This is a genomic window from Pseudomonas fluorescens (genome assembly GCF_902497745.1).
GTDB classification, from domain to species: domain Bacteria; phylum Pseudomonadota; class Gammaproteobacteria; order Pseudomonadales; family Pseudomonadaceae; genus Aquipseudomonas; species Aquipseudomonas fluorescens_BM.
In genome coordinates this window covers 460,758-516,445 of record NZ_CABVHJ010000002.1, presented here as the reverse complement: position 1 = coordinate 516,445, position 55,688 = coordinate 460,758, and the positions used below count along the sequence as shown (strand labels likewise).

The window sequence follows — 55,688 nt, the reverse complement described above, 5'->3', positions numbered from 1 at the left end:
GATTACGCACAGAAGCGCCGCCAGTACCTTCGCACTCGCTGGGTACCGCAAGGCTGGGCCTATATCCAGCCGGTTCAAGACGTGCAAGCAAGAGCGATGGAGGTGAGAGCCGGTTTTTCGTCGCGCAGCGAGATGGTCCTGCGTACTGGCTACGACGCCGAAACGGTCGATCTGGAAAACGCCGCCGATCTGAAGCGGGCCACAGAGCTGGGCCTCAACTACAACACCCTGGATGCCGTCGAAGACACCGACGACAAGGAGCAACCATGAGCAAGAGCGCGAAACCGCGTATTTACAACCGCGCCGGCAAACGCGTCGAGGTCAAGGACAAGACCTGGTACGCCGTTCATGCCAGCGGCGAGTCCACCGAGCGAGTGATCGAAGTCTTTGTCTATGGCGAGATCGGCGCGTGGGGCATCACTGCCAATCAGTTCGTGCAGGATCTGCGCGCCATGGATGATGGTGTGTCGCCGGTGGTCGCCGCGTTCAACAGTATCGGCGGTGACCTGTTCGACGGTCTGGCCATGCACAACGCGCTGTCGCGGCTGGGCGAGCGCTGCACCGGCCGGATCGATGCACTGGCCGCGAGTGCGGCCAGTGTGGCCGTGTGCGGCGCACACCGCGTAGTAATCGCGGCCAACGCCATGTTGATGATTCACAACCCATACACCTATACAGGCGGTAGCGCTGAGGACTTCCGCCGGGTTGCTGATGTATTGGATCAGACCTTGGAGGCGATCATCGCGGCCTATAAGGCCAAGGCGCCCGACATTGATGACGCCGAACTGCGGCGAATGGTTGATGCTGAAACTTGGCTGACCGCCAACGAAGCGGTGGCGTTGGGGCTGGCCGATGAAGTGGGCGACGGCGTCAAGGTCAAAGCCTGTCTCGGTCATGGCGCGGTGCTGCAACGATTCCAGAACGCGCCGGCTGATTTGCTGGCCCAGCTCGACGAGGCACCCGAACCGGATCCGGATCTTGATCCTGTCGAACCGCCGCTGGTGCCGCCTGTAGTCGACTCGACCAAGTTGGCATTGCTGGTCAGTCAGCGCTGCACGGCGGCGGGCATCAGCAACCTGGTCGAGCCGCTGCTTAAGTCCACCCAGCTTGAAAGTGAAGAGGTCGTTTTAGCCGGTCTGGCACGCGCCAAGGCGGTAAACGACCTCTGCGTGGCCGCGCGGTTGCCGGAATTCAGCGCCGAGTATGTCGCGGCAGGTCTGGACGAGGCGGCGGTGCGGGCGCGTCTGTTCGACAAGATTGTCACCAGCGGTAAGGGCTTTGAAATCGACAACAGTTTGCCGCTGGCGGACGATCTGGCGCCCAAGGTGCTGGCCAAACAACCTGACCCCAACTCGATTTGGGCTGCTCGCCAAGCGGCCCAAACTGGAACCGCGCAAAGCGCGAAAGGAGCACGAGCATGAACATCAAACAGGAACCGATGCACGCAGGTGAATTCCTGCTTTCCGAAGGCGCCGGCACCATTTCGCGTGAAGCGATCAACGTCGCGGCCGGTTCAGAGTTGTGGCCGGGACAAGTCCTCGGGCTGGTGACCGCCTCCGGCGAATTCGCACCGTACAACCCAACGGCTGAGGACGGCACCGAAAACGCCGTCGCCATTCTGTACGGCCCGCTGGGCGAATCCGATGTGGTGCGTCGCGGTCGCGCCGTGGTGCGGTTGGCCGAGGTCAGTGAAGCGCATTTGACCGGCCTCGATCTGGCCGCCGAGAAAGCACTCGCCACCCATTTCGTGATCGTCCGCTAAATCGATCCTTTTTTTGTATGCATCCCGCCGCGTGCGGGATTTTTCGTTTCTGGAGAGTATCCATGGCCGATATCGCCATTTTTGAAGACGAAGCGTTTACCGTTACCTCGCTGACTGCTGCACTCAATGATCAACCCTACCTGCCGGGCCGCATCAGCGCCCTGGGCCTGTTCCGCGAGGAAGGCATTACCACCCTGACCGTGCAGATTGAAAAGGACGGTGACTCCCTGGCACTGGTGCCGGCCGGTGAGCGCGGTGGTTCTGGCCTGGTGGTTGCTGCGAGCAAGCGCAACCTGATCCCGTTCAACACCGTGCACCTGCCTGAGCGCTTCACGATCAAGGCGGATGAGATCCAAGGCATCCGCGCCTTCGGCACTCGCACCGAGCTGCAGGCGGTTCAGGATGTGGTCAATGCACGTCTGGCAAAGGCGCGTCGTCAGTTGGACGCGACGCATGAGTTCCAGCGCATGGGCGCACTCAACGGCCAGATCCTCGACGCTGATGGTTCGACGGTGCTGCTGGACTTGTATGAGCGCTTCGGTGTGCAGCGTCAGAAGATGTCCATGGGGCTGACCAAGGCCGATACCGAGCTGCGGGTCATGTGCGGTGAGGCGCTGGACATGCAGGAGGATGCGCTGGGTAGCGTGACCAGTACCGGTTCGCGCGCTTTCTGCGGCAAGAACTTCTGGAACAAGCTGATTGTTCACAAGTCGGTCAAAGAGACCTACCTCAACAGTCAGCAAGCGGCAGCGCTGCGTGGCGACGCCCGGGAAAGCTTCGAGTTCGGCGGCATCATCTGGGAGCGCTACCGTGGCAAGGTCGCCGGCGTGTCTTTTGTCCATGACGACAAGGCGCTGCTGGTTCCGGAAGGCGTGCCCGATCTGTACATCTCGGTGTTTGCACCTGCCGACTACATGGAAACGGTCAACACCCAGGGCATTCCGTACTACAGCATGATCGAGCCGCTGCCCTTCAACAAAGGCATGGCAGGTGAGGCGCAGTCGAACCCCCTGCATCTTTGCACTCGACCGCGCGCCCAGATCCTGCTGGAACTCTGACCGTGGGCTTTCGCGATCTGATCGCCGAGGTTGACGCGGTGGTGTTCGAAACGCTGGGCGACACCGCAAGGATCGAGGGTCGCGAAGAGCCAGTGCTCGGCATGTTTGCCGCGCCCTGGCTGCAACCCAAGTTCGGCAAGCTCAATACCGGGTTGCGCGAGCCTCGCTTCGAGATCCGCGTCAGCGATTCGCAAGGTCTGGAACAGGGCATGCTGGTCAGCGTTGACCTGCCTGCCTTGGATGGCGGCGGTGACTATGACCTGATCCAGCTCGAACCGAGCGGTGACGGGCTGGTCGCCCTGATTCTGAGGTTGCGGCCGTGAGCGTCGGCAGCTATTTCAAACCCTCGGCCGGGGGCGGGATGATCTCTATCCAGTCCTCGGCCGCAGATTTTCAGGCGTTCCAGGACTTTGCCAAGGTGGTGCCGAAAGCGGCTGCTGCGGCGCATCGGCGCGCGATCAACAAGACGTTGGGACGGTTGCGCACGCACATCGCCCGAGCCGTCAGCCGGTCAGAGCGCATTGCCGTAGCAGCGGTGCGTCAGCGGTTGCGCAGCTATCCAGTTTCTGGCGGTGCCGCGAGCGGCAAACTGTGGTTCGGGTTGAACACCATCGAATCCAGCCGGATCGGCCGGGCGCGGCAGACCGGAAGCGGTGTGTCGGTGGCGGGGCGGCGTTACGAAGGTGCCTTTCTCAAGAAGGTCTACGGCAACAAGCCCGACATCTGGATCCGCACAGCCAGCAAGCATTTCAACGCGGACGACTACCCGGACAGCACGGTGTCCCCCGGTCGCGGGCCGAGTTCGGGTTGGGTCGCCGAAAACGGAAGTCGTTTCCCGCTGGCCAAGGCCAAGGTGTCGCTGGAGCAAGCCCGGCCGCATTTCGACAGCTGGGTCAAAAAGGCAGACGAGATCCTGTTGGCGATTCTCAAACAAGAACTCAACTTTGAGCTGCAGAAATACCTTAAGAGGATCGGCAATGTCTGAAGAACCGTTCAGCCTGGACCAGCTTTATCGGGCGGTAGAACAGCATCTGCGTACCCACTTGCCTGGCGTGCAGGCCGTCACAGCCTGGCCAGACATTAAGGATCGCGTGTTGCTGCCAGCGGTGTTTCTGGAGGTGGCCGAGATCGAGCCGGGTACCGATATCGGCACCGGCGAAACCTCGCTGGTGTGCAAGTTCGAGGCTCGGATCATTGTTGACCCGATCAAGGCGCACCATCATCAACAGGTCGTGCAATTGGCGACGCAGTTGGCGGTGTTGCTGCGTTCGCAAACGTGGGGGCTAGCAGTTGAACCCGCCGAGTTTGTGCAATCGCTGCAGGATTTTACCCAGCCGCACCTGGATGGATACACGGTGTGGCTGGTGGAGTGGACTCAGCAAGTCTATCTCGGCCCGGAGGAATGGCTCTGGCCCGACGAACCGCCGGGCATGTTGCTCATTGGATTCAACAACGACGCCAAAGAGGACTTTGTCCCTGCGGAGGATGTGTGAGTGGCTACGCGAGCGCCCAGCACGACCGGATGCTCGCCGGCGTGGTCAAGGCTTGCTATGTGGTCGCGCTGGATCTGTCCGCTTCGCCGCCGGTGTGTCGGGTGTCCGATGGCAGTGATTGGGTCAGCGCCTGGGTGCGCTGGCACAGCATCGCGGCGGGCAAGGCCAGGCATTGGCGGGCGCCGTCCATGGGCGAGCAGGGCAGTTTGATCAGTCCCAGCGGTGACGTGTCACAAGGCACGTTTGTCCCGGGCTTGTATGGCAATGCCGGGCCGCCGCCAGATAATCGCGACCATGTCGAGGTCTGGCGTTTTGATGATGGCGGCTCGCTGGTCTACGACTGGCAGGCCAAGTCTTACACCATCACCCTGCCGAGTGGCACGGTGGCGATCAAGGTCGGCGGCACGGGCGTCGTCGTTACGGATAACGCGGTAACGGTGAAGTCGGGAACGATTGATCTTGAAGCGACCGTGAATATCAAAGGGCCTGTCAATATCGACGGCGCGTTATCCGTAACGGGCAACATCGACGGCGCTGGCAACATCATGGCCGTCGGCAGCAGCGACAACCACCACAAGCATTAACCCAAACATTCATCCAGCCCGCCAAGTGCGGGCTTTTTCATGCCTGGAGAACCACATGGCCAAGATCGATATGACCTCAACCGATGCGCAAACGTCCTCGGAACCGGCATTGTCATCCTCAACTTACTCATCGCCGGAGTCCTTGAAATTCCGCGACAAGCTCTACACGTCGCGACTGGTGATCGTGCCCGGTACTGACCGTTCCTATCCGGTGGAGAAGGCGACGGTCGTGGTGCCGGCCTCCGACATCGAGGCGGTCAAGTTCCTGAAAGCCAGCGAAGAATACGAGCCGTTCAAGGAGTGATATCGATGATCGGAATGGATCGCCAGACCGGCCTACCCATATCCGGCATCGAGCACCTGCGGCAATCCATTGCCGACATCTTGAGCACGCCGCTGGGCAGTCGCCGGCACCGCATGGAGTACGGCAGCAAGCTGCGGCGGTTTGTCGATTTGCCCGTTAACGAGGGCTGGAAAAGCGCCGTACAGGCTGAGGTCGCCCGCGCTTTGGGGCGCTGGGAGCCACGTTTGAAGCTCGACCAGGTGCGTGTCCTTTCCGTCATTGGTGGGCGAATCAATCTGCAAATCGTCGGGAAGTACCTGGGCGACGGCGTCACGTTGGAGGTGGCTGCATGAGTACCGTTGATCTGTCGTCGCTGCCGGCGCCGACCGTGCTGGAACCTCTGGACTTCGAAGAGGTTTATCAGGACGGTTTAGGCGTCTTTCGCGGGTACATGGGTGGCAACTGGACGGCCGCGCTGGAAAGCGATCCCGTGGTCAAAGTGCTTGAGGCCGGGGCCTACAACAAGGTCGGCAACCGCGCCCGGGTCAATGACGCCGGCAAGGCGCTATTGCTGGCGCACGCCATTCGCGGCGACCTCGATCACTTGGGTGCCAACGTCAATCTGCAGCGCCTGGTCATTCAGGCCGAGGATCTGCTGGCGGTGCCGCCGGTGCCCAAGGTCATGGAAGACGACGACCCGTTTCGCGAACGCATCCAGTTAGCCTATGAGGGTTTGACCACAGCCGGCCCACGTAACAGCTACATCCTGCATGCGCGTAACGCTTCTGGGCTGGTGGCAGACGCCACGGCCGAAAGCCCGGCACCTTGCTACGTTACGGTAACGGTGCTGGGGTTTGATGGGGAGGGTGAAGCGCCGCCGGAGCTGCTGGCGACGGTGGCCGCTGCGCTGAATGACGATGACGTGCGCCCGGTCGGTGATCGTGTGACCGTGCAGAGCGCGCAGGTGATCCGCTACGAGATTGACGCCATCTTGCACATGGCTGGCGCCGGCCCCGAAGCAGATGCGAGTTTGGCCGAGGCGAAAAGTCGATTGGCAGCCTGGATCAATCCACGCAAGCGGCTGGGCGTCGAGGTCGCCCGCTCCGCTGTTGACGCTCAGTTGCACGTTGCCGGCGTTGCCCGGGTTGAGTTGGTCGGGTGGCAGGATCTGGCCCCGACCAAGGCGCAGGCGGCGTTCTGTACGCGCTACAACGTGAGGCTGGCGGGATGATATGAAGAGTCTACTGCCGCTCAACAGCACGCAACTGGAACGGGCCATGGAGGCCGCGTTTTTCGAAAAGACGATTGTCCCGCTGCGCGACCTCTACAACCCCGACACCTGCCCGGTGCATCTGCTGCCGCATCTGGCGTGGGCGTGGTCGGTCGATCGCTGGGACTACCGATGGTCTGAGGCGACCAAGCGCGCGGCCATCAAGGCGTCTTTCTACATCCACAAGCACAAGGGCACCATCGGCGCGCTGCGCCGCGTGGTCGAGCCGCTGGGCTACCTGATCGAGATTGTCGAGTGGTTCCAGACGGTGCCCGAGGGTGTGCCGGGCACCTTCGCGCTGAAGGTGGGCGTTCTCGATACCGGTATCACCGAGGAAATGTATCAGGAGTTAGAGCGCCTGATTGACGATGCCAAACCCGTTACCCGGCAACTGACCGGGCTGGCGATCAGCCTGGAAACCCAAGGAAACTTAGATATCGCCTTATCCCTCTACGACGGCGACGAAATCGACGTTTACCCACCCGTCATGCGTGACATCGAGGTCACCGGCAGCTTTGGCGTGGTCGGCCGCGAACACACCATAGACACCCTGGACGTTTATTATGATTGATGCGAACTCGCAGTTTTTCGCGATCCTCACGAACGTGGGGATGGCCAAGCAGGCGAATGCCGACGCGCTCGGCATTCCTTGGAAACTCACCGAAATGGGCGTGGGGGATGCCAACCCGAACGGGCTGGCGGATCCGCCTAATCCGATTCCGTCGGCCGATCAAACCAAGCTGATCAACGAGTGGCGCCGCAAGCCGCTCAACAAACTGAAGATCGACCCGGTTAACCCGGCGGTGATCATCGCCGAGCAAATCATTCCCGCCGATGAGGGCGGTAAGTGGCTCCGCGAAATCGGCCTATACGATGCGGACGGCGATCTGGTGGCGGTGGCCAACTGCGCGCCAAGCTTCAAGCCGCTGCTGTCGCAAGGCTCTGGCCGCACGCAAGTCGTGCGCATGAACTTTGTGGTCAGCAACACCGGAAATATCACGCTCAAGATTGACCCGTCGGTGGTGCTGGCGACGCGTGAGTATGTCGACGCAAAGATTCTGGAAGAGTTGTACAAGCTCGACAGCAAGCAGTCGGTGCGGGTTGCGACCACGGCCAACATTGCGTTGACGGGGCTTCAGTCCATTGATGGCGTGGCGCTGGCTGCTGGTGATCGGGTGTTGGTAAAAAACCAGAACGCCGCCAAGGACAATGGCATTTGGGTTGCGGCGGCGGCCGGCTGGTCGCGTGCGGTAGATGCTGACTCAAGTACAGAGGTGACGTCGGCGTTGCTGGTGTCGGTTGAGCAGGGTGCTATGTTGGCCGACACCCGTTGGCAATTGATCACTGACGGGGTGATTGTGCTGGGCACTACGGCGTTGACGTTCCAGAACGTGACGCAAGGCTTCGCACCGATCAACTCGCCGGCGTTGGTCAATCCAACGGCCAACACCCCGGCGCAGTTTGATGCCAGCCAAAAGCTCGCTACGACTGAGTTTGCACAGCGCGCGCAGGGCAATTTTGTTGGGCGTGTCGATATCGCGGCGTTGCCGGCGACATTGAGTGCTGCGGCCGCTGGCCATCGCATCGTTCTCGCAGCGTCTGGGACGTTGACCCTGCCGCCTGTTAATTCGGTGCCCACTGGCGCCAATTTCTTTCTATTCAACACGACGCCGGGCGTGGTCAATCTTGTCCGACAGGGCGCAGACGTCATTAGCGCAATGTCCGTTAATTCCCTGACCTCTATCCCCCTTCAGTCCCTGTCTACCATCCAGATCACGGCAGGTAATGGACAGTGGGTTGTTGAAAGCGGCATGTCTGCTCTGAAATATGCGCCTGAGTTTGGTAGCTTTTTGGGGGCTAATGGCTACCAGCGATTACCCTCGGGGTTGATCGAGCAATGGGGCGCTGTCTCTGTTCAAGACAATACTGAGCAGACCGTTCTTCTTTCGACTGCGTTCCCGAACGCGATTCTCGGGGCTTTGGCGTCGGTCCCCAATGCGGGATCTGCGGGGCCGGGGGAGTTCTCTACTGCCGGGGCGAGAAAGAACGGCAGTAGCCTCAACAGCATTTTGGTGAACTCGAACTCGGGGCCGACCGTTTCTGTAATGCCTGTCGTTTTCTGGCGCGCGTGGGGGTATTGATCGTGATTTTCTTTAGTGCGTCTGAGCTTGGGTTCTATGACAGCGTCATTGTTGAGGCGATTCCAGAGGATGGAGTGGAAGTTTCTCTAGAGCATCGTCGCGCAATTCTCGATGGGCAGTCTGCCGGCATGGTCGTCGCTGCGGACGAGTCCGGCGGCCCTATCCTGATTGATCGGCCGGCGCCAAGCGCTGAGATTCAGGCCGCTGCTGAGCGTGTTTGGCGCGATCGGCAACTGGCGTTTACTGATCCTCTGGTTTCACGCCATCGCGACGAAGTCGAGGAGGGCGCGTCGACCTCGATTACGCCCGAGCAATACGCCGAGCTGCAAGGCTACCGCCGTCTGTTGCGCGACTGGCCGCAAGGCGAGCAATTCCCGCTCGCCGAACACCGGCCGCCGGCGCCGACCTGGCTGTCAGCACAACCCAACTAAACGCCCCGCACTGACGGGGCGTTTTCTTTTCCGTTACGCGTAACACGAACACCCTCACAGCCTCGCTTATGCGGGGTTTTTTCGTTTCTGGAGACTGACCCTTATGAGTGGTTTATTTCACGGCATCACGACCACGGTGGTGGAGACCGGCGCGCGCACCATCTCGCTGCCGTCGTCGTCGATTATCGGCCTGTGCGACACCTTTACCCCGGGCCAACTCGGCGGCGGTACGGCCAAGGCCGGCGAACTGAAGTTGATCACCACCGAGCGCGAAGCCATTGCCGCCTTCGGCGCTGATTCGGCCATCACCAAGGCCTGTCAGGCGATCTACGTCAAAGCCAAGGCGGTGATCGTGGCTATCGGCGTGCCCAAGCTGGAAGACGCCGCGCTGCAAACCTCGGCGATCATCGGCGGTGTCCTTGCCTCGGGTCAGCGTACTGGCCTGCAGGCGCTGCTCGATGGCAAAAGCCTGTTCAACGCCCAACCAAGATTGCTGATCGCCCCGGGCCACACCGCGACTCAGGCGGTGGCCACGGCCATCGACAGTGTGGCGCAGAAGCTGCGCGCCATCGGCATCATCGACGGCCCTGGCACCACCGATGAGGCCGCCATGGCCTACGCCGATAACTTCGGCAGTCGCAACCTGTTCATGGTCGACCCGGGTGTGAAGTACTGGGACACCGTCACCAGCTCGACGGTCGACGCGCCCGGCTCGGCTTGGGCAGCAGGCCTGTTTGCGTGGACGGATGCTGAATACGGTTTCTGGGCCTCGCCATCGAACAAGGAATTGACCGGTATCACCGGTACCGGCCGCGCGGTCGAGTACCTGGACGGCGACGAGACGTGCCGAGCCAACCTGCTCAACAACGCCAATATCACCACGATCATTCGCGACGACGGTTATCGCCTGTGGGGCAACCGCACGCTGTCGAGCGATCCGAAGTGGGCCTTCGTTACCCGCGTTCGCACGCTGTTCATCCTCATGGATGCGGTGCAGGCGGGGCACAAGTGGGCCGTCGACCGTTCGATCACCAAGACCTACGTGACCGATGTCACCAACGGTCTGGATGCGTTCATGCGCGACCTGAAAGCCCAGGGCGCAATCATCAACTTTGAAGTGTTCGCCGACACCGAACGGAACACGGCCAGCCAGATCGCCCAGGGCAAGGTGTATTGGCGCATCCGTTTTACCGACGTGCCGCCGGCAGAGAACCCGAATTTCCTTTTCGAAGTCACCGATCAGTGGATGACCGAAGTGCTTGAAGCAGCCTAAGGGGGCGTAGCAAATGATTCCTCAGACTTTGTACAACACCAACCTGTTCGTCGACGGCGTGAACTTTTCCGGCGACGTGCCGAGCCTGACGCTGCCCAAGCTGACCACCAAGACCGACGAATATCGTGGCGGCGGCATGGCTGGCCCCATCGATATGGATCAGGGGCTTGAAAAAATGGAAGCCTCGTTTGTTACCAAAGGCGTGCGCCGCGAGTCGCTGAAGTACTTCGGCTTGGCTGACGGCACGGCGTTCAACGCCACGTTCCGAGGTGCCTTCAAGGGCCAAAAGGGCGCGGTGACAGCGGTCGTAGCCACCCTGCGCGGTCGCCTCAAAGAGGTCGATCTCGGTGACTGGAAAGCCGGTGATGCGGCCGAGATCAAACACGCCGTTTCGGTCACGTACTACAAGCTCGAAATTGACGGGCGCCTGATGTACGAAATCGACATGGTCGCCGGCATTCAGGTGATCGACGGCAAAGACCAACTGCTCGAAGTGCGCCAAGCACTCGGCATGTAAGGAATAGATCCAGATGACTCAAGTAATCGCTAAAAACCTGCCGGCCTGGCTGTCGCTCAGTGCGCTCGGCGCTGTTGTAACGCTGACCCGGCCAAGCCAAGCCAATAGCGTCGACGTCGAGACGTTGAACCTGCGTAACCCGACCGTGCGTGAGGTGCGTGCGGCTGATCGTGCTGCCAACGGTGATGATGAACAGCGCGAACTGATGTTGTTCGCCGGTCTCGCCGAAGTCGGACTGAAGGATCTGGAAGGCCTCAAGCTGACGGATTATCGCCGCGTGCAAACGGCGTATTCGCACCTGGTACCGAAAACCGATTATTCGGACTCGATGCCGGCGTGGTTGTCGCTGACCACCGATCAGGTGCTGGTGACGCTGTCGTGTCCGAGTGAAATCAACGGCGTGACCGTCGACAAGCTGGCCTTGCGTTCGCCGACCGTGGGCGACGTGCGAGCGGCCAACCGTGAGGTGGGTGGCGACGATGAGCAGCGCGAGCTGGTGTTGTTTGCGGCGTTGTCCGGCGCTTCGGTGGCGGATCTGGAGGGGCTGAAGCTGGTGGATTTTAACCGCTTGCAGGCCGGCTATTTTCGCATGGACAACGACGACGGGCTTTAACCCCAGCGTGATCAAGTCGGCGGCGAAACGTCTGGCGGCGGAAACCGGATTTTCCGCCGCCGAGATCCAGTCGATGCCGTTCGCGGATATGGTGTGGTGGCTCACGGATTGAGCCGCCACCGGTAGTGCTGGGCACATGAGGGCCATGATATGGCAAACAAACTTGCCCTCGGGCTGGTGATCGGCGGCGCCGTCAGTTCCACGGTCGGCGCCGCGTTCAAGGACGTGACCGGGCGCATCAAGCGCCTCGAGGCTGAAGGTAACAAAGCGCGCGTGCTGCAGCGCACGATTGGCGACACCATCCGCCTGCGTGAAGAATGGAAAAAGGCTCACGACACCGGCGCTGCCGGTGCGTCCAAATTACTCAGCCGTTTGAACTCGAACCTCGACAGCTTGAAAAAGCAGGGGGTCGAGGTCGGCCGGCTGGAAAAAGCCTATCGCTCGATGGGGCAGACGGCCAACAAAGCCGAGCTGAAAGCCAAGGGTCATCAGCAGATTGATTCTGGCGTAAAGGGCATGAAGGGCGCCGTCGGTGCGGCGGTGGTCGGTGTCGGTGCCATGGCGGTGCCGGCCAAGGTCAGCGCTGATTTTGGCGCGATTGTCCGTGACATCGCGATCAAGGCCGGCATTGCCAACAAGCCGCAAGAGCAGGAGATGTCGCGCAAGATCATCGACACGTCACGCGATACCGGCATGGCGCGCAACGATGTGGCCGACGTGGTCAATCAGTTGGTCGGCGCCGGTATGGATCTGAGCAAGGCGCTGGAATACGCGCCTGTCGCGGCCAAGTTTGTCGTGGGGCAGGGATCCAGCGGCGTCGACACGGCGAAGATGATCAACGCCCTGGGGCAGAACGCCAAGATCACCGACCCCAAGCAGATGCAGCAGGCGCTGGAGGCGATTGCCTACCAAGGGCAGGCGGGCAGCTTTGAAGCGGCCGACATGGCCAAGTGGTTCCCGGAACTGCTGGCCAACATGGCCAGTAACGGCATCACCGGCTTGGATGCGGTGACGCAACTGGGCGCCATGTTGCAGGTGCAGATGAAGCAGGCCGGCAGTTCGGACGAAGCGGCCAACAACCTGAAAAACTGGATGGGCAAAATCGGCTCGACCGACACGGTCAAGGCCTACGAAAAAGCCGGGATTGATTACAAGGGGTCGATGCAGACCGGTTTGCAAAACGGCATGTCGACGCTCGAAACCAGTATGGCGCTGGCTCAGAAATACATTCAGGCGACCGATCCGAAGCGTGCGGCGGCCATGGCCGAAGCCACGTCAAAAATCAGCAAGGAGGCCGACCCGGAGAAGGCCAAGGCCATGATGGCCTCGCTGGAAGAATCCCTGCGCACCGGCGACCTGTTCGCCGACATGCAGGTCAAGGCCGCACTGTCGGCCTACATGCAGAACAAGGCGCTGTACAGCCAGCTCAAAAACGATTCGCGTGACGCCACCGGGATCCTCGACAAGAACCTCGCCGAGCGGCGCGAGTCGTCATCGCAGAAATGGGCAGAAATGGCCCAGTCGATGGATGACGCCATGCGCAGCATCGGTGATGCGCTGCGCCCGGTGACGGACACCGTGGCCGAGTCGTTGACCAAGGTGACTAAAGGCATTACGTCGCTGACTGATAGCGCGCCCGGGGTAGTTGCCGGTATCGCCACGGTCGGGGCGGGGCTGATCGCCTTAAAGGGTATCTTCAGCACGATCAAGATCAGCAAGGGGCTGCTAAACCTTGCGCGTGGGTCGCGCGGTGGAAGGAATGGGAGCGAAGCCCCAAATAAAAACCCCGGAGAACTTGATCTGGTAGCGACTGGCCTGGATGTTGTTTCGCGGGTGAAGGATGCGGCAACAGGCGGTGGCCTTGGTACTGAAAGTGGTGCAGGTAACGACGGCGTCAAGAAGGTTTTCGTCGTCAATGCCGGCGCTATGGGTGGCGGTGTGGATGCGTCGGGCGAATCGCGCCGACGTGGACGTGGATCAAGGCGCAGCGCTCGGCGCCGGTCGTTGCCGAGTTCGAGAGGTCCTCGCCCGTCTGTGCCTCGTCCACCTGTTCCGGCTCCGCGCCCCCCTGTTTCGACCCCATCGCCATCAGTCCCTTCCGTTCCAAGTGGAGCATTGTCCAAGCTCGGCGTTGTCGCAGGAACCGTCGGTAAGGTCGGCAAGGCGGCCAAGATCATTCCTGGCGGCACGCTGCTGGAGTCCGGCGCGATGGCTTTTGAAACCTTTCAAAACGCCAAAACCAAGGACGAAAAAGCCGAAGGTTACGGTTCGGCCGCGGGCAACCTGGCCGGCACCATGGCCGGTGCAGCAGCAGGCGCTGCCATCGGTTCGGTTGTGCCGATCATCGGCACCGCTATCGGCGGCATGATCGGTGCTTATCTGGGCAGTCAGGGCGGTGCGGCGCTGGGCGGATCGTTGGGTAAGTCGCTGTTCGGTGGTGAGGATGAAAAGCCCGAGCAAACGGCAAAGGCGCCGGTGCCGACCACGCCGCTCATGATGTTGTCAGCGGGCCAGCAAGGACCGGCGCTGGGGGATGTCGCGCGCTCGATGGCGGTGACGGCGCCGCTCAAGTCGGCGGCGATGGCTATCCAGCCCAAGGAGGCGGAGAAGCCCGTTCCGGCCAAGGTGGATCAGCAGTTTCAGTACTCGCTGAATATGCCGGTGACGGTGCAGGGCGACGTCAAGGACCCGCAAACCTTGGCGCAGGATCTGATGCCGCACATGCAGCGAATGATGGCGGACGCGGCGAAGAGTAACGCTGCCAGGCTTTACGACGAACCCCATGTCTAAGGAGGTTTCATGGCTTACATGGAGCAGATGCAATCAAGTCTGAAGTATCTGGTGGATGCGGCGGAAACCGGGCGGCGCAGTGCTGACGCCATGCTGACCCCGGTCAACGGCGCGATCCGCGAACTGACCGGCGCCGCGTCCGAGCTGGAGAACATCCCGTTTGTTGGTCCGGCCATCGGCGCCAAACTTCAGCGGGTGATGCGTGGAGTCGATGCGGCTCAGGCCAAAGTCGGTCAGGTGGTGGCGGTGTACGGCCGCGCCACCCGGGCGGCGGCTGAAGTGCAGGATCGGCTGGGCACGTTGAAGGAGCAGGCGGGCAAGGCGGCCACGGCAATCAACAACGTCGCCGGCAAGGTCAGTCCGTCGCTGGCCAACATCGTGCCCACCAGTTCCTTTGCCGGTGAGGCTACGCCGGCGCCGGAGGCGGTGAAGCCGTTCCCCCACCTGATGATCATTCAGCCGCGCGATCCGAAAATTGAGCCGTATTACTTCAACCTGGACACGGCGGCTTTTGATGAGCTCAGTCGTTCAACAGAATTCCGCTGGGCTTCGCAGGAGCGGTTGACGCGCCGGCCGGCGAAGCAGGCTGTCGGTATGGGCGATGAAAAGTTGACGCTCAAGGGCACGATCTATCCGGGCTTCAAAGGTGGATTGAAGCAGCTCGACATGCTGCGTTCCATCGGGGCCAGGCTGCAACCGCTGACCCTGACCACGGGTTATGGCGAGGTGATCGGGACGTGGTGCCTGAAAAACATCAACGAGGAACAGTCCGCGCTGCTGCACGGCGGGATTGCTCGCAAACAGGGCTTCACTCTGGAGTTTGAGCGCTATGGCGACGACATGCAGGACGTCTGACGGCGACATGCTCGATGTCATTTGCAACAACGTTTACGGCCATTTGAATGGCAGCGTCGAGGCCGTGCTCGATGCCAATCAGGGGCTGGCCGATGAGCCTCAACCGTTCCGGTTGGGCGTGATCATCGTCCTGCCGGATCTGCCCAGCCCGACCAATGAAGGCGTCAGCCTGTGGGATTGACCCGGGGCGATGCCTTCGCCGGCGCCGTGTCGCGTTACGCGTAACGACGCCTTTTTTTTTGGCCCGCCTTGTGCGGGTTTTTTATTGGAAAAAATCCATGACCCCGATGTTTCGTATTGTCGCCGATGGCGCCGATGTCACGGCCAAGATCAATGATCGGCTGTTGTTGCTGCGTACCTCTGACAAGCCGGGCATGGAGTCCGACGAGTTTGAGTTGCGTATCGACGACCGTGATGGGCAAGTGAAACTGCCACGGCGTGGCAGCTCAATCGAGATTTATCTGGGGTATGCGGAAACCTCATTGGCGCGCATGGGCAGTTACACCGTGGACACGGTCGAGGTATCAGGCCCACCGGATACCATCGTGATCAAGGGCAAGGCCAGCGACATGCGTGGCAGCGGCAAGACCATCCGTAGCGGAAGCTGGGAAGGCGTGCCGTTGTCGAGGATCGTGGCTGACGTGGCCGCACGTAATGGCTGGACGCCGGTGTGCCCGGTGTCGACCAAGGTCGCCCGCGTCGACCAGCTCAACGAGTCCGATTTTAATTTCATCACCCGTCTGGCCAAGCAATACGACTGCACGGCCAAGGTGGCCGACGGCAAGCTGCTGGTGATGCCGCGCCAAAGTGGCCAGACGGCCAGCGGTAAGGCGTTTGGCGCCATTACCCTGACCCGACGCGACCTCAGCCGCTGGCAGTTCAGTCTCGGTGATCGCAATTCGCACAAAGCGGTGGCCGCCAAACATCAGGACAAAAAGAACGGCAAGCTCGCGGTGGTCACCATCGACAATGATGATGCGCCGGACGGCCTGCCGGCAGTGCACACCGACCGCCATATTTACCCAGACAAGGGCGCTGCTGAAGCGGCGGCAAAGGCACGTCTGTCGGCCTTCAATCGCTCGACCGCTGACGTGCGGCTTGAGATGCCCGGTCGAACGGACATCTTCGCTGAGCGTCCCATCATCGCTCAGGGTTTCAAGGTCGGGCTTGATGGTGAATACCTGGCGGATTCGGTCGAGCAGGTTTTCACCCAGTCGGGCTGGTCCACCACGGTCGAATGCAATGCCGGCAAAGCTGGTAAATCCAAGGGCAAGAAAAAGAAAGGGCAAAAACCACCCCTCAAAGTAGTGAACATCGAGAAGCAGTAACCACACCCCATCGCCGCCTGAGTGCGGTTTTTTTATGTCTGGAGTTTTTATGTCGCTCACTCAGCAGCAGTTGCTGCAGATCCTCCCCAACGCCCGCCCAGTCGCGGGCGTTTTTGTACCTGTCCTGAATACAGCAATGCAGCGCTACCAAATCGTGGGTAGAAAGCGCGTTGCCGCGTTCATCGCCCAGCTCGGCCATGAGTCGGGACAACTGCGTTACGTTCGAGAAATCTGGGGACCGACCCCGGCTCAAACGAAATATGAGGGGCGAGCAGATCTGGGCAATACCCAACCCGGTGATGGTTCGAAATATCGTGGCCGAGGCCTGATCCAGATTACAGGCCGGGCGAACTATGCCGCGTGCGGCGAGGCGCTGGGCCTCGACCTGATCACTCAGCCGGAGCTGCTGGAACTGCCCCAATACGCAGCCATGTCAGCAGCGTGGTTCTGGAAGCAGAACGGGCTGAACGATCTGGCTGACCGAGACCAGTTCAACACCGTCACCCGTCGTATTAATGGCGGTCTGAATGGTTTACAGGATCGACTGGAGATCTGGTCGCGTGCGCGGGCGGTGCTGCTGTGATCGCCGTCCCGTGGAAAACAGTCGGTGTGCTGACGCTGGTACTGATCGGCGCTGGCAGTGCCTGGCAGTTTCAGGACTGGCGGTACGGGCGGCAACTGGCCGAGCAGGCGCGGTTGAACGCCGAAACCCTCAATCAACTGACCCAGACCGCGGCCACTGCGCAGCAGGCCGAGCAGGACAAACGTCTGGCTCTCGAGCATCGGCTGTCGGCCAGCGAGCAAATCCACTTCAGGAAAATTAGTGATGCCCAACGTGACCAAGATCGCTTGCGCGATCGCCTTGCCACTTCTGATCTGCGGCTGTCAGTCCTCCTCGAAGCAACCGACGTTGCCAAAAGCTGCGACGTGCCAACCACCTCCAGCGCCGGCGGCGTGGATCATGCAGCCGTACGCGCCCGACTTGACCCAGCGCATGCTCAACGAATTATCGCCATCACCGACACCGGTGACCGTGGATTGATCGCCTTGCAGGCGTGTCAGGCCTACGTGAAGAATCAGCAGCAGTGATGGCGTCGCGCCATTCTTGCTGGGTAGCGAGTCCTGAACCATCATTCAGACTTCAATGGGATGAATGGTGAACATGGACAAGCAATTGGCCGGCTACTCAATTTTGATGACGATTATTTGGGTTTCAGTCGTTCTTTCCGTCATGTATTGGATGTCATAGTGAAGGTAATAGGTGGCTGAATTGGAAGGCGTAGTGCTGAGCGAGAAGATGCAGCGAGAAGCCGATCGGTTACTGGCGCAAATTGTGCGGGCAGACTCGATGGTCATCGCGGTAAAGGCGGGGGCACGTGCGGATGGTTTCGTGCTTGGACTGGAAACCAGCGGGGCCTTGCGCGCCGGTGATGCTGAAAAACTGTACATCATCTTTGAGGCCGCTCTGGTGGAGCGTCTGAAAACACTGGCGCGTAGTTAATCAGTGCCGTATTGATCCGGTCGCCAGTTCTTCGCACGATCTCTTAGCGTGGGCCCGCAGGCGCTATCTTTGTCACAAAACCTTTTCCGGTGCAGGTCGAACAATCTTCACGCGCACCAAAGTTATCGAGACAATCTGGGCAAATACAGAAAGCTGCCGATTCAATGTGAGGCCGCACCTTTTCAAAGGCATGCAGATCCCGCTCCTCATGTGCGACTTGCGCTGCATCTATAAGCGCCCGGTAAGCATCGGCATCGGATAGCGGTCGGCGCGTTACGCCGGCGATCATTCTTTCGGTCTCTAGCAACTGATATCGGCGGCCATTCATTTCCAACACCAGACCTGAAATCCGCCCAATCTTCCGAGAAAGACCCAGGGTCAGCCGCATACCATCAGCGTCAGAGTAGACCTTGCCGTCGTAGGCGAAGGACGCGCCGCGCGGTTCGTCATTGAAGAAGTTGAATATCGATCGACTGATAGTGCCTAGCAGCTCTCCGTTGTCGATACGAACGACGTCATAGCTCGACGCGCCACGATATTGGTCTGGCGAGTTTTGGAGCTCTTCGATGGCATGCCAATAAGCCGCGTCGGCCATTTCATTCATGTCGAACTGTTCAAGCTGGTCGATCAGGCCCTCATCGAGGAGCGTCGCCGCCATCTCGCGGAGGGTTTCCCTGTGCCCCTCTGGGTTCTGTAGGCGGAAGTCCTGATCATCGAGAGTTGCGCGCCATCGCTGGAGTCGGAGGGTTTTCGCTTGGTCGAAATTCATGAAACGGGATTCACTGTACGATAGCTGTATGTATGTACAGTAATCGAGCTGCGTCGAGCAGGCGAGGGGGAGTCGACGAACAGCAGGGGGAAGCTGCTTTCTGTCTAAAGGCGCTTCCGTGCCTGAGCGCTTTCGATCCTAAACTGGAGCTAAGTGGTTTTTCGAAGAGGATGATTTGGCTGAAGTAGATCTGCTACAGCCATCACTAGCTCATCCATTGACCAAGGCTTTTCTAAGTAAATTGTTGAGGATGGGATCTCCAGGGGATCTAGCGCGTAGCCAGAAGTGAGAATCGTAGCTGTATAGGGCCACTTTGCCTTGACCAACGCTATGAGTTCTGCACCTTGAAGCTGACCAGGTAAGCCGTGGTCCGAAATCACAAGTGGGCAATTCTCTTTCATGCTCAGCAAGTGTTCAAAGGCGCCGTCTGCGTTGTCGAAATCCAGGCACTGAAGACCGATCTCGGACAAAATCTCAACCATCAATAATCGAATTGTCGGGTCGTCCTCTACGACGATCACGAATCCGGATACTGGAGAAATCTTGCCCCATTCTTCGTTCATGTGATTGTTCCTGTATCCACCATCGTTGCTGCACGAGCATTGTCGGTTCCCAGTTTAGGCCTCTTCTCAATATTCGATTTGGTTGAAGAGCGGTTTGAGCATCCTCTACCGGCTGAAAGCGGTCATTCCGGCGTCATTAGCACGGCCAGAGTCATTTTGATAAATTCTTCATTTTTGTCGATTGCCCAGAGCGCACCACGGACGTTCTCGGCGACATCGGCGGATCCGCGCTGTTCGACCCAGTTCGACAGCTCCATGATGGCAGCTTCGAGGGCGAGCTGGTTTTCGTTGATCTTGAAGAGCAGTGAAGGGAGCAGATCTGAGTTGGGCATTTTGGTTTCCTTGGCAGTCAGAGAACCAGCGTAGCACCGTGTTACATGAAGAGTGTTTTAACGATCTGCAGGACGCCGGAGAGGGGAAAGTTTTGTAACGCGTTGCAAAAAGTTTTGTAACGCCTCGAAAGAAACCGCAAAAATCTCAAACCCCAGAAACGACAAAGCCCTGAATAATCAGGGCTTTGTCGTATCAGATATGGCGGAGGCGATGGGATTCGAACTCATGGACCTGTTACAGTCGACGGTTTTCAAGACCGTTGCCTTAAACCACTCGGCCACACCTCCGTTGCGTTGCGGGCGCCATAATACCTGAATGAAACACACTGTCAAACTCTCTGCATGGCTTGTTACAGAGCGTCTGTTATGATCTTTGCGACTGAACGTTTCAAACCAACAGGAGTGTCGCCATGCGCGAACAGGATTACGCAGTTAATAACAGCGTGCAGGCTGAGCAGCTAGAGGTTAGCCGCGTCCTGCGCAACACTTACGGCCTACTGGCTCTGACCCTCGCATTCAGTGGCGTCATGGCTTTCGTCGCACAGCAGATGCGTGTTGGCTACCCGAACATTTTCGTGGTGCTGATCGGCTTCTACGGGCTGTTCTTCCTTACCAACAAGCTGCGTGATTCCGCGTGGGGCCTGGTGTCCGCTTTTGCGCTGACCGGTTTCATGGGTTTCCTGCTCGGCCCGATCCTCAACCGTTACCTGGGCATGCAGGGCGGCGCTGAAGTGGTCAGCTCGGCATTCGCGATGACCGCGCTGGTGTTCGGTGGTCTGTCGGCCTACGTGCTGATTACCCGCAAGGACATGAGCTTCCTCGGTGGTTTCATCACCGCTGGCTTCTTCGTGTTGCTGGGTGCAACGCTGGCGAGCTTCTTCTTCCAGGTCAGCGGCCTGCAACTGGCGATCAGCGCAGGTTTCGTGCTGTTCTCGTCGGTGTGCATCCTGTTCCAGACCAGCGCCATCATTCACGGCGGCGAGCGTAACTACATCATGGCGACCATCAGCCTGTATGTATCGATCTACAACCTGTTCATCAGCTTGTTGCAGATCTTCGGCATCATGAGCCGCGACGACTGATCGTTGAAATGACGTAAACAAAAAACCCGCTTAGGCGGGTTTTTTGTTGTCTGTGAGAAAGGAGGTGGACGCGGACAATCCGTCGATCAATTGATAATGATGCTGCCGTCGGCCTGCTGCTTGTAGATCGTGTAGGGCAGCAACAAGGTGTCGAGTACTCCGGAAGCCACAGCGTCAATCGCCCAGCCCGGCAGTGCTGCGTTGTACTTGTTACCTTCGTCTATCGGTGCATGCAGACTGCAGAAGTCATACATCACGCCGCTGTAGATCCGTGGCACCGCCCCGCAATAGGATTTGTTCGATTTCAAATCGTCTATGGCAACCTGGTCGTCGCGCACGACCGTCTGCACTGTCCCGCAACCACTCAACACTAATGCCATCAGCATCATTGCCTGAACTTTCATACCGCCAATCCTTCGCCGGAAAAACCCTAATCTAAGCCAAACGTGCAGGAAAAGCACTTACGCCATTGGTGGCAAGCGGCGCTTGACCGGGGTCTTCTTGACGATTGCCGTGTTGGTTTCAGCCAGCGTATTGAGCCGGTCGAGCAGGGTATCCAGCTGTTCCATCGAGCGCACATGCAGGCGCGCGATAAAGCAGTCTTCGCCGGTGACCTTGTCGCACTCGGTGAATTCGGGAATCGCCAGGATCTGCCGCTCCACCTCCTGCAACTGCCCCGGCAGCGGGCGCACCCGCACGATCGCCTGCAACTGGTAACCAAAGCATTTCGGGTCGATCTCCACGGTGTAGCCCTTGAGCACGCCGCGCTCTTCCAGTCGGCGCAAACGCTCGGCCACGCTTGGCGACGACAATCCGCTGATTTGTGCTAGGGCTTTGAGCGAGCGCCGCGAATCCTCCATCAATGCACCGATGAGGACCTGATCGATATCGTCAGTCATGAAGAAACTCCAGCATTAGGCAATTGATGAAAACTACCCACGATAAAAAAGGCAGATTTCGAGTTTAGCCTGCTTTTTGCTCTGGAGCGCCTGTCGGTTTGCTTGGCATACTTTTGTCACAAAGACAGGAGATTGAAGATGGACAATACAATCCGTCGCGGTTCATTTGAAATGACGGCTGCCATGCTGATTTCCGGGACGATCGGCTGGTTCGTGCTGGTCTCCGGGCAACCGGTGCTCGACGTGGTGTTCTGGCGCTGCGTGTTCGGCGCTGGCACTTTGTTGCTGATCTGCGCTGCATTCGGTTTCCTGCGCCCGGGCATTCTGACCCGCACGACGTTCCTGCTTGCAGTGCTCAGCGGGATGGCGATTGTCGGTAACTGGGTGCTGTTGTTTGCTTCGTACTCCCGCGCCTCGATTGCCATTGGCACTGCGGTGTACAACGTCCAGCCGTTCATGCTGGTCGGTTTGGCGGCACTGTTTCTGGGCGAAAAAATCACCCTGCAAAAACTGTTCTGGCTGGCAATCTCGTTCATGGGCATGCTGGCGATCGTCAGCGCTCACGGCGCCCAAAGTGAAAGCGGCAACGACTATCTGATGGGCATTGCGTTGGCGTTGGGGGCGGCGTTTCTCTATGCGATTGCGGCGCTGATCATCAAGCGCCTGACCGGCACGCCGCCGCATCTGATCGCGCTGATTCAGGTGTGCACCGGAATTTTGCTGCTGGCGCCATTTGCGCATTTCAGCGCGTTGCCACAAGCGCCGAGTGCCTGGGCCAGTCTGGTGACGTTAGGCATCGTTCACACCGGTCTGATGTATGTGCTGCTGTATGGCGCCATCCAGAAATTGCCGACCGCATTGACCGGCGCACTGTCATTCATCTATCCGATTGCCGCGATCTTCGTCGACTGGTTCGCGTTCGGCCATCGCCTGGAAACCCTGCAATGGGTTGGCGTGGCGGCGATCCTGCTGGCCGCCGCCGGCATGCAACAGGGCTGGGGCCTGAAGACTCGGCGGCTGGCCGCGCAGTAACCCTCAGATGTTCCAGTGCGGCGCGGTTTTCGCCAGGCGATGGCGCATCTCGCCGATGTTCGCCGCCAGTTGCCGGGTTAGCAGTCGGTGGCCATCCAGCGTGCTGTAAACCGGCGCATCGAGGCTGGCCTCCGGCAATTCCAAAGGCCTGTCCAGACGTTGCGAGGCGCCGGTTTTCAATGCCCTTGCCATGCCGATCAGTTGCACGCGAATCTGCCGGTGCTCGGCTTTCAGTGCCGTTTGCAAATGCGCCATGGCCTCGGGATCGTTGGCATCCGGTCGGATGTTGCCGAGGATCTCCAGCGTGCTGATGCACATGCGCAGATTGCGCTGAATGGCATCGAGTTCGGTCATGGAAATCTTCACTTCCTTGGACACCGACGGCATCAGCGAACGCAACTGCACCATCACCGCACCGAGACGGCCCATCAATTTCAAATGCTCATCAGCGCTGACTGGCTGACCGCTGATGATCCGCCCGTAAACGGTGGCGCAATCGCGCAGGGCATCGGCGAGGTTGTAGCGCCACGAATACACCGCATACAGCGGAAGGGCGAACGAGAAGGCCAGTGCCAGGGCGATGCCGATCAGAATATCGACGCCGCGCCACAAACCATCGGTGATCGGATTGTCGCCATGCCCGGCGACAATGAACACGGTAATCGCCGAAAGCAGGGCGGTGTACCCTCCCTTGCCGATGGCGTGATAAGAGAAGAAACCGCAGACCACCGCCATCGCAAAGTACGTCAGCCAAGGCATGCCTAGCCAAGCTTGCTGTGCAACCAGCAACAAACCGACGCCAGCACCGATCAAGGTGCCGGTGGCGCGTTCGGCGGCTTTTTTGCCGATGTTGCCATGGTGCTGCAAACCGCCGATGACCACCAGCATGGTCACCGAGGCCCATTCACCGTGGGGCAGGTTGATGCCCGTGGTCAGCAGGATCGTTGCCAGCAAGCCGAGGGCCACCCGCACCGCATGGATCAGCCGCGCGTGCCGGTAACGTCGATAAGGATCAAGCAACGGGCGCAGAACACGGCGTAGCAAGGGCGGAAGTCGATGGGCGCTGTAAGTACTCAGTGCGGGCCTCTCGTGATTGGGCTTCAAATCAATGGAAAGGGAAAATGTAATTCATCCATGCTGCCATACGCAGGAGGATTTTGCGCATCGTGCCAATGTGGTGGAAGTGCTGACTGTACAACGCGGCCTGCCCATAAGCACCGCCCGGCATCAGCTTGCTGTACTGGGCGAACTCGGGATCGGTGATTTCAATGATTACCGGCACGCGCCCGGCCGGCGGCGACCCGGTGTAGCCGATCAGCGTGCCGGAAGGCTGTACCTGGCCTTCGGCAATCACACCGATGACATTCTTCACCCGACCGGCGAAAACCTTGCCGGGAATGCCATCGAACGCGACTTCCGCCTCGTCACCGACGGTCAGGCGCAGCAGGCTGTTCTGGCGCATCCACGCGGCAAAATACTGGCCTTCTTCGGGAATGAACACCATCGACGGGCGCAACGGCAACTTGCTTGCCATCATCCCCGGACGTAGCGAAACATGGGTGACGAAGCCTTTGCTCGGCGCGCGGACGGTGGTGTTGTCCAGCTCAAACTGGGCATTGTCCAGTTGCGCCTGCAGATCATCGGTGCGGGCGATGGCCGCATCCAGTTCGCGCTGGGTGCCGAAGTTGCGCCGGATCAGTTCGGTGATGCGATAGCGATCACCCTTGGCGGCGATCAATTGCGCCTTGAGCGATTTCACCCGGTTTTGAAATGGCGTAGGGTCGATGCGAAACAGCACGTCGCCTTTTTCCAGCGGCTCGTTACCCTTCACCGGCACGTCGATCACCTGGCCGCTGACGATGGGAATCACCGGCACAGACACGAAGTACGTGCGCGCCACCTCGGAATAGGGATGGTTGTAGTTCATGGTAAAAATCAAGGCGCCGATCATCAGGATGCCGCCCAGTACGGCGGTGGGCACCGTCCATTTGTTCAGCGGGATACGGAAGATTTTGAACACTGCGACGCAGATCGCGGCGTAAGTCAGGATAAGGAGCAGATCCATGGCGTTCAGCCCTCCTTGTTGTGGGGAGCAGTGGCGTTCAGCGCTTCGAGTCGCTCGATGCGACCTTGCAGTTCGACCACTTGTTGTTCCAGGCGAACGACATGGTTTTGCACGGGTTTACCGTCACCGAAGCCCCAGCCGCGATCTTCTCGATAGGCCATCGCCCAGATCCACAGGAAAGGCCAGAGCGCATGCAGCGTGAACAGACTGACCCAGCCAGTGGCATGGATCGCATCCTGATGCGGGTGTTTACGATGAACAGCAATCTCATAGGGAATGTCGTGCAACACGATGATCCCGTAAAACAGTACGAGCCCGGCAAACACCAAAACCCCTAGCGCAAAGTAATCCAGCATGGTCAAGCTCCCGGCATCCAGCACAGTGCTGGCATCAGTGTAGACACTGATTTGCCGGGCGCTTGGCGACTTTGGATCAGAACCGCATGCGCTCGCCTTCTTGCTTATTCACGATCCTCGTGACAGTGGATCAGAAGATGTAATCAGTGGTCAGGAAGCTTGAATCACGCCCGCGAATGATCTCGCTGATCAGGTCCTTGTTGCTGTCCTGGAACTTGGTCGCCACCAGCGTACGGATCGAGAACACCCGCAACGCATCGTGTACCGACAGCGTGCCTTCGGCCGAATTCTTGCGGCCATTGAACGGATAGGTGTCCGGACCACGTTGGCATTGCGCGTTGAGGTTGATCCGCCCGACCTGGTTGGCAAAGGTGTCGACCAGACGCCCGACCGCCACAGGGTTGGTGCCGAAGATGCTCAACTGCTGGCCGAAATCCGACTCCAGTACATAGTCGATCACGGTATCGAGATGACGGTACGGCACGATCGGCACGACCGGGCCGAACTGTTCCTCCTGATAGACGCGCATCTGCGGATTCACCGGGTAGAGCACCGCCGGGTAGAAGAACGACTCTCGTGATTCGCCGCCATTGGGGTTGACCACTTCGGCGCCTTTGCTGCGCGCATCCGCCACCAGACCATGCAGGTAATCGACCTTGCCTGATTCCGGCAGCGGCGTCAGCGACACACCGCTGTCCCACGGCATGCCCGGTTTCAGCGTGGCCAGTTTGGCGTTGAATTTCTCGATGAAGCTGTCAACCACGTCTTCGTGGACGAAGAGGATTTTCAGCGCGGTGCAGCGCTGGCCGTTGAACGACAGTGAACCGGTGACCGCTTCGCTGACGGCATTGTCGAGATCGACTTCCGGCAGGACGATGCCGGGATTCTTTGCATCCAGACCCAGCGCCGCGCGCAAGCGGTGCGGTTTTGGGTGGAGTTTTTTCAGGTCGCTGGCGGCTTTGTTGGTGCCGATGAAGGCGAAAATATCGATCTTGCCGCTGGCCATCAGCGCGCTGACGGTTTCGCGGCCACTGCCGTAGATCACGTTTATCACGCCGGTCGGGAAGCTGTCGCGGAAGGCTTCGAGCAGCGGACGGATCAGCAGCACGCCGAGCTTGGCCGGTTTGAACACCACGGTGTTGCCCATGATCAGCGCCGGGATCAGCGTGGTGAAGGTTTCGTTAAGCGGATAGTTGTAAGGGCCCATGCACAGGGCGACGCCGAGTGGCACGCGACGGATCTGCCCGAGGGTGTCCTGTTCCAGCTCGAAACGGCTGGATCGGCGGTCGAGCTCCTTGAGCGCATTGATGGTGTCGACGATGTAGTCACAGGTGCGGTCGAATTCTTTTTCCGAGTCCTTGAGGTTCTTGCCGATTTCCCACATCAGCAGCTTCACCACGGCATCGCGCTGCTGGCGCATGCGGCCGAGAAAGGCTTCGACGTGCTGGATGCGTTCGGCCACGCGCATGGTCGGCCACAGGCCCTGGCCACGGTCGTAGGCACGCACGGCGGCGTCGAGGGCGGTGAGGGCGGTGTCGGCATCGAGCAGCGGCGTGCTGCCGAGAATGACTTGTTCGTCGCCGTTGTCACCTTTCAGATAGACCGGGCTGCGCACGGTGGCGAGCGGGCCGTCCCAGCGGCGCAACTGGCCGTCGACCAGATATTCGCGTTGCTCGACCTGAGCGTCGAGGCGGTATTTTTCCGGGATGTCGCTGACAGAAGGGAACAGATTGCCAAGGATGTTTGCTGTGGTCATGTCGCTACCCCGTGTTGATGTCCATATGCAGATCAAAAAGCCTTCACAGGTTATACGCCTGAATGCGCCGGAATTTAAACCCGCAAATGTCACCGGAATGTCACGCAAAGGCGCAAAACAGAGCTTCAAGGAAAGCACGAAACCGCTGGCCTGATCGTTCCCACGCGCAGCAAAGGAATGCCTCAAGGGACGCTCCGCGTTCCAAGCGGACGCAGAGCGTCCGGGTCTGCATTCCCACGCAGAGCGTGGGAACGATCATCGGGGGAGAGGGCTGGCCCCGTTTGCCCCCCTCGCTGTCCCGCAATGCCCTCAAACCGTTGCAGCCGCTGCCGTAAGGTGTGTTCACAACAATAAGCGAGGCCGTTATGCGGGCAATCCGACTCACTCTACTGCTGGCGTTGGCCGTGGCGCTGCCTGGTTGCGGCGAAGACTCCAAACCCCCGGCCAGCGTCAATAGCAACGCCACGCCCAAAGACCCGGCACTGGCGCAGATCTACGCCAACAGCTGCCAGCTCTGCCACGCCAATCCCGCCGCCAATGCGCCGCTAACCGGTGATCGCAAAGCCTGGGAGCCGCGCATCCAGCAAGGCACCGACACGCTGCTCGACCATGCCATCAACGGCTATAACGGCATGCCGCCGATGGGCCAGTGCGTCGAGTGCTCGGAAGAACAATTCCTGCAATTGATCGGCTTCATGGCCGACCAGCCGCTCCCACAATAAGGTGCCCGGCATGACGATGGATCTGACACGGCGTCAGTTGTTGCAACGGGCAAGTATCGTTGGCGCGTTCAGTGCGCTGGCGACGAACCCGGCATTGGGCCAGTTGCTGCGGGCGCCACGCTTGATTCCGTGGCGCAACTGGTCGGGCGGGCAGAGTTGTTTGCCAGCGGCGCGCTTGGCGCCGAAGAATCTCGATGAGCTGGTGGCCGTGATCCAGCAGGCACAAGGCAAGATCCGCCCGGTTGGCTCGGCGCACTCGTTCAGCGCGCTGGTGCCCACCGACGGCACGCTGTTGTCGCTGAGCTATTTCAGCGGACTGCTCGATCACGATGCGAAAACCCTGCAAGCCGAATTCGCCGCCGGCACCCCCATGTCGCGCATGGGCCAGCCACTGAAAGACATCGGCCAGGCCCTGCAGAACATGGCCGATATCGATTACCAGACCCTCGCCGGGGCCGTTTCGACCTCCACCCATGGCACTGGCAAAAACTTCCAGTCCTACTCGGCCCACGTCTGCGGACTGCAATTGGTTACGGCCAATGGCGAGGTACTCGACTGCGACAGCCAGCGCCACCCCGAAGTATTCAACGCCGCCCGCGTCTCCCTCGGTGCGCTCGGTGTCGCTACTAAAATCCGTCTGCAAAACCGCCCGGCATACTGCCTGCGCGAACGCCAGTGGATCGCCAAGACCGAAGAGCTGCTCGAAGACCTCGACAACAACACTCGTGAAAACCAGCACTGGGAAATGCTCGTCGTCACGCATTCCGACTACGCCCTGTCCATCGCGCTCAACGAAACCGACGACCCGGCGACGCCGCCGATCAGCCCGGAAGAAGAGGGCGGCAACGAGTTCGTCACCCTGATCGAGAAGATCGACAAATACGCCAGCGACTTTCCCGACCTGCGCCGCACGCTGCTCAACAGCCTGCGGCATCTGGCCCGTTTCGATGATCGCGTCGGCGACTCCTTCGACATCTACGCGAATGTGCGCACGGTGCGGTTCAACGAAATGGAGTATTCAGTGCCGGCCGAACATGGCCCTGCTTGCCTGCGTGAGATTCTCAAGCTGATTCAGGACAAGGATCTGCGCACCTGGTTTCCCATTGAGTACCGATACGTCAAGGCCGACGACATTCCGCTGAGCATGTTCGAGGGCCGCGACAGTTGTTCGATCTCGGTACACCAGCATTACCAGATGGATCATCACAACTTCTTCGCGGCGGTCGAACCGATCTTCTGGAAGTACAACGGACGGCCGCACTGGGGCAAATTGCACACGCTCAACGCGAAAAACCTGCAACCGCTGTATCCGCGCTGGCGCGAGTTTGTCGACGTGCGTCAGGCGCTGGATCCGAGTGGACGGTTTCTCAATGCGCATCTGGCGTCGATATTGGGGGTGAGCTGATGGCGGTCAATCGACGCAATTTTCTACTGGGTACGCTGGGTGTCGGTGTGTTGTTGGTGGGGGCTGGAGCGTGGCTGCGGCCGGGCGACCGCGGTGCGCCGTACAGCGAATATTTCCGCGCACTGAACAAAGAGTTAAAGGAAAACGGCCCAATGCGCCCGGTGCTGCTGATCGATCTCGATCGGCTCGATCACAACATCGATGTGGTGATGCAATCGGTCAAGCGCGGCGGCAAACAATTGCGTCTGGTGGAGAAGTCGCTGCCGTCACCGGGACTGTTGAGCTACATCGGCCAACGTGCCGGGACGCAAAAATTGATGTCGTTTCATCAGCCGTTTCTCAATCACGATGCACAGGTTTTTCCGCAGTCCGACATTCTGCTCGGCAAGCCATTGCCGGTGCGTTCGGCAGAGCTGTTTTATCAATCCCACAAAGGCCCGTTCGATCCTGCGAAACAACTGCAATGGTTGCTCAACGGTCCCGAACGTCTGCAGCAATACCTTGCGTTGGCGCAGGGTTTGGGCACACGGATGCGCATCAACATCGAGCTGGATGTCGGCCTGCATCGTGGCGGGGTCAGTGATGAGCAGGTGCTGGGGCAGATGCTCACGCTGATCAGCGCCAACCCGCAGCATCTGGAGTTCGCGGGGTTTATGGGTTACGACCCGTTCGTCGGCATGGGGGTGCCGGGGATTCTTGGCTCGCCGGAAGAACTGTTCGCCAAGGTCATGGTGATTTATCAGCGCTGTGTCGATTTCACCCGGCAGCAGTTCCCCGCGTTGTGGCATGCCGGCCTGTGTCTGAACACCGCTGGCAGTCCGAGTTACCGCATGCATGAAAACGAAAAGCTCAGCACCGAGGTTTCGGTAGGCACGGCGATGCTCAAACCGACGCACTACGATTTGCCATCGCTCACCGAACACGTCCCTGCGACCTACATCGCCACGCCAGTTTTAAAAAGCACCGGCGCAGTGAATATCCCGGCGCTGGATGGCAAATCGAAGCTGTTTTCGTGGTGGGACCAGAATCAGCGCCAGACCTATTTCATCTACGGCGGTAACTGGATGGCCGAGTGCGAATCGCCCCAGGGTTTACAGAGCAACAGCGTCTACGGACGCAGCTCCAATCAAGAGATGATCAATGGCTCCAACGCCGTCGGCCTGACCGTAGAAGATCAAGTCTTCCTGCGCCCGACCCAGACCGAAGCCGTACTGCTGCAATTCGGCGACCTGCTGGCCGTGCGCAGCGGCAAAATAGTCGACACCTGGCCCGTTTACTCCTGAACAGCAAAGATCAAAAGATCGCAGCCTGCGGCAGCTCCTACATGGGATCGCATTTCAATGTAGGAGCTGCCGCAGGCTGCGATCTTTTGATCTTGATCCCCACCCGGTAATGAAGCTTTTATGACAAAAGTTCGGTAGCACATCGCCAGTCCGGTCATGCCTATGTAACGCGCTTGAGGGGCCCTACGGGGCGCTTTTCACAAGCCGAGGCGGGACGCCGGGAGTGAGGCAATGGGGACTATGGAACGCTACTCGAAAGTGGGCATGCAGGAACTCGATCAACGCCTGTCGAAGATCGTCGAAGCCGCGCGCAAGAAGCCGGTTTCGGTGTATCGCTACGGCGCGCCGTGGGTCTGGATCGTCTCGCAGGATGACTGGCAAGGCGCCTTGAAAGAGGTCTCCAGCTACATTCCGCCGGGCCATTCGCTGGTGTTGCTGCGCCCGCAGATCGACGACTTGCTCGACGCCCACCGCGAGCTCCTGCACGACCTCAATGCCGAGCCGGGCATGCTGATCCCCGCGCAAACGGTGATGCACATCCTGCTCCTGCAACTGCTGTATTCGGTGCCCAGCGAGCAGCAGCTCTACGAACAACTCAATTACAACCTGCTGTTCCGCTGGTTCGTCGGCCTCGGTCTGAACCAGAAAGTCTGGAGCTTCAACGCCCTCAGTCGCGACATCGCCACGTTGCTCAACGAGCCTCGTGCGGTGCTGCTCATTCAAAAAATCATCGGCGAAGTGTTCTGCGGCGCGTTGCTGCAAATGCCCGAGTTCTCGCTGAACTTCGCGCTTTTGCACACGTGGCTGGGCAAGCACGCCTGCGCCCCGCACGTCAGCAACTAACAGCGGCAACACACAAGGCGCCGAGGCGCCAACAGGTCATCGCGAATTCAGGGGGTAGTGTGGAACCGATTTTCAAGTCACGGCTGGCGCTGTGGGGCTGGCTGCTAGTGACGGCGGGCGCGCAGCCGGCATTGGCCGAGGAGGCCGCCGAAAACGCAGCGGCGCAGCGTCTGGTCGACGTCAACGAGTACTTCGTGCGCGGCAACACGGTGCTCGATGCGCGGGCGATTGAAGAGGCGGTGTACCCGTTTCTCGGCCCGCAAAAAGCCCTCAGCGATATCGAAGGCGCGCGAGACGCGTTGCAAAAGGCCTATCAGGAACGTGGCTACCAATCAGTGTTCGTCGAGTTGCCAGAGCAAGCGGTGGCTGACGGCATCGTCTATCTGCAAGTCAGCGAAACCAAGGTCGGCCGCGTGCGTGTGGTCGGTGCCAAACACTATTCGCCGCTGGACATCCGCGACGACGTTCCGGCGCTGAAGGAAGGCGAGGTGCCGGATTTCGCCAAGGTCCAGGGCGAACTCGCGCAGCTGAACAAAACCCCGGGCCGGCAAGTGATGCCGCTGGTGCGCGAAGGTCAGCGCCCCGGCACCATGGACGTCGATTTGCAGGTCGAAGACCAGAACCCATGGACCGCCAGTGTTGGCCTCAACAACGATTACAGCGCCGACACGGAAAAGCTGCGCACGGTCACCAGTCTCGGCTACAACAACCTCTGGCAACTCGGCCATAGCGTCAACCTGACGTTCTTCACTGCGCCGCAGGAAACCGATAACGCCAAGGTCTGGTCCGGCTCCTACACCGCGCCGCTGACCGATCGCTGGAGCGTGCAGTTCTCCGGTTACCAGTCCGACAGCAACGTCGCCACCATCGGCGGCAGCAACGTGCTGGGCAAGGGCCACAGCTACGGCGTGTCGGCGATTTACACGCTGCCGTCGAGCGGCAACTGGTCGAACTCGCTGTCGGCCGGCATCGACTTCAAGGACTTCGACGAACGCCTGACCCTGTCGGGCGAGAGCGACAAGGTCCCACTGCAATACGCGCCGTTCACCTTCGCCTACAACGGCTATCGCTACACCGAAAAAAGCCAGCTCGGCCTGGGTCTGAGCCTGGTCGCCGCCACCCGCAGCATCTTCGGCTACGGCAGTTCCGACGAAGATTTCGACTACAAACGCTACCGCGCCAAACCGAGTTTCGCCGTGCTCAAGGGCGACACCAATTACACCTGGACCTTCGACAGCGACTGGCAGAGCGCAAGCAAAGCAGCGTTCCAACTCGCGTCCGGGCCGCTGGTTTCCAACGAGCAATTCTCCGCCGGTGGCGCCACTTCAGTCCGCGGATATCTGGCTGCCGAACGCACCGGCGATGACGGCTTGCTGCTCAGCCAGGAACTGCGCACGCCGTCACTGGCCAAGTACGCCGGCACGTGGATGCAGGACTGGCGCTTCTATGCCTTTGCCGAAGGCGCGCAACTGTATCTGCGCGACGAACTGCCGGATCAGGACGCCAATTACGCCCTGGCCAGCGTCGGCCTCGGCACCCGCGCCAGCCTGAGCAAATGGCTGTCTGGCAGCCTCGACTGGGGCTACCCGCTACTCGAAGGGCCGAATACCTCGAAGCAGGAATCGCGCCTGCATTTCAACCTTCAAGCCACTTTTTAAAGGAGCACGTTCATGCAGCGCCTCATTCTTTCGTTGTTGATCTGCCTGGGCTTCGTGCTCCCGGCCACAGCTCAGGCCTGGTGGCAGGACGACTGGCACTACCGCAAACAGATCGCCGTCGACACCACGCCACAAGGCGCGGCGATCAATCAGGCCCTCGGCCGCACCGCGCTGCTGGTGCGCCTGCACACCGGCAATTTCACCTTCGATGGCGTGAAAGAGGACGGCTCTGATCTGCGTTTCGTCGCCGCCGATGACAAAACCGTGCTCAACCACCAGATCGAAAGCTTCGATGCGCTGATGGGCATGGCGTTGATCTGGGTCGATGTGCCGAATGTCGAGGGCGGTCAGCGCCAGGACATCTGGATGTATTACGGCAATCAGAAGGCCCCGGCGACTGGCAACGGCCAACTGACCTTCGATCCGAATTACACCGCGCTGTATCACTTCGATGGCGCCACCGGCACCCCGGCCAAAGACACCACCGCTTACGGCAACACTGCGCAAAGCGCCACCGGTGCGGCGATTGACGGCGTAGTAGGGCGCGCCTTGCAGTTCAGCGGCCAGCCGTTGTTGCTGCCGGCCAGTCCTTCGCTGCAACACAACGCGGGCAGCGCGTTTACCTTCAGTGCCTGGCTGCGTCTGGATCAGGCTAGTGGCGAGCAACTGATTCTCGCCCGTCGTGAGGGCGCCAACAGTTTGCTGATCGGCGCCAACCAAGGTGTGCCGTTTGTAGAAATCGATGGCCAACGTGCTGTTGCCACACAAGCGCTGAATCCGGGCCAATGGCAACATGTCGCACTGACCGCTGAAGGCTCGAAAGTGACCCTGTTCATCAACGGTCGCGAAGCTGCCACGCTCGCTCAGGCGATGCCGGCCTTCAACTCGGTCATGGCCATCGGCGCTGACGTGCACGAAGGTCCGTTCCAGCCGTTTGTGGGCGCTATCGATGAATTGCGCCTGTCGAAGGTGTCACGCCCGGCAGCGCTGTTGCTGGCCGACGCCACCTCGCAAGGCGCCGAGTCGAAACTGGTCGCTTACGGCGTCGATGAAGAGCAATCCGGGTTCGGTTTCGGCAGCCTCGGCTTCCTGCTCAACGCCGTGCCAATCGACGCCTGGGTGATCATCGCCGTGCTGGTGCTGATGATGTTCCAGTCGTGGATCATCATGCTGCGCAAGAACCGCAGCCTCAGCCGCGTGTCTGCCGCCAACGAAGACTTCCGCGTGCAGTTCGCCAAGGTCGGCACACGTCTGGAGATGTTTGCCGACGACGCGCAGCTCGCCCAACGTTTGCAGCATTCGTCGCTGTGGCGCCTGTACCTGGTGGCGGTGAAAGAGATCCGCACCCGCCGCGAGCAGGGCGCTGATACCTCGTCGGTTTCAGCGGCGACCATCGAAGCCATTCGCTGCTCCATGGACGGTGTGCGCACCCGCGAAAACCAGCAACTCAGCTCGAAACTCTCGACTCTGTCCAACGCCATCGCCGGTGGCCCGTACATCGGCCTGCTCGGCACCGTGTTGGGGATCATGGTGGTGTTCCTCGGCACGGCGATGGCCGGCGACGTCAACATCAACGCCATTGCTCCCGGTATGGCCGCCGCGTTGTTGGCCACGGCAATGGGCCTGTTCGTCGCGATCCCGGCGCTGTTTGGCTACAACCGCCTGATCACCCGCAACAAGGAAGTCAGCGCTGACATGCGCGTGTTCGTCGACGAGTTCATCACCCGTCTGGCGGAGATGCACGGCGAGAGTCAGTTCAGTGAGACGTCGCATCGCGGCCATCACGCCAACCACTCCGTACCGGCCTGAGGAGCACTGACATGGCGTCTGTAAATGCCTCCCACGACGATGACGAAGATGCCGCGGTGGACAGCATTAACATCACCCCGCTGGTCGACGTGCTGATGGTGGTGCTGGTGATGTTCATCCTCACCGCCACTGCGCAGGTCTCCGGGATCCAGATCAACCTGCCCAAGGCCAGCGCCTCGGTGTCGCTGTCCGAGGCCAAGACCAAGGCAATTTCGGTCAACGACGGCGGCCAGGTGTTCCTCGACGCCTATCCGGTGACATTGGCTGAACTGGAGGAACGCCTGCGCATCGAGAAAGCGCAGAGCCCGGATTTCCCGGTGATCGTGCGCGGCGATGCGACGGTGCAATACCAGAAAGTCATTGAAGTGCTGGATCTGTTGCGCCGGCTCGAACTGTCCCAGGTCGGTCTTGTGACCGGCAAACCGAGTCAGGGCTGAGTCATGACCGCACAACTCCCGATCGAGCCGCTGCCGGTGAAAAAACCAGCGCTGCGTTATGCGAAGTGGGGCGCCGGATTGCTGATCGGCGCGCTCGCCGCGTGGTTCCTGTGGCAGTGGGCCAACGACATGAGCGGCATCCGCCGCGAAGCGCCGAAGGTGCCGACGATCATTCCGTTGCCGCCACCGCCACCTCCGCCGCCGGAAAAACCGCCGGAGCCGGAAACCCCGGTGGAAGAGAAAGTCGTCGAGCCCGAGCCAACCCCCGAACCGGAAGAGGTCAAGCCCGAGGAAGAAGCGCCGCCATCGCCGGCGGATGATCTGGCCAACCCGATGCAAATGGACGGCGACGCGCAAAGCGGCAACGACGCCTTCAACATCGGCGCGGGCAAGGGTGGCGGCATGGCCGGGACCGGCGGCGGGCGTCTGGGCACCGGGACGTACAGCCAGTTTCTGGCGTTCACCTTCCAGCGTTTGCTGCGCGAGAACCCCGAGCTGCGCAACCTCGCGTTTTCGCTGCAGGCCGATGTCTGGCTGAGCAGCGTTGGCGAGATCACCCGGGTCGAGCTGATCAAGTCCAGCGGCAACCCCGAAATCGATACCCAGGTGCTGGCGGCGTTGCGCGGTGCCCCAGCGCTGAGCGAACGGCCACCGGCCTCCATCACTTTGCCTGTGCGCCTGTCCCTGCAAGGGCGGCGTCCGGGTTAATTCACTTATTTACGCTTTGCCAAAAGGAGTTGTGTGCAGATGATTTCCAACGTGAATCGATTGTCCCTGGCGGTCGGCATGGTCATTGCGACCCTGGTCGGTCAGGCCGTGGCAGCGCCTGCGCCCTCGGAGAACGCCACGATCAATCTGATCCGCTTGCTGGTCGAGCAGGGCATTCTGAAACAGGACAAGGCTGACGCGCTGATCGCACAGGCGCAGAACGAAGCGGCTCAGGCCAAACAGGCTGCCGCATCCACTGCCGTAGCCGCCGGACCCGTAGCCGCGCCGGGCGATGTCCGCGTGCAATATGTGCCGGCGGCGGTGCGTGACCAGATCCGCGACCAGGTCAAAGCCGAAGTCATGGCCACCGCCAAACAGGAAAACTGGGCCGCGCCCAACAGCTTCCCGGAATGGGCTGCGCGCATCAGTTTCGACGGCGACATTCGCCTGCGCAACGAATCGCGCTACTACTCGGACAGCAACAGCAACGAGATCGTCGACTTCGCCAAGCTCAACAACGGCCCGTACGACGTCAATCCGAACAGCAGCACCAATCTACCGCCGTTGCTCAATACTCGCGAAGACCGTACCAACCAGTTCCGCATCCGCGCACGGCTGGGCATGAAAGCAGAGATTTCGCCGCAATGGACCGCCGGTATTCGTATCGGCACCGGTTCGGACAACAACCCGGTGTCGACCACGCAAAACCTCGGCGGCGGTTTCGCCAAGAAGGATATCTGGCTCGACCAGGGCTACCTGAACTGGAAGCCCACGGATGAGCTGACCCTGACCGGCGGGCGCTTTGCCAACCCGTTCATGTCCACCGACATGCTCTATTCCAACGACTTGAATTTCGACGGTGTGGCAGCGATTTTCGACCACAAGCTCAATCGCGATTGGGGCGTGTTCGGCACCGTCGGCGCGTTCCCGGTGGACTACACCAACGACACCGCCAGCAGCAACGGCTTCGACAAGGAAGAGAGCGACAACAAGTGGCTTTACGGCGCGCAGATCGGCGCCAAATGGGCGATCAACAGCAACAACCGCTTGAAAGGTGCACTGGCGTACTACCGTTTCGACGACATTCAGGGCCAGCGTTCCAGCCCTTGCGAACCGTGGGCCGGCGCACCGGGCTGTGATAGCGATGGCAGCCGAGCAGCGTTTATGCAGAAGGGCAACAGCGTGTTCCTGCTGCGCGACATCACGCCGAACCCGCTCAACCCGACCACCACGCCGCAGCCGCAATTCGTTGGCCTCGCTTCCGAATTCAATCTGCTGGACTTGAACGTAATGTGGGATGCCGACCTGCCAGAAGACTTCAAACTGCGCAGCCAGGGCAACTACATCCACAACCTCGCGTACGACGAAGGCGACATGCGCAAGCGCTCGGCCGGGCAGATCGTTAACAACCTCGATAGCAACGGCGACATCGAAAGCGGCGCCAATGCGTGGATGGTGCAGTTCACCCTCGGCAGCGCGCTGGACCTGAAAAAGCAGGGCGACTGGAACATGTTTGCCGGCTACAAATACATCCAGCCTGATGCCTTGCCGGACGGTTTCAACGATTCGTCGTTCCACCTCGGCGGCACCAACGCCAAGGGTTATTTCATCGGCGGCAACTACGGTCTGGCGAAAAACGTTTACGCCACCGGTCGCTGGATGAGTACCGAAGCGGTGTACGGCGCGCCGTTCGACATCGACGTCTTGCAGCTTGAGATCAACACGCGCTTCTAAGGCGCCGGGAGAGGGTTATGAAAACGCGATTTGTGTTGCTCGGGCTCGGGCTGTTGATCGCCACTGGGGCCAGCGCTGAAGGCATGGAAGAACGCCTGCGCACGCAATTGCGCAGCACCACGCAACAGTTGCAGGCCCTGCAAAGTCAGCAGGCCCAGGCCAGCGCCGCGCAACTGGCGGCGCAAAACGAGGCCAAGGCTGCGCAGGCGCAAATCAAGCAATTGACTGCCGAACTGGCCAAGGCCAAAGGCGTTGCCGAACAGCTCGCCGGGCAGCAGCAGAGCCTGCACAGCCAGGCGCAGGCACAAGTGGCGGCCAGCACCGAGCAGACCGGTAAGTTCAAAAAGGCCTATGACGAGTTGCTGGTCATGGCCCGTGCCAAAGAGGCAGAACGGTCTAAGCTTCAAGCGCAATTGGCTGAACGTGACACACAAGTGCAGCAATGTTCAGTCAAGAATCAGCAGATGTACGGCGTCGCCAAACAGATCCTCACTGCCTACGAAAACATCGACGTGGCCGAGGTGATGAAGATCCGCCAGCCCTTCGCGGGCAGCGCCCGGGTCAAGTTCGATGAACTGGCTCAGGGGTTCGGTGACGAGCTCTACAAGACACAATTCGACGCGCCGCAAGCTGCGCTCACGCACTGATAAACAAGGAAGAAGTAATGACTCAATTGATCAGCCATGTTTCCCCACAATCCCTGACCGACGTCCTGCAAGCCGCCGGTTATCGCGTCAACCAGACTGAACAGAACGGCATCGTCCAGTTGCTCAGCGCCAGCCAGGGCATTGGTTACGCCGTGCGTTTCGGTAATCCGGCGGTGGAGCAGGGCAGCTACGTCGATTTCACCTTCAGTTGTGCGCTGCGGGTTCAGGGTGAGTTGCCGCAAGGTGTGGCCGAGCAGTGGAACGCCAGCCGTCGTTTTGCGCGCTTGTCGTTGCAGGGCGAGTTTCTGGTGATGGAAATGGACGTGGTCGTGGCGGCGGGCGTGAGCAACGATCACCTGCGCGGCAACCTGGAATTGTGGGATCGCCTGCTGCAAGAGTTCATCGTTTATCTGCGTGATTTCACCCAGAACGGCACTGCGCAGACCGCCAAAGTCGCCGTCGCCGAGCAAGAGGAAGTCGCGCTGTGAAAAAGCCTGCCATGGTGATCAGCGCCGCTGCGGTGGCGCTGTTGGTGGTGGCCGTGGCGCTGGTGGTGCGGCCGGGCAGTGACCCGGTCGCCGCCCAGCAATCGTCGTCTGTGGCGGCGGTTGCAACGGGGCCGGCGGTGGCGCGCTTGGGCAATCAGCAGGTGTCGCCTGATGAATTACAGGCGTTGCTGGCGACAGTACCGCCGGAAACCCGCGAGCAGTTGCGCGGCAATCGTGAAGCGCTGGAGCGCTGGATTCGCACGCGTCTGGCCGAGAAAGCCGTGCTGGAGCAGGCTGATGCGCAGGGATGGGCGCAGCGTCCGGAGGTTGCGCGGCAGACTCGTGCGGCGACTGAGCAGATTGTGTTCCGTGATTACTTGCGTTCGGTCAGCCAGGTGCCGGCGGATTACCCGAGTGCGGCTGAGTTGCAGCAGGCCTATGACGCTGGCAAGGCGAATTGGCAGACGCCGGCGCTGTATCGGGTCAGTCAGCTTTTCCTTGGGGTGAATGATCCGCAGACTTTGGAAACGGTGCGCAAGCAGGCGCTCGAACTGAGCAAAAAAGCCCAGGCGACGCCGGCAGAATTTGCCGCGCTGGCGACTCAATATTCGCAGGATCGCGTCACCGCTGAACGTGGCGGTGATAGCGGCCTGCAACCGTTGCAGCAATTGGTCCCGGAAGTGCGAAGCGCCGTGGCGCGGCTCAAGGTTGGCGCAGTCTCTGATCCCGTTCAAAGTGCCGCCGGGTTCCATGTGATCAAACTCACCGAACAACAGCCAGCACGCATCGCGACTTTGGATGAACTGCGCGATCAACTGACCCAGGCCTTGCGCGCCCAGCGTCAGGAACAGATCGCCCAGGCGTATCTGGACGGCATGCTCAACACCGCGACGCTGAGCATCGACGGTGCCGAACTCAACAAAGTCCTCGAGGAAAAACACTAATCCCAGTTCCACCGCTACCCCTGTGGGAGCGAGCTTGCTCGCGAAAGCGTCAGCACATTCAACATATTTGCTGACTGACACTCCGCTTTCGCGAGCAAGCTCGCTCCCACAGAGATCTATGGTGCACTCAAGACAAATACAAAGATCGACAGGGAGTCATCGATGTCATTCACCGAACCCGCAGGACGACCGGGCACCAGCGATTACCGCTGGTCACACGACAACAGCGAACCGTGGCTCGCACATGCCGCCACCATCGACAGCGACGTCGCGCAATACTTCCTGGTCAGCGCCCGCTGTGGTTGCTTCATGCAAGCCGCGCGCAGCCTCAACGTCCGTTCGACCCTGCTGCGCAAACAACTCGCGCAACTGGAGCAGGAACTGCAACACACCCTGTTCAGCTTCCAGGGCAGTGCCCTGAGCCTGACCCGCGAAGGCCAACAGCTGCAGGCCAAACTCATAGCGCTGGCCAACGAACGCAAACTCCCGGTAATCGAACAACCATTGATTCGCCTGGCTGTCGCCGAATCGATCCTCCACGACATCCTCGGCCGGGACCTCATCGCACTGCTGCGCCGCAACGCCAGCGTGCGTCTGGAAATCATCGCGCTGGACAGCGAACTGTCCCTGCGCGCGGTCAGCGCCGACGTCGTCCTCTGGCTGGCCCACGGCGAAACCCCACACCCCGGCCCGACCTTCGCCACCAGTGAACCGCAAGCGCTGGCACGTCTCGACTACCAGCCACACATCGCCAAACGCTACTCCCGCGTCACCGCGCGCCCGGACAGCCCCGACGACCTCGCCGATTTCATGCTCGTGCAATGGCAGCATGACCGGCAGATCGACAGCTTCCGGCCATGGAATGACCTGGTCGAACAGCGGTTGGCCGGGGTGGTGCAGATGCAGTCTTATGAATTGATGCTGGAGATGATTCGCTGCAGCGCGTGCATTGGGTTGTTGCCAGCGTATATGAGCCGGTTTGATCGGGGGCTGATCGCGCTACCGGGGTTGTTTAAAGAGCCGATGCAATTGCAGGCATGGCTGGCGGTCAATGCCGATTCGCAGAATGTGGCCGAAGTGCTGACCCTCACGGACCTCATTCATCACACTTTCTCCGAGCGCCACGAATGGTTTCAGTCCTGACGTATTTTCCTGTGGGAGCGAGCGTGCTCGCGAAAGCGATCTGGCCACCGGCATTGATATCAACTGATCCGACGCCAGCGGTGAGGCCCGCCCGGAAAACCACACTCCCTCTGAATGCACCCAATCCAACTGTAGGAGCTAACCTGCTAGCGAAACCGCTCGATCAACCGCTGCAAAGCCTGAATGAAAGGGCGCAAGGTAGAAGTTTCAGATCCAGCCTCAAACCCGCAACGGGATCCGCCGTCCAATACCTTCTCATGCAGGCCTCTTCAAATATTCCAGCTTGTTGATTTTATTCACGAAAAATCGGAGATCTCTCAGGGGGCGTCTTCGTCCAGCCAGGGTTTTCAGTCAGGGATGGTAATAATGCAAGTGCCCAAAGTTGACGGTGAAACGCACCCGCCCCACATCGACCCATCCAGGAGATACCATATGATTTGTCTTGTCGTAACACCATCGCATCCAGCAGGGTTAGGCTCGAATCCCGCATAAAAATTATGAATATCCTCGTATCCGTCATAATCGTCTATTGTGTTTGACGCGCGGAAGAGCGGGGTAAATCCGGGGTTTGTTTTTGCCCATGCCAGGGCCTGTGCATGGGTCATCTGCGTTTTATTCCAAAGCACCCTGCGTCTCGGGTTGTCGACTGTAATATCGATCACCTTGGTTTGACCCACTGAATCCTGAACCGTGATCGTGGCAGTACCTGTGAGGAGTCCTCTGATGTCGCCATTACCATTGACCGTTGCAATTTCAGGCCTGGATGATGTGTAGGTGATAGGGGGAATACCACCTGTAGCTTTTCTGACCGTCCGGGATAGAGAAGGTATTGCGCCGGTCGGTGTCCACGGTAATCCAGTGCCGGCGATCGACAGTGTTATCCAATATAATTTGATCGGGGAGACGTCCACTACGAGTTCGGGAACCCCAGTGAGTGATCTTGCTTCCGATTCTGCGCCCGAGCCGTCGGCAGTGGTATCGCCTATGACAACGGCTTTTTCTGATGTGGCTTCTAGCTGGCGAACTTCGATACCGTTGGGCAAAACTTTGGTCGACGTTAGTGTTAGCGCGACGGCAGATGTTTGCGGCTCATTGTTAGTCGTCATGTTCAAGCTCCTGCATTGTGTTTGGACAGGAACAATCAAAGCGCTTTAAAAGGAATTGCGCACCTGTCAGATCTGACAGGTGCGGACCGAAATCCGACGGATGGTAAGGTAGTGAGGCGGTCACGTGTTCTTGTCATTTGATGAGTCGGCGACTGAAAAATCGCTTTCGCGAGCAGGCTCGCTTCCACCATTTTTGCTCTCGCCATACGGGTCAGGTGCGGTTTAGAGTCATCAGCCACTCATCGATCAAGGAAGGATCCGCCATGCCCGACCACAACCCCGCCATCCACCTCGAACGTTTCAACGAATCACACGTAGAGGCCGTCACCGCGCTGTACAACGATCCAGCCGTGGCTCGCCAGGTGCTGCAGATGCCGTTTCAGTCCGTTGAGGTCTGGCGTCAACGGGTGATGGCGGATAACGAGCGGGCGGTAAAACTGGTTGCGCTGCATCAGGGTGTGGTGATCGGCAATCTGGGGCTGGAGGCTCATTCACGGATGCGCCGGGCGCATGCCGGCAGTTTCGGTATGGGCGTTGCGGTGGCGTGGCAGGGCAAAGGCGTCGGTTCGAAGTTGTTGGCGGCGGCGCTGGATGTCGCCGACAACTGGATGAACCTGCACCGCGTCGAACTCTCGGTTTATGCCGACAATGAGGCCGCCATCGCGCTCTACCGCAAATTCGGTTTCGAAACTGAAGGCCTGTTCCGCGACTACGCCGTGCGCGACGGGGAATGGGTCGACACCCTGAGCATGGCCCGCCTGCGCAATCGCCCGAAAACCTGACTCAGTCGCCCAGCGCGAACGCCACCGCCGACTGTGCATGCAGTTCGGTGGTGTCGAGCAGGGGCAGGGCGCTGTGTTCGGGTTTGATCAACATGCCGATTTCCGTGCAGCCGAGGATGATCGCCTGGGCGCCACGCGCGGTGAGGGATTCGATCACTCGCTGATAGATTTGTCGCGATTGATCGCTGATTACGCCGACGCAGAGTTCGTCGTAGATGATCCGGTGCACATCCTTGCGCTCGGCTTCGTCCGGGACTAACACGGTCAAGCCTTGGGCGATCAGGCGCTGCTTGAGGAAATCCTGTTCCATGGTGAATGCCGTGCCGAGCAATCCCACGGTGCGTGCGTCGATTGCCAGTGCAGCGTGTGCGGCCGGTTCAGCAATGTGCAGAAACGGAATGCTGATCGCCGCCTGAATCTGTTCGGCGACTTTGTGCATGGTATTGGTACACAGCACCACGCATTCGGCGCCACCGGCTTCAAGCCTGCGCGCAGCATCCACCAGAATCGCCGCCGCATCGTCCCAGCGCCCGGCGTGCTGGGCCTGTTCAACAGGGCCGAAGTCGACGCTGTACATCAGCAATTGTGCTGAGCGCAACGGGCCGAGACGGTCGCGGACTTGCTGATTGATGAGGCGATAGTATTCGGCGCTGGATTCCCAGCTCATGCCGCCGATCAGGCCGATGGTGCGCATTGGATGTCCTCAGGCAAATGACAGTGTCGAGCGTTCAGGTCTGCGCGGAGTTTCCTTTTGTTCACGATCCGATGCCAGCAAACAATGACTGTACTGCTGAAGTTTCACCCAAGTGTCATGGTGCTGCGTCGGGCTTGCTGCAGCTTAATCGTACGTAGCGGCTGGTATCTGCCACTATCGAGTATTGCAGGTCCTTTCCGAGGAACACCGCTATGGACGACGTACAACAACTGGGTGAGATGCTTCGTCATTACGCCGAGAGCGAAGCGCACAAGAAGCAACTGTTCGAGACGCAATCAGCCGCTTGGGCCACGCGGATTACTGCACTGTTCGGTGATATTCAGCAATGGCTGGAGCCGGTGCAGGCACCGAATCTGCTGGAGGTGAGTCGTGAGTCGTACGTTGCATTCGGGCCGAGTACACCGGTGGAAACCTCGACCTTCAAGACCGAGAAACTGAGCATTGTGATTGCCGGCAAACCGGTGGAGTTCGTGCCGGATGTGATGGGCAGTGGCGGGCAGATTTCATTGGCGGTGATGGGGTTGACGGCGGCGCGTTATGGCAGCATTTCGCTGGTGGGATTGGCGGACGGCACGTGGCAGTGGCGCAAGACCAATGGCTTGAAGGATCCGGATACTTTTGCCTTTGACGCAAACTTCCTTGCCCAGCAGTTGCGGAGCCTGATTCCGCGCGACCGTAGTTAAGATCAAGAGCTTACCCCCTCACCCCAGCCCTCTCCCCCAGGGGGGCGAGGGGGAAAGGGAGCAGACCGAGCGCTGTTCAAAACCTGAGTTCAACTTGATATTTCAGGTCGGTGTAACTCGAATAATCAACTCGGTCAGTTCCCTCTCCGCCAGTGGTCGAGGGGGAAAGAGGGCAGACCGAGTGCTGTTCAAAACCAGAGTTCGACTCGATATCTCAGGTCGGTGTAACTCGAATAATCAACTCGGTCAGTCCCCTCTCCCTCTGGGAGAGGGCTAGGGTGAGGGCAGCCCACCTGACACCCTCACATATCAAGATTCACCCACCCCGGCTTCGCCACCTCCGGCGCCACCGCTTTCACGGTTTTCCCGGTAGCCAGCTCAACCCGCCGCGCCACCTCCGGGTCATCGGCAAACGGCACCATGCTCGCCTCATCCAGGCTGTCCGCCGTCTCCCGCCGCAAGCAGTACTCCACAGCCAGCCACAGAAACACCACGCCCAACACATCAAAGAAAATCTCCATCACGAGCGGCTCCCTGCCTCAGGCGATCTGCGCTTCACGGTGGGCCAATGCCACGTCGGCAACCCGCACCGTGCGCCAGACGTTGTAAGCCATCAGCAACATCCCGGTGAGGAAGAACACCCCGCCAGCAAAGCGCACGATGAACCCTGGATGACTGGCCTGCAGCGCCTCGACAAACGAATAGGTCAGCGTGCCGTCCTCGTTGATCGCCCGCCACATCAAGCCCTGAGTGATGCCGTTGACCCACATCGAGGCGATGTACAACACCGTGCCGATGGTCGCCAGCCAGAAGTGCAGGTTGATCAGCGGCGTGCTGTACATCTGCTCGCGGCCAAACACTTTCGGCACCATGTGATAAGTCGCGCCGAAGGTGATCATTGCCACCCAACCCAAGGCACCAGCGTGCACGTGGCCGATGGTCCAGTCGGTGTAGTGGGAGAGGGCGTTAACGGTTTTGATCGCCATCATCGGCCCTTCGAACGTCGACATGCCGTAAAACGCCAGCGACAGCACGAGGAAGCGCAGGATCGGGTCGGTGCGCAACTTATGCCAGGCGCCGGACAAGGTCATCATGCCGTTGATCATCCCGCCCCAGCTCGGCGCCAGCAGGATCAGCGACATCGCCATGCCCAGTGATTGCGCCCAGTCCGGCAGTGCGGTGTAGTGCAAATGGTGCGGGCCGGCCCAGATGTACAGGGTGATCAGCGCCCAGAAATGCACGATCGATAACCGGTATGAATACACCGGCCGATTAACCTGTTTCGGCACGAAGTAATACATCATCCCGAGGAAACCGGTGGTCAGGAAGAAACCCACCGCGTTGTGCCCGTACCACCACTGCACCATCGCGTCGGTGGCGCCGGAATACACCGGATACGACTTGAACCAGTCCACCGGAATCGACAGGTGATTGACCACATGCAGCATGGCGATCACCAGAATGAACGCGCCGAAAAACCAGTTACCGACGTAGATGTGTTTGGTCTTGCGCTGCACCACGGTGGTGAAAAACACGATGGCGTAGGCGACCCAGACCACGGCCATCCACACTGCGCCGGAGAATTCGATCTCGGCGTATTCCTTGGTGGTGGTGTAGCCCAGCGGCAGGGTGACCAGCATGATCACAATCACCGATTGCCAGCCCCAGAAGGTGAACGCGGCGAGGGTGTCCGAGTACAGCCGCACCTGGCAGGTCCGCTGCACCGCGTAGTAACTGGCGGCGAATTGCGCGCTGCCGGCGAAGCCAAAAATCACCAGGCTGGTGTGCAGCGGTCTTAGACGGCCAAAGGTGGTCCACGGCAGATCCAGATTCATCTCAGGCCACACCAGTTGCGAGGCGATCAAAACACCCATAGCCATGCCCACCACACCCCAGAAAATTGTGGCAATGACGAATTGGCGGACGACCTTGTAGTTATAAGCCTGTCCGATTGTTGCTGTACTCATGGTCAGTTCATCCACGGTTGCAAAGTCTTGCCAGGCCACCCGGTCTGGCATGAGCTGCACTGTAGAAACCCCGTCAGAAACAAAACAGGCTCAGGAATCCTTGATTTGTGCGGATCAGATTTAAGGGCAGACTGCGGCGTTCTGCCGCGCCCTGATATGGTTTTTATCGCTTCAGGTGAATCTGTAACGTGCTGCGCTGCTTCGTCATAGTGCTCTGAAGAAAACTGTGGGAGCGAGCCTGCTCGCGAATGCGGTGTGTCAGCCAACAATGCAGTTGCCTGACACACCGCATTCGCGAGCAGGCTCGCTCCCACAGGAATAACTGATGAGGTGGCAGTTGCATGTATCAATACGATGATTACGACCGGGCGCTGGTGTTCGAGCGTGTTGCGCAGTTTCGCGATCAGGTCGAGCGCTTCATGGCCGGGGAATTGAGCGAAGAGGAGTTCCTGCCGCTGCGCCTGCAAAACGGCCTGTACATGCAAAAGCACGCCTACATGCTGCGCGTGGCGATTCCCTACGGCACGTTGAGCGCCGAGCAGATGCGCACACTGGCGAGCATCGCCAGTGATTACGATCGCGGTTACGGCCACTTCACCACGCGGCAGAACATGCAGTTCAACTGGATCGAACTGAGCGACGTGCCGGATATTCTCGAACGTCTGGCGCAGGTCAACATGCATGCGATCCAGACCTCCGGCAACTGCGTGCGCAACATCACTACCGAGGCTTTCGCCGGGGTCGCGGCGGACGAGTTGATCGACCCGCGTCCACTGGCCGAGATTCTGCGGCAGTGGTCGACGATCAACCCGGAATTCCTGTTTCTGCCGCGCAAATTCAAGATCGCCATCTGCTCGGCCAAACAGGATCGCGCGGCGATCATGATGCATGACATCGGTCTGTATCTTTACCCCGGTCGCGACGGGCAGATGCTGCTGCGAGTGATCGTCGGCGGTGGTTTGGGGCGCACGCCGATTCTTGGTTTGCAGATCCGCAAAGGCTTGCCGTGGCAGCATTTGTTGTCCTACGTTGAGGCCGTGCTGCGCGTGTACAACCGCTACGGCCGGCGCGACAACAAGTACAAGGCGCGCATCAAGATTCTGGTCAAGGCGCTGGGCATCGAGGCGTTTGCCAAGGAAGTCGAAGAGGAATGGCAACACCTCAAGGACGGCCCTGCGCAGTTGACCGAGGACGAATATCAACGGGTCGCCAGTGCCTTTGTGCCGCCGGTTTATCACAGCCTGGCCGACACCGATCTGGACTTCGGCACGCGCCTGGCCGAAAGCCCGGCGTTCGCCCGTTGGGTCGCGCGCAATGTACAACCGCACAAGGTGCCGGGTTACACCAGCGTGGTGCTGTCGACCAAACCGGGCATGGCGGCGCCACCGGGGGATGTCACCGCTGTGCAGATGCTGGCGGTGGCTGACTGGTCGCAGCGTTTCGGTTTTGGCGAGATTCGGATCGCCCATGAGCAGAACATCGTCCTGCCCGATGTGCCGAAAACCGACCTCTACGCGCTGTGGCAACTGGCGTGCAAGCACGATCTGGGCAGCGCCAACGTCGGCCTGTTGACCGACATCATTGCCTGCCCCGGCGGCGACTTCTGTGCACTGGCCAACGCCAAATCGATCCCGATTGCCCAAGCGATTCAGGCACGTTTCGACAACCTCGATTACCTGCATGATCTGGGCGATATCAGCCTGAACATTTCTGGTTGCATGAATGCTTGCGGCCATCACCACATCGGCAATATCGGCATTCTTGGCGTCGATAAGAACGGCAGCGAGTGGTATCAGATCACCCTCGGCGGCGCCCAAGGCAAACACAGCGCGCTGGGCAAAGTCATCGGCCCGTCGTTCAGCGCCGCTGAAGTGCCGCAAGTGATCGAGCGGATCATCGGCACCTTTGTGCGCTATCGCGAGCACGAAGAGTTGTTTGTCGACACCGTGGCGCGAATCGGAATGGAGCCATTCAAGGAACGGGTCTATCCGAAGACGCTGGAGGCCACGGCATGAACAATCTGTTGCGGCTGGAGCAGGGCGTGGCGCGGATAGTCACGGATGATCCATGGACGCTGGTACGTGAGCCTTCGACGCCAAGGCCTGACGGGTTGTTGATGTTGCCGCTGGGGTATTGGCTGGAATCACCGTCGACTCATGCGGTGTGGCTTGGCCCGGACGATGAGGTCGAAAGCCTGGTGCCGTGGTTGCGATCTCTGCCGCTGATTGCGCTGGACTTCCCGAGTTTTCGCGACGGCCGCGCTTACAGCCAGGCGTATCTGCTGCGCAGTCGGTTCGGCTGGTCAGGGGAGTTGCGCGCGATTGGCGATGTGTTGCGCGATCAGCTCAGCCATATGCGCCAGTGCGGGTTCGACAGTTTTGCGGTGCGTGAGGATAAATCGGCTGAGGATGCACTAAAGGGATTGGCCGGGATGAGCGTGCTGTATGGGCGTTCGGTAATTGAACCGCGACCGCTTTTTCGGCGGCGCTAACCCTTTGCCCGGACAGGGGAAACCCTTAGGAACCTTACCGATTGGGCATTTTTCCTTGGGTCGATGGTGGCCTTTTGGTAGAGTCGCCGTCGCCAGCGGGTTTTCGGCTGGACGATGGAACCGAAGAAGGGAGTCTGATCAGTGAGTCCGGGCAAAAAAATCCTCGGCCTCACAGCGTTGCTTTTGATGGTGACGCTGTGGGCCAGTTACTTTTATGTATTCAAGGAAAACCGCAGCGGTCAGCTTGGCGGTGTCGGCGAAAGCACCGCGTGGTGCGGCACGCCACCGTCCACCGAAGCGGCGTTGCTGGGCAAGGACCAACTGACCTTGCGCGTCACCAATAACCTGCGCGGCGAGTTCATGCTAAGCGGCTCCCTGGTGGTTTCGGAACGCACCTTCAACCGTTACGACCTGGGCCGCAACGAACTGCGCCTGCGTCTGGAACCGTTGCAGTGGTCCTACGGCGTCACACCGATCTTCCTTGAGCAGATCAAGGTCCAGCCGCTGAGCCGCAACCTGTCGGCCACCAACAAAAGCGCCTACGCCGAACTTGAACCACGGCCGATCGGAGTGCAGGGTCAAGTCACTGAATTCCCTTTCGACAACTACCGCTACGGCTATAAACCGGTGCTTTATTACCTCAAGGGCAGCGAGCGAATTGATCTGCGCTTCAAGAACATCACCACGTTGATGGAGATGTCCAATACCTTCACACCGATCCAGAAGTACAACCGTGTCGACTACATCAACGAGAACAACTCGATGATCCGCGACGAGGATTACAAAGCGTACGGGCCGCACGAATGTGCCTTCAGTGTCGAGCGCAAAGGCTCGTTCAAGGTTGTCGTGTTGTTGCTGCTGTTGGTGCTGTGCCTGCCGCTGTTGCTGGTGTTCTACCGTAATGAACCTGGGATCGACTTCCTTGCCACGCTGTTGGGCGCTGCAATCGTGCGGGTGCTGCTGATCGGGCCGGTGCAGGACTTCCAGTTGTACAACATCGATTTCCTGTTGGGTGCGGCGATTCTGCTGGTGGGGACGGTGTCGCTGATCAAGGCGATGCACATTAATAGTCGGCGGGAGATGGCGTTGCGTAGTGGTGAGACGTCGTCCTGGTAATCGGGTGAACCCTTAAGAGCCCCTCACCCTAACCCTCTCCCGGAGGGAGAGGGGACTGAATGGGGGATATTTGAGAGATACACCGACCTGAGCGATTGGCTTTGAATCCATATTCGACTCTATTTTTCAGGTCGATGTACCTCGCCATTCAACTCGGTCGGTCCCCTCTCCCTCTGGGAGAGGGTTAGGGTGAGGGAAGCCAATCTCCAGCCAATCACTTAAGCGCCGGATCCCCCATGTTCATCTTCTTCCACCCTTGCAACAGCACCTGCGCCTTCGGCTCCTGCCCACTGTCGAGATACCACTGAATCAGCGACAACCGCGCATTGCGGTTCGCCGGTTGCACCTTGAGCAAACCTTCCAGCACAGCGCACGCCTCATCGACCTTGCCGCTTTCATGCAGCGCCACCGCCAGCACATAACCGTACTGCGCGTTCTGCGGTTCCAGTTGCGCGGCTTTCTTCAGCGGTGACATGGCGTCGGCAGCCTTGCCCGCGCGGATCAGCGACAGACCTTGGGTGTGCTGTAACAGCGCCACGTCCGGATGTTGCCTGAGGCTGTCATCCAGCAACTTTTGCGATTCGGGAAGTCGGCCATTGGCCTCCAGCCACTGCACCAGCGTCACCAGCGCCGGGTAGAAATCCGGGTCGCGCTTGAGTGCCGAGCGCAGCAGACCTTCCACTTCCGAACCACGGCCACTGGCCTGATACAGCATCGCCAGATTCAGATTGGCCTCGGCACGTTCCAGCAGGCTCTTCTGCACCGCTTCATATTCGCCAATCGCCGCATCCCAATTGGCTTGCGCTGCGCCAAGACCGCCATCGCGCGCAACACTCAACAGATCCCGCGCGGCAATGATGCGTACCGCTTTCACTGGATCACCCAGCAACGGCGCCAACATCGGCGCGCGCTCCGGCGGCGGCAGGAACGCACTGATCGCCCGCACAGCACTTTCACGCACCTGAGGTGCCGGGTTCTTCAGGTCCATCGTCGCCAGTTTCAACGCCTGTTCACTCGGATACAGCGGCAACTCCGCAAGCAATGTCGAGCGCTGGATCGCTGGCAAGTTGCTGCGCTGCAACTGTTCGTACAGCGCATCAGCGGCGCCCGGCTGACCATTGCGGATAAGCCACAGGCTTTCGTCATAACGCGGTGCCTGCGGTGTAGAGGAGGCATTCCACAACTTGAACTGCGCGGTGACCTTGTCGCCAGCCTTGCCTTGGTGACAGGTCAGACACGCGTCCGGCGTGCCGAGCTTCTGCGCTCGCTCCGGGTTGGGAATGCTGAAACTGTGGTCATGGCGGAAGTCGTTGCCCATGTAGAACTTGCCGGGCATATGACAATCCACGCACTGCGAACCGGGCTGCCCCGGGGTGTGACGGGTGTGTTCAATGGAATCGTAGTTCTTCGCTTGCAGGCCTTTGCCGTCGACACCTTCGATTGAAGTCTTGCCGGCGGTGTTGTGGCATTGCAGGCACACCGCGTTGCCCGCTGCTTTCAGTTCGCTGCTGTGTGGGTTGTGGCAGTTGCTGCACCGCACACCTTTGTCGAACATTTTGCTCTGCAGAAACGAGCCATGTTCGAAGACCTCATCCTTGATCTTGCCGTCCAGCGCATACAACTCGCGGGTGAGGGTGCTCGGCAGGTAGTCGTCCATCAAGCGCTTGCCGACGGTGTAGCCATCACCCAAAGGCGCACGGCGCGCATGGCAGCGGGCGCAGGTTTCGATCTCGACGGTGGCGTTCTTGTCCTTGAGATCGACATCGAAACCCTGATGGATCAGATCAGTTTTTTTCTGCGTCCATTCCAAGTGATTTGATGCCGGCCCGTGACACGCCTGGCAACCGACGCCGAGACTGTTCCACTGACTGTTGAAGGTATTGCTAGACGCATCGAAATTGCGCTTGAAACCGGTGGTGTGGCACTCGACACACATGAAGTTGGCGTTCTGGCTTGGCTTGCTCCAGTGCAGCGGGTTCTTGAAGTTCACGCCCTGGCCGGGGTAGAGGTGGAACCAGCGGTTTTTCTCGGTATCCCACGCCACACCGAGTGCCTGCAAACGGCCTTCACCGACTTCGATCAGGTACTGCTGCAGCGGCGCGATGCCGAAAGTGTAGGCGACTTTGAAGTCGGCATTCTTGCCGTCGATACCGGGCGTGTTGACCCAGAACGCATCGACCTTGCGTGAGAAACGTGTGATCTCGTTTTCAGCTTTGAAGACGACGTTGTTGAAATCACCGAGCATCGTTTCAGCGTTCGCCGCCTGCATCGCCAATTGGTGATGTGAGCCTTGCCAGTCCTTGACCTGTTCGGAGTGGCAACCTTGACATTGTTGTTCATCCACCATGGTTGCCGGTTTGCTTGCGAGCACGGCTTGCGGCTTGGCGGGGGCGACAACGGGGGCGCTGACCGGCGCAGGTTTCACCGGCACCGAAGCCGGGCTGAACAGAAACCAGCCAATCCCCGCCACGGCGGCCAGCAGCACGCCAATGGTGATCGGGAACAGATATTTTGAGAGTGAAGATCGAGGCGAATCAGGGTCAGGTTGTGCTGTTTTATTTTTATGCTTGGGCATTGCGACTTCCGTAGTCCAGGTGCATTTGCCGTCTGGCGTGCGTTCAAGCCCGGTGCAGCTTTGCCGGATGACCGGTGTCTGTCAAATGACCGTTGTGATGCGCCGCGCAGCCTTGCGTGAATATTGTGCTTTGCAATCGCAATTACTGAGGTTTTAGCTATACCTGTAACTCCCCCAGGCAAAGTTTTCGGCCTTCTGACAGGAGTTACAGCATGAAGCTAGCAGTGATGATGGGCACACTGTGTTTTGCCACCCTCGCAGTGGTAGGTTGTTCCAGCAAAACCGTCGACCCTAAAGAGTACTCCGGCTTCCTCAAGGACTACAGCCAGCTCAAGGAGGCCAAATCCCCGTCCGGTGCCGAGGTCATGCGCTGGATCGATCCGAAGGTCGACGTCAGGAAATTCACCAGTGTGTATATCGAGCCGACCCAGCTCTACCCGAAACCGCAACCGACCGCGAAGATCTCCCAGCAAACCCTTAATGGCATTACCTCCTACTACGATCAGGCACTCAAACGTGAGATCGGCAAAGACTTGCCGCTGGCCACCGGCCCAGGCCCTGGCGTGATTGTGGTGCGTGCGGCGATCACCGCCGTGAGCAGCAAGACCGAAGGCCTGCACGCGTATGAAGTGATTCCGATCGCTCTGGTCGCCGCAGCGGTCAGCACGGCCAGCGGTATCCGCGATCAGGAAACCACTCTGGCCACCGAAGCGGTGTTCCTCGATGGCGCGAACAACAAGGTCGTCGCGCAAGTGGTGCGCAAAGGCACCGGCAAACCACTGGAAAATGATTCGCAGGCAATGAGCACTAACGACGTCAAACCCGTCATTGATGGCTGGGCCTCAGACCTGCGTCAGTCGTATCTGAAGCTCAAGGCAGCCAAGTAAACGTACGAGGCCGGATTGTCCGCGAGGACCGTCCGGCCTGTGCACACCCTCAGAAATTGGCGCGTGCCTGACGGTTGTAGTGGCTGAGCAGGGCGTCGTAGCCACGGGTGACGGCGTAGTAGTCGTCGCTCAAGCGTTGCGGTTCGGCGTGGTTCTGCCAGTCCTTGTGCAGGGTGTTCAGTGCCTCGAGATAGTGCTGCGCAGGCTCACGGATGTGGCGCCACAGCTCGCGCGCATCATCGTCTTTGTTACGGAAACCAGGCTCACGCGGGCCGATGAAAGGCCCACCGCGATTCCACGCCTGTTGCAGATCAGCGGTGGTTTCGGCCACGGCTTGCGCGGTCAGGGTGCGGTGTTTCATCCCGTCTTCCAGCAGTTCCAGTGTCTCCCGGGCCTGAATCATGTACGCCAGCAGCGACCAGTGGATCTCCTTGCCTACGCGTTCCTCAAGGAGCTTGAGCTGTTCGGGTCGCTGCGCGACGTCCAGTGGCAGTAGTTCTTTCCTCAAGGCAGTCGATGCGTTGATATAGGCATTGCTGGCGGTCTGAATTTGCGCCAGAACTCGCGGTGTCTGGTCAAACGGGACGACAAAGAAGCTCGCACTTTTATCGAGTCGAGTCGGTGGCGAAATCACCGATGCCCACTTCAGTGCTTGCGCGTAGTCACGGACTTTCTGCGACAGCGCTGGCTGGTATGCCAGCAGCTCGAGCTTTTCGTTGATATCCCGCAGGCAGGTATCCTCCTGGATGTCACGCACAGTGAACGCATCGCTGTTATCGAAATCCTGTGGCTCGGAAATATACTTTCCGAATGCATCACGGGTTGGCCGCTGATGTTCGTTTTTGTCGTAGGCGTTGCGCCAGTGCACATCGACGCGGTTGACGCAGGCGATGATCGGACTCAACGCGTTGGCCTGCGCGGTCACGGGGGATTCGCGCTGATCAAGCCACAGGTCGAGCTTCAGGAACGGTCGGGTCGCGCTCGACAGCCCCATCACCACCAGAACGACCACTACGCCGCTGACAAACATGAATCTCGACGTCATGGCCGTGCCTCCGCGGGATACCACTGTTCACGGGTGGCCGGAGCGCCGCAATCGAAAGAACTCGCCGGCAACCGGCTACACAAACGCTCCGCCCAGGGTTGCAGGCCCTGATTGCGATTGACCGTGCCTTGGCCGGCGGCCACTTTGAACACGCCCAGCACCAGCACCAGGGCGACAACCCCAAGTAGCGTCAGGCCGATTTTCGCCGGCAGGTTGGTCTTTTCCCAGGACGTGTGTGGCTTGACCTGACGGCGACGGATCAAACCCACGCAGGCCAGTGTCGCGGCATAGACGACGCCAGCGATGGGGCCGAAAAACCAGCTGAGCCCGGCCACCATCAGTGCGCAGGGAATCAGGTCGCGCAGCACGCCGAACGGCGCAGCGTCCTTGGCGAACCCCGGCCACAACCGCGCGCTGAGGCGGTCATCCAGCTGCCAATGGGTGTGCGCCAGTTCGTGAGTCAGCCAGTTGATGCCCGCAGCGATCACTCCAAACACGATCGTTGAGGTCATGACGATATTGATCAGCCCGGTGACGCGCAGCCCCAGCGGGATGAAATGAGTAAACGCACCGATCAGACAGGCCAGCACCACGCCAACGTAGGTCGGCCATTCGCCGCGTTTCAGTTCCCAGTCGCGCCAGAAGAACGCGGTGCCACCGGGCAACTCAGCGCAGACCTTCGGATGATTGGCGTACAGCGCCGAACTCAAATGTCGGCAATGTTCCCAATCTTTCTCACGCAGGCGCCGGGCCAGCGCGCGACGCTGGCTGAACGGGCCAGTGCCGAGCAACAGGCGGGCGGCGCGGTGTTCGGCAGTGGCGGGCGGCTCTTGCGCGAGCTGACGTTGTTGCGCGATAAAAATCGGTGCCTCATGGCGCGCGACCAGACGCTTCCATTCATCTTGCGGGCAACGGTTGGCCGGGCCGGAATGCCAGCCCTGGCCAGCACACACCTGTTCGAAAATTTCGGAGGACCAGTATTCGCTGTCCAACAACAGACGGCTCAGGAACAGGTTGAACCACTGCCGGTGAACTTCAGCGTCAAGCCATAGACATTGGCCGCATTGGACGTAGGCCTGTAAAAAGACGTCGCTGTCTTCGTGTTCGAGAGCGTCAGCCAACGGTCGAGTGATGCGCTGGCGTTGTTGCGTCAGCAAATGCTCGATCGATTCCTCGTCCAGTTCCAGCCGTTGCCAGGCACTGAACCAGTGATAGGTCTGCACCGCCCAATCGACCATCGGCGCTGATGTTTGCGGGTTCTCGATGCAATGCTGCAGCAGGGTCTCTTCGAGGATATGCGCGCAACCCTGCTCAACGGCGAGGGCATGGCGCTGTTGCAACTGCGCAAGGCTGGTGCCGTGCAGCGAGCGAGTTGCCTGTTGCAAGGCATCGACTTCGACCACGGTCAGGCCGGTCAAATCCCAGCTGTCGTCCTGCGCTTCGTTGTCTTCGTTGGCCTGCGCCCATTCCTTGTAATTCAGGGCTTGCTCGTAGGCGTCACGCAGGCGCTGGAAGCCCTCGGCGTCTTCGTCCGGACGGGTCTGTTTGAGCAGGGCAGCGTATTGGCGTTTGATACTGCGCGTATCGGCGTCGGCCGTGAGGCCAAGGACGGTCCAGCAACTCATTGCGTGTACAACTCCATGAAAACCTGCGACGCGGTCCAGTAATGGCACTTTGATTTTGCGCACCCTACCTGTTTCGCGTCGAAAAGTCCTCAGCCGTGGTTTATTTGCCGACGAACCAGCGG

The 55,688-nt window shown here is 59.7% G+C and carries 61 protein-coding genes and 1 tRNA gene (1 of these 62 only partly in view); 45 read left to right on the top strand and 17 right to left on the bottom strand.

The genetic code is table 11. From position 1 onward, the window contains the following. The 24 genes from F8N44_RS05045 to F8N44_RS04930 form a co-directional block, all read left to right on the top strand. On the top strand, positions 1-270 hold the 3' end of the coding sequence (locus tag F8N44_RS05045) for a phage portal protein (RefSeq protein ID WP_034155910.1). 1,212 nt of this gene lie to the left of the window's left edge; 270 of the gene's 1,482 nt are visible here — the last part of the coding sequence; the start codon falls outside the window, past its left edge; its stop codon occupies positions 268-270. Beyond that, positions 267-1,421: a head maturation protease, ClpP-related gene (locus tag F8N44_RS05040; protein WP_150649560.1), complete on the top strand. Its 1,155-nt coding sequence runs from the start codon at positions 267-269 to the stop codon at positions 1,419-1,421. The genes F8N44_RS05045 and F8N44_RS05040 overlap by 4 nt, the downstream gene beginning before the upstream one ends. Next, a complete protein-coding gene (locus F8N44_RS05035; RefSeq protein ID WP_137218943.1) occupies positions 1,418-1,762 on the top strand; it encodes a head decoration protein in 345 nt (114 codons plus the stop codon). The genes F8N44_RS05040 and F8N44_RS05035 overlap by 4 nt, the downstream gene beginning before the upstream one ends. Positions 1,763-1,824: 62 nt before the next feature. After that, positions 1,825-2,820 (top strand): major capsid protein, encoded by a 996-nt coding sequence (locus F8N44_RS05030; RefSeq protein ID WP_150649559.1) that lies wholly within the window; start codon positions 1,825-1,827, stop codon positions 2,818-2,820. A 2-nt stretch (positions 2,821-2,822) separates the two neighbouring features. Beyond that, positions 2,823-3,143, top strand: a complete 321-nt coding sequence (locus F8N44_RS05025; protein WP_034155914.1) for a hypothetical protein — start codon at positions 2,823-2,825, stop codon at positions 3,141-3,143. Then, positions 3,140-3,805, top strand: coding sequence for a hypothetical protein (locus tag F8N44_RS05020; RefSeq protein ID WP_150649558.1), 666 nt, complete (start codon positions 3,140-3,142; stop codon positions 3,803-3,805). Before F8N44_RS05025 ends, F8N44_RS05020 begins: the two co-directional genes overlap by 4 nt. Continuing rightward, the gene (locus tag F8N44_RS05015) at positions 3,798-4,313 is read left to right on the top strand and encodes a hypothetical protein (protein WP_150649557.1); all 516 of its coding nucleotides are present in this window, start codon (positions 3,798-3,800) and stop codon (positions 4,311-4,313) included. Before F8N44_RS05020 ends, F8N44_RS05015 begins: the two co-directional genes overlap by 8 nt. Before the next feature lie 29 nt (positions 4,314-4,342). Further along, positions 4,343-4,897, top strand: coding sequence for a phage baseplate assembly protein V (locus tag F8N44_RS05010; protein ID WP_150649587.1), 555 nt, complete (start codon positions 4,343-4,345; stop codon positions 4,895-4,897). 55 nt (positions 4,898-4,952) lie between these two features. Beyond that, the gene (locus F8N44_RS05005) at positions 4,953-5,201 is read left to right on the top strand and encodes a hypothetical protein (RefSeq protein ID WP_034155917.1); all 249 of its coding nucleotides are present in this window, start codon (positions 4,953-4,955) and stop codon (positions 5,199-5,201) included. A 5-nt stretch (positions 5,202-5,206) separates the two neighbouring features. Beyond that, positions 5,207-5,533: a GPW/gp25 family protein gene (locus tag F8N44_RS05000; protein ID WP_150649556.1), complete on the top strand. Its 327-nt coding sequence runs from the start codon at positions 5,207-5,209 to the stop codon at positions 5,531-5,533. Continuing rightward, complete coding sequence (locus F8N44_RS04995) at positions 5,530-6,411, top strand: baseplate J/gp47 family protein (RefSeq protein ID WP_150649555.1); 882 nt, start codon at positions 5,530-5,532, stop codon at positions 6,409-6,411. Before F8N44_RS05000 ends, F8N44_RS04995 begins: the two co-directional genes overlap by 4 nt. Position 6,412: 1 nt before the next feature. Next, positions 6,413-7,021, top strand: coding sequence for a phage tail protein I (locus F8N44_RS04990; protein WP_150649554.1), 609 nt, complete (start codon positions 6,413-6,415; stop codon positions 7,019-7,021). Continuing rightward, entirely contained in the window at positions 7,014-8,591 is a 1,578-nt protein-coding gene (locus F8N44_RS04985; protein WP_150649553.1) for a phage tail protein, read from the top strand. The genes F8N44_RS04990 and F8N44_RS04985 overlap by 8 nt, the downstream gene beginning before the upstream one ends. A gap of 74 nt (positions 8,592-8,665) precedes the next feature. After that, positions 8,666-9,022: a phage tail assembly chaperone gene (locus tag F8N44_RS04980; protein WP_224794732.1), complete on the top strand. Its 357-nt coding sequence runs from the start codon at positions 8,666-8,668 to the stop codon at positions 9,020-9,022. Positions 9,023-9,125: 103 nt separating this feature from the next. Next, the gene (locus tag F8N44_RS04975; protein ID WP_150649552.1) at positions 9,126-10,295 is read left to right on the top strand and encodes a phage tail sheath family protein; all 1,170 of its coding nucleotides are present in this window, start codon (positions 9,126-9,128) and stop codon (positions 10,293-10,295) included. Positions 10,296-10,308: 13 nt separating this feature from the next. Beyond that, positions 10,309-10,812 (top strand): phage major tail tube protein, encoded by a 504-nt coding sequence (locus tag F8N44_RS04970; RefSeq protein WP_102902301.1) that lies wholly within the window; start codon positions 10,309-10,311, stop codon positions 10,810-10,812. Positions 10,813-10,825: 13 nt separating this feature from the next. After that, the gene (locus F8N44_RS32070) at positions 10,826-11,425 is read left to right on the top strand and encodes a phage tail assembly protein (RefSeq protein ID WP_150649551.1); all 600 of its coding nucleotides are present in this window, start codon (positions 10,826-10,828) and stop codon (positions 11,423-11,425) included. A 150-nt stretch (positions 11,426-11,575) separates the two neighbouring features. After that, positions 11,576-14,215 (top strand): phage tail tape measure protein, encoded by a 2,640-nt coding sequence (locus F8N44_RS04960; protein ID WP_150649550.1) that lies wholly within the window; start codon positions 11,576-11,578, stop codon positions 14,213-14,215. Positions 14,216-14,224: 9 nt separating this feature from the next. Further along, positions 14,225-15,070: a phage tail protein gene (locus F8N44_RS04955; RefSeq protein ID WP_150649549.1), complete on the top strand. Its 846-nt coding sequence runs from the start codon at positions 14,225-14,227 to the stop codon at positions 15,068-15,070. After that, positions 15,045-15,251: a tail protein X gene (locus F8N44_RS04950; RefSeq protein ID WP_034156567.1), complete on the top strand. Its 207-nt coding sequence runs from the start codon at positions 15,045-15,047 to the stop codon at positions 15,249-15,251. The genes F8N44_RS04955 and F8N44_RS04950 overlap by 26 nt, the downstream gene beginning before the upstream one ends. A 97-nt stretch (positions 15,252-15,348) precedes the next feature. Beyond that, the gene (locus F8N44_RS04945) at positions 15,349-16,398 is read left to right on the top strand and encodes a phage late control D family protein (RefSeq protein ID WP_150649548.1); all 1,050 of its coding nucleotides are present in this window, start codon (positions 15,349-15,351) and stop codon (positions 16,396-16,398) included. 49 nt (positions 16,399-16,447) lie between these two features. After that, positions 16,448-16,981 (top strand): glycoside hydrolase family 19 protein, encoded by a 534-nt coding sequence (locus F8N44_RS04940; protein ID WP_150649547.1) that lies wholly within the window; start codon positions 16,448-16,450, stop codon positions 16,979-16,981. Next, positions 16,981-17,487, top strand: coding sequence for a lysis system i-spanin subunit Rz (locus tag F8N44_RS04935; RefSeq protein WP_150649584.1), 507 nt, complete (start codon positions 16,981-16,983; stop codon positions 17,485-17,487). Before F8N44_RS04940 ends, F8N44_RS04935 begins: the two co-directional genes overlap by 1 nt. Before the next feature lie 181 nt (positions 17,488-17,668). Next, positions 17,669-17,899: a hypothetical protein gene (locus F8N44_RS04930; RefSeq protein WP_150649583.1), complete on the top strand. Its 231-nt coding sequence runs from the start codon at positions 17,669-17,671 to the stop codon at positions 17,897-17,899. Positions 17,900-17,942: 43 nt separating this feature from the next. Here F8N44_RS04930 and F8N44_RS04925 read toward each other — a convergent pair whose 3' ends face one another. The 4 genes from F8N44_RS04925 to F8N44_RS04910 all read right to left on the bottom strand — a co-directional run bounded on the left by F8N44_RS04925 (position 17,943) and on the right by F8N44_RS04910 (position 19,851). Further along, positions 17,943-18,668 carry a hypothetical protein gene (locus tag F8N44_RS04925; RefSeq protein WP_150649546.1) on the bottom strand — a complete coding sequence of 242 codons (726 nt, stop codon included), beginning with the start codon at positions 18,666-18,668 and terminating at the stop codon, positions 17,943-17,945. A 149-nt stretch (positions 18,669-18,817) separates the two neighbouring features. Beyond that, complete coding sequence (locus F8N44_RS04920) at positions 18,818-19,231, bottom strand: response regulator (RefSeq protein WP_150649545.1); 414 nt, start codon at positions 19,229-19,231, stop codon at positions 18,818-18,820. A 122-nt stretch (positions 19,232-19,353) separates the two neighbouring features. Further along, positions 19,354-19,563, bottom strand: coding sequence for a hypothetical protein (locus tag F8N44_RS04915; protein WP_034156506.1), 210 nt, complete (start codon positions 19,561-19,563; stop codon positions 19,354-19,356). 200 nt (positions 19,564-19,763) lie between these two features. Continuing rightward, positions 19,764-19,851 (bottom strand) — tRNA-Ser (locus tag F8N44_RS04910). Between the two features lie 122 nt (positions 19,852-19,973). On the opposite strand from F8N44_RS04910, the gene F8N44_RS04905 reads away from it, so the two are divergent. Then, positions 19,974-20,645, top strand: coding sequence for a Bax inhibitor-1/YccA family protein (locus F8N44_RS04905; protein ID WP_007915443.1), 672 nt, complete (start codon positions 19,974-19,976; stop codon positions 20,643-20,645). Positions 20,646-20,731: 86 nt separating this feature from the next. On the opposite strand, the gene F8N44_RS04900 is transcribed toward F8N44_RS04905, so the two are convergent. Beyond that, positions 20,732-21,049: a YceK/YidQ family lipoprotein gene (locus tag F8N44_RS04900; protein ID WP_150649544.1), complete on the bottom strand. Its 318-nt coding sequence runs from the start codon at positions 21,047-21,049 to the stop codon at positions 20,732-20,734. 57 nt (positions 21,050-21,106) lie between these two features. Next, complete coding sequence (locus F8N44_RS04895; RefSeq protein WP_150649543.1) at positions 21,107-21,544, bottom strand: Lrp/AsnC family transcriptional regulator; 438 nt, start codon at positions 21,542-21,544, stop codon at positions 21,107-21,109. A gap of 138 nt (positions 21,545-21,682) precedes the next feature. On the opposite strand from F8N44_RS04895, the gene F8N44_RS04890 reads away from it, so the two are divergent. Then, positions 21,683-22,576 (top strand): DMT family transporter, encoded by an 894-nt coding sequence (locus F8N44_RS04890; RefSeq protein WP_150649542.1) that lies wholly within the window; start codon positions 21,683-21,685, stop codon positions 22,574-22,576. A gap of 3 nt (positions 22,577-22,579) precedes the next feature. On the opposite strand, the gene F8N44_RS04885 is transcribed toward F8N44_RS04890, so the two are convergent. The 4 genes from F8N44_RS04885 to F8N44_RS04870 form a co-directional block, all read right to left on the bottom strand. Next, entirely contained in the window at positions 22,580-23,620 is a 1,041-nt protein-coding gene (locus tag F8N44_RS04885; protein ID WP_191630853.1) for an FUSC family protein, read from the bottom strand. Between the two features lie 61 nt (positions 23,621-23,681). After that, a complete protein-coding gene (locus F8N44_RS04880) occupies positions 23,682-24,641 on the bottom strand; it encodes an HlyD family secretion protein (RefSeq protein ID WP_150649541.1) in 960 nt (319 codons plus the stop codon). Positions 24,642-24,646: 5 nt separating this feature from the next. After that, positions 24,647-24,997: a DUF3302 domain-containing protein gene (locus tag F8N44_RS04875; RefSeq protein ID WP_150649540.1), complete on the bottom strand. Its 351-nt coding sequence runs from the start codon at positions 24,995-24,997 to the stop codon at positions 24,647-24,649. 130 nt (positions 24,998-25,127) lie between these two features. Continuing rightward, entirely contained in the window at positions 25,128-26,753 is a 1,626-nt protein-coding gene (locus F8N44_RS04870; protein WP_007915458.1) for an NADP-dependent glyceraldehyde-3-phosphate dehydrogenase, read from the bottom strand. A gap of 365 nt (positions 26,754-27,118) precedes the next feature. Here F8N44_RS04870 and F8N44_RS04865 point away from each other — a divergent pair, with 365 nt between their 5' ends. The 13 genes from F8N44_RS04865 to F8N44_RS04805 all read left to right on the top strand — a co-directional run bounded on the left by F8N44_RS04865 (position 27,119) and on the right by F8N44_RS04805 (position 40,574). After that, a complete protein-coding gene (locus F8N44_RS04865; protein ID WP_093433064.1) occupies positions 27,119-27,475 on the top strand; it encodes a c-type cytochrome in 357 nt (118 codons plus the stop codon). A 76-nt stretch (positions 27,476-27,551) separates the two neighbouring features. After that, positions 27,552-28,880 (top strand): D-arabinono-1,4-lactone oxidase, encoded by a 1,329-nt coding sequence (locus F8N44_RS04860; protein WP_191630859.1) that lies wholly within the window; start codon positions 27,552-27,554, stop codon positions 28,878-28,880. A 74-nt stretch (positions 28,881-28,954) separates the two neighbouring features. Continuing rightward, positions 28,955-30,163 (top strand): DSD1 family PLP-dependent enzyme, encoded by a 1,209-nt coding sequence (locus F8N44_RS04855; RefSeq protein ID WP_191630858.1) that lies wholly within the window; start codon positions 28,955-28,957, stop codon positions 30,161-30,163. A gap of 231 nt (positions 30,164-30,394) precedes the next feature. Beyond that, positions 30,395-31,006, top strand: coding sequence for a transposase (locus tag F8N44_RS32140; protein ID WP_150649537.1), 612 nt, complete (start codon positions 30,395-30,397; stop codon positions 31,004-31,006). A 59-nt stretch (positions 31,007-31,065) separates the two neighbouring features. Further along, positions 31,066-32,664 carry a ShlB/FhaC/HecB family hemolysin secretion/activation protein gene (locus tag F8N44_RS04845; protein WP_150649536.1) on the top strand — a complete coding sequence of 533 codons (1,599 nt, stop codon included), beginning with the start codon at positions 31,066-31,068 and terminating at the stop codon, positions 32,662-32,664. Positions 32,665-32,676: 12 nt separating this feature from the next. After that, positions 32,677-34,473: a DUF2341 domain-containing protein gene (locus F8N44_RS04840; protein ID WP_150649535.1), complete on the top strand. Its 1,797-nt coding sequence runs from the start codon at positions 32,677-32,679 to the stop codon at positions 34,471-34,473. A gap of 11 nt (positions 34,474-34,484) precedes the next feature. Further along, on the top strand, positions 34,485-34,910 hold the full coding sequence (locus F8N44_RS04835) for an ExbD/TolR family protein (RefSeq protein WP_007915482.1): 426 nt from the start codon (positions 34,485-34,487) through the stop codon (positions 34,908-34,910). A 3-nt stretch (positions 34,911-34,913) separates the two neighbouring features. Next, on the top strand, positions 34,914-35,618 hold the full coding sequence (locus F8N44_RS04830) for an energy transducer TonB (protein ID WP_007915486.1): 705 nt from the start codon (positions 34,914-34,916) through the stop codon (positions 35,616-35,618). A 39-nt stretch (positions 35,619-35,657) separates the two neighbouring features. Further along, positions 35,658-37,352: a putative porin gene (locus F8N44_RS04825; RefSeq protein WP_150649534.1), complete on the top strand. Its 1,695-nt coding sequence runs from the start codon at positions 35,658-35,660 to the stop codon at positions 37,350-37,352. A gap of 17 nt (positions 37,353-37,369) precedes the next feature. Then, complete coding sequence (locus F8N44_RS04820) at positions 37,370-37,999, top strand: DNA repair protein (RefSeq protein WP_150649533.1); 630 nt, start codon at positions 37,370-37,372, stop codon at positions 37,997-37,999. A 17-nt stretch (positions 38,000-38,016) separates the two neighbouring features. Then, complete coding sequence (locus tag F8N44_RS04815; RefSeq protein ID WP_122844138.1) at positions 38,017-38,487, top strand: YbjN domain-containing protein; 471 nt, start codon at positions 38,017-38,019, stop codon at positions 38,485-38,487. Continuing rightward, on the top strand, positions 38,484-39,431 hold the full coding sequence (locus tag F8N44_RS04810; RefSeq protein ID WP_150649532.1) for a peptidylprolyl isomerase: 948 nt from the start codon (positions 38,484-38,486) through the stop codon (positions 39,429-39,431). Before F8N44_RS04815 ends, F8N44_RS04810 begins: the two co-directional genes overlap by 4 nt. Before the next feature lie 162 nt (positions 39,432-39,593). Continuing rightward, positions 39,594-40,574: a LysR family transcriptional regulator gene (locus F8N44_RS04805; protein WP_150649531.1), complete on the top strand. Its 981-nt coding sequence runs from the start codon at positions 39,594-39,596 to the stop codon at positions 40,572-40,574. A 347-nt stretch (positions 40,575-40,921) separates the two neighbouring features. Here F8N44_RS04805 and F8N44_RS04800 read toward each other — a convergent pair whose 3' ends face one another. Then, positions 40,922-41,680, bottom strand: coding sequence for an Ig-like domain-containing protein (locus F8N44_RS04800; protein WP_150649530.1), 759 nt, complete (start codon positions 41,678-41,680; stop codon positions 40,922-40,924). 263 nt (positions 41,681-41,943) lie between these two features. On the opposite strand from F8N44_RS04800, the gene F8N44_RS04795 reads away from it, so the two are divergent. Continuing rightward, complete coding sequence (locus F8N44_RS04795) at positions 41,944-42,462, top strand: GNAT family N-acetyltransferase (protein WP_150649529.1); 519 nt, start codon at positions 41,944-41,946, stop codon at positions 42,460-42,462. Between the two features lies 1 nt (position 42,463). Here the strand turns inward: F8N44_RS04795 and F8N44_RS04790 are convergent, their stop codons facing one another. Continuing rightward, positions 42,464-43,156 (bottom strand): aspartate/glutamate racemase family protein, encoded by a 693-nt coding sequence (locus F8N44_RS04790; RefSeq protein ID WP_150649528.1) that lies wholly within the window; start codon positions 43,154-43,156, stop codon positions 42,464-42,466. A 212-nt stretch (positions 43,157-43,368) separates the two neighbouring features. Here F8N44_RS04790 and F8N44_RS04785 point away from each other — a divergent pair, with 212 nt between their 5' ends. After that, positions 43,369-43,860 (top strand): hypothetical protein, encoded by a 492-nt coding sequence (locus tag F8N44_RS04785; protein ID WP_150649527.1) that lies wholly within the window; start codon positions 43,369-43,371, stop codon positions 43,858-43,860. A 302-nt stretch (positions 43,861-44,162) separates the two neighbouring features. Here the strand turns inward: F8N44_RS04785 and F8N44_RS04780 are convergent, their stop codons facing one another. Beyond that, positions 44,163-44,381, bottom strand: coding sequence for a hypothetical protein (locus tag F8N44_RS04780; RefSeq protein ID WP_016983187.1), 219 nt, complete (start codon positions 44,379-44,381; stop codon positions 44,163-44,165). A gap of 18 nt (positions 44,382-44,399) precedes the next feature. Next, positions 44,400-45,827, bottom strand: a complete 1,428-nt coding sequence (gene ccoN / locus F8N44_RS04775; protein ID WP_150649526.1) for a cytochrome-c oxidase, cbb3-type subunit I — start codon at positions 45,825-45,827, stop codon at positions 44,400-44,402. Positions 45,828-46,168: 341 nt separating this feature from the next. On the opposite strand from ccoN, the gene F8N44_RS04765 reads away from it, so the two are divergent. From F8N44_RS04765 to F8N44_RS04755, 3 genes are all read left to right on the top strand, one after another. Then, positions 46,169-47,842, top strand: coding sequence for a nitrite/sulfite reductase (locus F8N44_RS04765; protein WP_150649525.1), 1,674 nt, complete (start codon positions 46,169-46,171; stop codon positions 47,840-47,842). Next, positions 47,839-48,318 carry a DUF934 domain-containing protein gene (locus F8N44_RS04760; protein WP_150649524.1) on the top strand — a complete coding sequence of 160 codons (480 nt, stop codon included), beginning with the start codon at positions 47,839-47,841 and terminating at the stop codon, positions 48,316-48,318. Before F8N44_RS04765 ends, F8N44_RS04760 begins: the two co-directional genes overlap by 4 nt. Before the next feature lie 141 nt (positions 48,319-48,459). After that, positions 48,460-49,434, top strand: a complete 975-nt coding sequence (locus F8N44_RS04755) for a hypothetical protein (RefSeq protein WP_150649523.1) — start codon at positions 48,460-48,462, stop codon at positions 49,432-49,434. Between the two features lie 214 nt (positions 49,435-49,648). Here the strand turns inward: F8N44_RS04755 and F8N44_RS04750 are convergent, their stop codons facing one another. After that, positions 49,649-52,009 carry a tetratricopeptide repeat protein gene (locus F8N44_RS04750; protein ID WP_150649522.1) on the bottom strand — a complete coding sequence of 787 codons (2,361 nt, stop codon included), beginning with the start codon at positions 52,007-52,009 and terminating at the stop codon, positions 49,649-49,651. A 212-nt stretch (positions 52,010-52,221) separates the two neighbouring features. Here F8N44_RS04750 and F8N44_RS04745 point away from each other — a divergent pair, with 212 nt between their 5' ends. Beyond that, entirely contained in the window at positions 52,222-52,896 is a 675-nt protein-coding gene (locus F8N44_RS04745; protein WP_150649521.1) for a DUF3313 domain-containing protein, read from the top strand. 49 nt (positions 52,897-52,945) lie between these two features. Here the strand turns inward: F8N44_RS04745 and F8N44_RS04740 are convergent, their stop codons facing one another. Beyond that, entirely contained in the window at positions 52,946-53,941 is a 996-nt protein-coding gene (locus tag F8N44_RS04740; protein WP_150649520.1) for a DUF3829 domain-containing protein, read from the bottom strand. Continuing rightward, a complete protein-coding gene (locus F8N44_RS04735) occupies positions 53,938-55,566 on the bottom strand; it encodes a J domain-containing protein (RefSeq protein ID WP_150649519.1) in 1,629 nt (542 codons plus the stop codon). The genes F8N44_RS04740 and F8N44_RS04735 overlap by 4 nt, the downstream gene beginning before the upstream one ends. Positions 55,567-55,688: the final 122 nt, after the last annotated feature.

Bases quoted from the DNA above. Each gene is read 5' to 3' on its own strand.
- F8N44_RS04750 (WP_150649522.1), bottom strand. From the start codon at position 52,009: ATGCCCAAGCATAAAAATAAAACAGCACAACCTGACCCTGATTCGCCT.
- F8N44_RS04870 (WP_007915458.1), bottom strand. From the start codon at position 26,753: ATGACCACAGCAAACATCCTTGGCAATCTGTTCCCTTCTGTCAGCGAC.
- F8N44_RS04945 (WP_150649548.1), top strand. From the start codon at position 15,349: ATGACCCCGATGTTTCGTATTGTCGCCGATGGCGCCGATGTCACGGCC.
- F8N44_RS04955 (WP_150649549.1), top strand. From the start codon at position 14,225: ATGGCTTACATGGAGCAGATGCAATCAAGTCTGAAGTATCTGGTGGAT.
- F8N44_RS04890 (WP_150649542.1), top strand. From the start codon at position 21,683: ATGGACAATACAATCCGTCGCGGTTCATTTGAAATGACGGCTGCCATG.
- F8N44_RS04865 (WP_093433064.1), top strand. From the start codon at position 27,119: ATGCGGGCAATCCGACTCACTCTACTGCTGGCGTTGGCCGTGGCGCTG.
- F8N44_RS04830 (WP_007915486.1), top strand. From the start codon at position 34,914: ATGACCGCACAACTCCCGATCGAGCCGCTGCCGGTGAAAAAACCAGCG.
- F8N44_RS05005 (WP_034155917.1), top strand. From the start codon at position 4,953: ATGGCCAAGATCGATATGACCTCAACCGATGCGCAAACGTCCTCGGAA.
- F8N44_RS05040 (WP_150649560.1), top strand. From the start codon at position 267: ATGAGCAAGAGCGCGAAACCGCGTATTTACAACCGCGCCGGCAAACGC.
- F8N44_RS04880 (WP_150649541.1), bottom strand. From the start codon at position 24,641: ATGGATCTGCTCCTTATCCTGACTTACGCCGCGATCTGCGTCGCAGTG.
- F8N44_RS04905 (WP_007915443.1), top strand. From the start codon at position 19,974: ATGCGCGAACAGGATTACGCAGTTAATAACAGCGTGCAGGCTGAGCAG.
- F8N44_RS04745 (WP_150649521.1), top strand. From the start codon at position 52,222: ATGAAGCTAGCAGTGATGATGGGCACACTGTGTTTTGCCACCCTCGCA.
- F8N44_RS04970 (WP_102902301.1), top strand. From the start codon at position 10,309: ATGATTCCTCAGACTTTGTACAACACCAACCTGTTCGTCGACGGCGTG.
- F8N44_RS04840 (WP_150649535.1), top strand. From the start codon at position 32,677: ATGCAGCGCCTCATTCTTTCGTTGTTGATCTGCCTGGGCTTCGTGCTC.
- F8N44_RS04915 (WP_034156506.1), bottom strand. From the start codon at position 19,563: ATGCCCAACTCAGATCTGCTCCCTTCACTGCTCTTCAAGATCAACGAA.
- F8N44_RS05010 (WP_150649587.1), top strand. From the start codon at position 4,343: ATGCTCGCCGGCGTGGTCAAGGCTTGCTATGTGGTCGCGCTGGATCTG.
- F8N44_RS04765 (WP_150649525.1), top strand. From the start codon at position 46,169: ATGTATCAATACGATGATTACGACCGGGCGCTGGTGTTCGAGCGTGTT.
- F8N44_RS04975 (WP_150649552.1), top strand. From the start codon at position 9,126: ATGAGTGGTTTATTTCACGGCATCACGACCACGGTGGTGGAGACCGGC.
- F8N44_RS04735 (WP_150649519.1), bottom strand. From the start codon at position 55,566: ATGAGTTGCTGGACCGTCCTTGGCCTCACGGCCGACGCCGATACGCGC.
- F8N44_RS04985 (WP_150649553.1), top strand. From the start codon at position 7,014: ATGATTGATGCGAACTCGCAGTTTTTCGCGATCCTCACGAACGTGGGG.
- F8N44_RS04820 (WP_150649533.1), top strand. From the start codon at position 37,370: ATGAAAACGCGATTTGTGTTGCTCGGGCTCGGGCTGTTGATCGCCACT.
- F8N44_RS04925 (WP_150649546.1), bottom strand. From the start codon at position 18,668: ATGAATTTCGACCAAGCGAAAACCCTCCGACTCCAGCGATGGCGCGCA.
- F8N44_RS04940 (WP_150649547.1), top strand. From the start codon at position 16,448: ATGTCGCTCACTCAGCAGCAGTTGCTGCAGATCCTCCCCAACGCCCGC.
- F8N44_RS04795 (WP_150649529.1), top strand. From the start codon at position 41,944: ATGCCCGACCACAACCCCGCCATCCACCTCGAACGTTTCAACGAATCA.
- F8N44_RS32070 (WP_150649551.1), top strand. From the start codon at position 10,826: ATGACTCAAGTAATCGCTAAAAACCTGCCGGCCTGGCTGTCGCTCAGT.
- ccoN (WP_150649526.1), bottom strand. From the start codon at position 45,827: ATGAGTACAGCAACAATCGGACAGGCTTATAACTACAAGGTCGTCCGC.
- F8N44_RS04920 (WP_150649545.1), bottom strand. From the start codon at position 19,231: ATGAACGAAGAATGGGGCAAGATTTCTCCAGTATCCGGATTCGTGATC.
- F8N44_RS04960 (WP_150649550.1), top strand. From the start codon at position 11,576: ATGGCAAACAAACTTGCCCTCGGGCTGGTGATCGGCGGCGCCGTCAGT.
- F8N44_RS04875 (WP_150649540.1), bottom strand. From the start codon at position 24,997: ATGCTGGATTACTTTGCGCTAGGGGTTTTGGTGTTTGCCGGGCTCGTA.
- F8N44_RS05000 (WP_150649556.1), top strand. From the start codon at position 5,207: ATGATCGGAATGGATCGCCAGACCGGCCTACCCATATCCGGCATCGAG.
- F8N44_RS04990 (WP_150649554.1), top strand. From the start codon at position 6,413: ATGAAGAGTCTACTGCCGCTCAACAGCACGCAACTGGAACGGGCCATG.
- F8N44_RS05015 (WP_150649557.1), top strand. From the start codon at position 3,798: ATGTCTGAAGAACCGTTCAGCCTGGACCAGCTTTATCGGGCGGTAGAA.
- F8N44_RS04780 (WP_016983187.1), bottom strand. From the start codon at position 44,381: ATGGAGATTTTCTTTGATGTGTTGGGCGTGGTGTTTCTGTGGCTGGCT.
- F8N44_RS04900 (WP_150649544.1), bottom strand. From the start codon at position 21,049: ATGAAAGTTCAGGCAATGATGCTGATGGCATTAGTGTTGAGTGGTTGC.
- F8N44_RS04825 (WP_150649534.1), top strand. From the start codon at position 35,658: ATGATTTCCAACGTGAATCGATTGTCCCTGGCGGTCGGCATGGTCATT.
- F8N44_RS05035 (WP_137218943.1), top strand. From the start codon at position 1,418: ATGAACATCAAACAGGAACCGATGCACGCAGGTGAATTCCTGCTTTCC.
- F8N44_RS04760 (WP_150649524.1), top strand. From the start codon at position 47,839: ATGAACAATCTGTTGCGGCTGGAGCAGGGCGTGGCGCGGATAGTCACG.
- F8N44_RS04740 (WP_150649520.1), bottom strand. From the start codon at position 53,941: ATGACGTCGAGATTCATGTTTGTCAGCGGCGTAGTGGTCGTTCTGGTG.
- F8N44_RS04815 (WP_122844138.1), top strand. From the start codon at position 38,017: ATGACTCAATTGATCAGCCATGTTTCCCCACAATCCCTGACCGACGTC.
- F8N44_RS04800 (WP_150649530.1), bottom strand. From the start codon at position 41,680: ATGACGACTAACAATGAGCCGCAAACATCTGCCGTCGCGCTAACACTA.
- F8N44_RS04950 (WP_034156567.1), top strand. From the start codon at position 15,045: ATGGCGACGACATGCAGGACGTCTGACGGCGACATGCTCGATGTCATT.
- F8N44_RS04835 (WP_007915482.1), top strand. From the start codon at position 34,485: ATGGCGTCTGTAAATGCCTCCCACGACGATGACGAAGATGCCGCGGTG.
- F8N44_RS04785 (WP_150649527.1), top strand. From the start codon at position 43,369: ATGGACGACGTACAACAACTGGGTGAGATGCTTCGTCATTACGCCGAG.
- F8N44_RS04895 (WP_150649543.1), bottom strand. From the start codon at position 21,544: ATGACTGACGATATCGATCAGGTCCTCATCGGTGCATTGATGGAGGAT.
- F8N44_RS04995 (WP_150649555.1), top strand. From the start codon at position 5,530: ATGAGTACCGTTGATCTGTCGTCGCTGCCGGCGCCGACCGTGCTGGAA.
- F8N44_RS04790 (WP_150649528.1), bottom strand. From the start codon at position 43,156: ATGCGCACCATCGGCCTGATCGGCGGCATGAGCTGGGAATCCAGCGCC.
- F8N44_RS05030 (WP_150649559.1), top strand. From the start codon at position 1,825: ATGGCCGATATCGCCATTTTTGAAGACGAAGCGTTTACCGTTACCTCG.
- F8N44_RS32140 (WP_150649537.1), top strand. From the start codon at position 30,395: ATGGGGACTATGGAACGCTACTCGAAAGTGGGCATGCAGGAACTCGAT.
- F8N44_RS04805 (WP_150649531.1), top strand. From the start codon at position 39,594: ATGTCATTCACCGAACCCGCAGGACGACCGGGCACCAGCGATTACCGC.